Source organism: Nonomuraea sp. NPDC003754 (assembly GCF_053605785.1).
Window position 1 is genome coordinate 228,512 of sequence record NZ_JBSGJX010000001.1, and the last position, 55,654, is coordinate 284,165.

A 55,654-nucleotide genomic window follows, 5' to 3' on the forward strand; every position below is an offset into this window, starting at 1 on the left:
GAAGGTGAACGGGGCGGCCTTGCCGGACTTCTTGATCGTCTCGCAGAGCGCGGTGAAGTCGGCCCAGGTCTTCGGCACCTGCCAGCCGTTCTCCTCGAACAGCTTGGTGCTGTACCAGATGCCCCAGACCGTGTTCACGTAGTTGATCGCGCGGGGGACGCCGTCGTACGAACCCTGGGCGATCGCGCCAGGGTCGACCGTGTCGCGCACCTTCTTGGACGGGTCGTCCCAGCTCGGCGCGTCGAGCAGCGGGGTCAGGTCGGCGAGCTGGCCGTCCTGGACGAGCGCGCCGAGGTCCATCTTGCCGTCGCCCGAGTTCATCACCAGCTCCGGCGGGTTGCCGCCGGCGAACCTCGGCTGCAGCGCCTTGCCGATCTCCTTGGCCGCGTTGTGCTTGATCTCCAGGCCGGCGTACCTGCTCTTGAGCATCGGCTCGTGGATGTCCCGGGCGTACGCGTCGCCGAAGCCGCCGTCGAAGATCCAGACCTCGAACGGCTTGTCAAGGGCGACGCCCAGCGGGTTGGCGGAGCTGGTCGGGACGGGGGCCGCCGGCGAGCCGCCGGAGGCGACCGGCTGCGCGCAGGCGTTCAGTGCGGGCAGCGCGAGCCCGGCGAGGACGGCGGAACGCAGCAGGTCGCGGCGGGTGAGGTGCTTCATGGGGGGTTGCTCCTTGTCAGGCGCCGCGGCGGATGCGGCCCGCGTAACGCGCCTCGATCGCGTGGTTGTGCTCGTCGCCCCCGGCCATGTTGGCCGAGAGGTAGACGGGAGGCTCCTGGCCTCGGTCGAGCAGGTCGGCTACCACCTGCTCGACCACCAGCTGGGCGAGCAGTGCCGAGGTGATGGTGGAGACGGCGCCGAAGGCGCCGCCGCCGGGCAGCGGCAGCACCGCGTCGCCGTAGGGGGCGAGGTTGTCCAGGACCACGTCGGCGAGGTCCATGAGCTTGCGCCCCGAGGCGTGCCGCGAGGTCATGCGGCTGCTGTGCGCCACGGAGGTGATGGCGACGAGGGGGTGACCGCGTTCCTTGACCAGCGTGGCCAGCTCGACGGTGGAGCCGTTCACGCCGGAGTTGGAGATCATCACGAAGGCGTCCTGCGGCTCGACCGGGGCCAGCTCGTAGACGCGGTGCGCCACCTCGGGGTCGCGTTCCAGCTCGGGGGTGAGGATGTCGGGCGAGGCTCCGCCGTACTGGACCAGGTCCCTGGGCGTGAGCCGGTTGGTCGGCACCAGGCCGCCCGCGCGTCCGGCGATCTCCATGGCGATCGCCTCGGAGTGCCCGGTGCCGAACGCCTGGATCACGCCTTCCCTGACGAGGGAGTCGGTGATCAGATCGGCGGCCGCGCGCACGGCTGCCGCCTGGCTCTCGATCACTTCGTCCATCAGGGCGCTGATGCGCTGGGCGAACAAGAAGATCAGTTCCTTTCGACTCGGTGGCCTTCCAGCGCCTGGATAGTGCGCCGGAAGGCTTCATTGGTGCGCTCCTGAGTGCGCTGGGCCACAGCGACGAAGAGCGTGTCCAGCACGTAGAGCTGGGAGTGCACGGCCTGGAGGCTGACCGGACGCAGCGTCACCTCGGGGCTGCCGGTGATCAGCGTGTGGTCCGCCAGCGTCGCCAGAGGCGAGCGCGGGAAGGAGGTGACCGCGACCGTGGTCGCGCCGTGGTCGCCCGCCTCCCCCACGATCTCCAGGACCTCACTCGTGCGGCCCTGGTGGGAGACGCCGATGACGACGTCGCCCGCGCGCAGCATCGCGGCGTCGGCCAACCCCTCGTGCGGGTCGGCGTGCGCCCAGCAGGGCAGTCCGATCCTGCGCAGGTGGCCGCCGATGAACTGGGCGACCACACCGCTGGAGGAGGAGCCGAACAGGATCACCCGGTTTGCCGCCACGACCGCGTCGGCGACCGCGACGACGGTGGCCGCGTCCAACTGGGCGGCGGTCTCCTGGATGAGGCGCGTGTCCGCGGCGGCCACCGACTGGATCACCGTCTCCACCGGGTCGTCCGGGCCGATCTCGTGGCCGACCGCGACGTCCCATTTGGCCTGCTCGGCACGGCCGGTCTCGGTGGCCAGCGCCACCCGCAGATCCGCGAAGCCGGCGAAGCCGAACTGGCGGCAGAAGCGGGTCACCGCGGCGGGCGAGGTGCCGCTCTGCTCGGCCAGCACCGGGCTGGTCACCCTGGTCACCGCGATGGGATCAGCCAGGATCGTCTGCCCGATCCGGCGAAGCGCCTCGGGTAGGCGGTCCAGCTCCGCCTGGATCCGACCAATGATCACGATAGATCCTTTCACTCCGAGCAAGTGTTGATGAAAGTTAGTATTGCCTCCAGGTCGCGTCAAGCCCCAAGATGTCGGGATATGGACCTGGTTCTCGGCATCGACGCGGGCGGCACATCATCCCGCTGCGCGGTCCACACCCTCGACGGGGACCCCGTCGGCTACGGCCGCTCCGGAGGCGGCAACCCCACCGCGCACGGCGCGGCCACCGCCCGATCGAACCTCGCGTCGGCAGTGCGTCAGGCGTTGGGCACCCGCGACCCGGCGTCGGTACGCGCGGCGGTGGCCGGTGTGGCCGGCTTCTCGGCCTCTCCCGGCGACCTGACCGAGCTCTGGTCCGCACTGGGACTCCGCGTGTCACCCCGCGTGGTGGGGGACGTCGAGATCGCCTTCAGCGCCGGAACGGCGGCCCCCTCGGGAACGGCGCTGATCTCGGGGACGGGAGCGATCGCCGCGGACATCACGAACCGCTCGGCCGCAGCGGTCTCCGACGGCTACGGCTGGCTGCTCGGCGACACCGGCTCCGGCTTCTGGCTCGGCCGCCAGGCGGTCGGCAGGGTGCTCGACACGCTGCGCCACGGTGCGCCCCCGTACGGGAGGCTGGCGGAGACCGTGGTGGAACGGCTGCTGGAAACCACGGGAACGCCACTCGGTCCAGACCGGGTGGACCAGGTGATACGGGCGGTCCACGCCCGCGCGCCCCTGGCGCTTGCCGAGCTGGCACCGCTCGTCACCGCCGCGGCCGAAGCCGGGGACGCCGCCGCCGCGAACCTGATCACGCAGGCGGCCGGCCATCTGGTCGACACCGTCGCCAAGGTACGCGCGCGGGGGGAGACCAGCCCGATCGTCCTGGCGGGGAGCGTGCTGACCAGGGGTGGCCCGCTCGGCCACGCCGTACGGGACCGGTTGGCCCGGCGCTGGCACGCCCCGGTGACGGTGGCGGGCGACGCGGCGTGCGCCGCCGCGTGGCTGGCCGCCCGCGACCTGGTACCCGACCCCGACGCCCTGCACACCCGGATCATGCGGGCACGCACCCACGGAACAGGGGGATAGCTCAGGATCTTCACGAATGCGCGAAACCCGGTCCCCTCACCGACAGAGACCGGGTTTTCGCAGCTCATCGCCTACTTGAGGAGCTGCCTGGCCATGACCATGCGCTGGATCTGGTTGGTGCCCTCGTAGATCTGGGTGATCTTGGCGTCGCGCATCATCCGCTCGACCGGGAACTCGCGGGTGTACCCGTACCCGCCCAGCAGTTGCACCGCGTCGGTCGTGATCTCCATCGCCGCGTCGGAGGCCGCGCACTTGGCCGCGCTCGACAGGAACGTCAGGTCCTTCTGCGGCTGACCGTGCATCGCCAGCTCCGACTTGGCCGCCGCGTGGTAGGTCAGCTGGCGGGCCGCCTCCAGCTTCATCCCCATGTCCGCGATCATGAACTGCAGACCCTGGAACTCGGCGATCGCCTTGCCGAACTGCTTGCGCTCCTTCACGTACCCGATCGCGTAGTCGAGGGCGCCCTGGGCGATGCCCAGCGCCTGGGCGGCGATCGTGACGCGGGTGTGGTCGAGGGTCGCCAGGGCGGTCTTGAAGCCGGTCCCGGGCGCGCCGATCATGCGGGACGCCGGGATGCGCACGTCCTCGAGGATGACCTGGCGCGTCGGCGAGGCCTTGATGCCGAGCTTGCGCTCCTTGGGCCCGAAGGAGACGCCCTCGTCCGACTTCTCGACGACGAAGGCGGAGATGCCGCGCGCGCCCGCGGAGGGGTCGGTGACGGCCATGACCGTGTAGTACTCGGAGATGCCCGCGTTGGTGATCCACATCTTGACGCCGTTGAGGACGTAGTGGTCGCCGTCGAGGACCGCCCGGGTCTTCATGGCCGCCGCGTCGGATCCCGCCTCGGGCTCGGACAGGGCGTAGGAGAACATCGCCTCACCCGTCGCGACCGGCCTCAGGTAAGCGGCCTTCAGTTCCTCCGAGGCCGACAGCAGCAGCGGGACGGTGCCCAGCTTGTTGACGGCGGGGATCAGCGACGAGGAGGCGCAGGCGCGGGCCACCTCCTCGATGACGATGACCGCGGCGAGCGCGTCGCCGCCCGCACCGCCGTACTCCTCGGGGACGTGGATCGCGTGGAGGTCAGCGGCCACGAGCGACTTGTAGACGTCCCACGGGAACTCCTCGCGCTCGTCGGCCTCGGCGGCGCGGGGCGCGATCTTCTCAGCGGCGAGGGCACGGACGGTCTCGCGGAGCATCTCGTGCTCCTCGGTGAGGGCGTAGGTCATACCTCGAATACTAGGACGTCCAAGCATCTTGTTACCAGTCGGTACGATTTGTCGGTTTACCCAGGTGGCACAGTGGAAGTTACGGGGACCGGTAACATGCCTTGGCGATGAAAGGAGCTCACTCGTGCCATATCGCCTTACGGTGATCGGAACCGGGTATCTCGGCATCACTCACGCGGCCTGTATGGCGGACCTCGGCTTCGAGGTTCTCGGCCTTGACATCGACGCGGACAAGATCCGCCGGCTGCAGAGCGGTGAGCTGCCGATCCACGAACCCGGTCTGGAAGAGATCCTGAGGCGAGGGCTCGCGTCGGGACGGTTGCGCTTCACCACCTCCTACGAGGAGGCCGGCGCGTTCGGTGACGTTCATTTCCTCTGCCTGGGCACACCGCAGAAGCAGGGCGAATACGCCGCCGACGTGTCCTTCCTCGACGCGGCCGTCGAGTCGCTCGCGCCGTACCTGGAAAGGGAGTGCCTGGTCGTCGGCAAGTCGACGGTCCCCGTCGGCACCGCGGCCCGGCTGGCCGCCAAGCTCGCGCGCCTGGCACCGGTCAACGCCGCGGCCGAGCTGGCCTGGAACCCCGAGTTCCTGCGCGAGGGCTTCGCCGTCCAGGACACGCTCAAGCCCGACCGCATCGTCATCGGCGTCGCCTCCGCGCACGCCGAGAAGATCCTGCGCGAGGTTTACGAGCCGCTCGGCGACATCCCGATGGTGGTCACCGACTACCCGACGTCCGAGCTGGTCAAGAGCGCGGCCAACGCGTTCCTGGCCACCAAGATCTCCTTCATCAACGCGATGGCCGAGGTGTGTGAGGCCTCCCACGCCGACGTGCAGCAGCTGTCCAGGGCGCTGTCGTTCGACGACAGGATCGGCGGCCGCTTCCTCAACCCGGGCCTCGGGTTCGGCGGCGGCTGCCTGCCCAAGGACATCCGCGCGTTCATGGCGCGGGCCGGCGAGCTGGGCGCCGACCAGGCGCTGACGTTCCTGCGCGAGGTCGACGCCATCAACATGCGCCGGCGGGCGCGGATGGTCGACCTGGCACGAGAGCTGGCGGGCGGCTCGTTCCGCGGGTGCACGGTCGGCGTGCTGGGCGCGGCCTTCAAGCCGAACTCGGACGACATCCGCGACTCCCCCGCGCTCGACGTCGCCGTGACGATCGGGCAGCAGGGCGGGCAGGTCACCGTCTACGACCCGATCGCGCTGACCAACGCCCGCAAGGCGCACCCCGAGCTGTCCTACGGCGAGTCGGCGCTCGACGCGGTGCGCGGCGCCCACGTGGTGCTGCTGCTGACCGAGTGGCAGGAGTTCGTCGAGCTGGACCCGGAGGAGCTCGGCGAGGTGGTCGCCACCCGCAAGATCGTCGACGGGCGCAACGCGCTCAACTCCGAGGCCTGGCGCTCCGCCGGCTGGCACTACCGCGCCCTCGGCCGCCCGTAGTCCCTTTCGTTCCCCGGGCGGCGGCGCACCCTGCGCCCGCCGCCCGACGGCTTTCCGCCCGACGGCTTTCCGCCCAGCGGCTTTCCGGCCGACCCTGCGCCCGCCGCCCGGCGGCTTTCCCGCCGATCCTGCGCCCACGGGAGCCGCGGTGCCGGCGCGGCGATCCGCGCTCGGCCACGACCGCTGAGCTAGCGGCCCATCTCCGCCGCCTCGGCGCGCAGCTTCTCGCCCTTGGCGTGCGCCTGGTCGCGCAGGGTCTCCTGGAAGGCCTCCATCCGCCCGCGCAGCGCCGCGTCGGAGGCGGCCAGAATGCGGACGGCCAGCAGCCCCGCGTTGCGCGCCCCGCCGATCGCGACCGTCGCCACTGGCACGCCCGCGGGCATCTGCACGATGGACAGCAGGGAGTCCATGCCGTCGAGGTACTTCAGCGGCACCGGCACACCGATCACCGGCAACGGCGTGACCGAGGCCAGCATGCCGGGCAGGTGCGCCGCGCCACCGGCGCCCGCGATGATCACCTGGACGCCGCGGGCCGCGGCCTGCCTGCCGTACTCGATCATCTCGGCCGGCATGCGGTGCGCGGAGACCACGTCGGCCTCGAACGGCACGCCGAACTCGGCCACGGCCTCCGCGGCCAGCCTCATGACCGGCCAGTCGGAGTCGCTGCCCATCACGATGCCGATCATGCGTACTCCCCGGTGGTGAGGTAGACGGCCGCGTGCTTGGCGCGGGCCCGCGCGTCGTCGAGGTCGGTGCCGAGAACGGTGACATGCCCGATCTTGCGCCCCGGCCGTACCTCCTTGCCGTAGAAGTGCACTTTGACGCCCGGATCGTGGGCCATCACGTGCTCGTAGCGCTTGAAGATGGCGGGGTCGTCGCCGCCGAGCAGGTTCGCCATGACGACGTAGGGGGCGGCCAGCGAGGGTGAGCCGAGCGGCAGGTCGAGCACCGCCCGCAGGTGCTGCTCGAACTGTGAGGTGCGGGCGCCCTCGATCGTCCAGTGGCCGCTGTTGTGCGGACGCATGGCCAGCTCGTTGACCACGAGCCCGTCGGCCGTCTCGAACATCTCGACCGCCAGCAGGCCGGTCACGTCCAGCTCGTCGGCGATCTTCAGCGCGATGCGCTGGGCCTGGGCGGCGTCCTCGGGGTCGAGGTTCGGCGCGGGGGCCAGGACCTCGACGCAGATGCCGTTCTCCTGGACGGTCTCCACCACCGGATAGCTGACGCCCTGACCGTGGGGCGAGCGCGCGACCAGCACGGCCAGCTCCCGCTCGAACGGCACGAGCGCCTCGGCGAGCAGCGCGACGCCGGTCGCGACCACCTCGGCGGCCTCGGCCGCGTCGGCGCACACCCACACGCCGCGACCGTCGTAGCCGCCCCTGACCGCCTTGAGCACGACCGGCCAGCCGTTCTCCCCGGCGAACTCCTCGACGTCGGCGACCGTCTCCACGGTCCGCCAGGCGGGGCACGGCGCGCCGAACTCGCTCAGCCGCCTGCGCATCTCCGCCTTGTCCTGGGCGTGGACCAGCGCGTCGGCACCGGGATGCACCTCGACGCCCTCGTCGGCCAGCGCCTTGATGTGCTCGGTCGGGACGTGCTCGTGGTCGAAGGTGACGGCGTCGCAGCCCGCGGCGAACTCGCGCAGGACGGCCAGATCACGGTAGTCGCCCAGCCTGGTGTCGACGATCACCTTGGCCGCGCTCTCGTCCCGCGCGTTGGCGAGGAGGCGCAGCTCGACACCGAGCGGGATGGCGGCCTGCTGCATCATGCGGGCCAGCTGGCCCGCCCCGACAACGCCCACCACGGGGCCGACATGCGAAGAGGTGCTGCTCACGTGCCCGAAGCATACCGTCCGGCGGAACCTCGGTCCCCGCGACCTGCGCGCCGGCGTAAGGGTGGCCGCGCGCCGTCCGTCGCGGAACGCCTGTCCGCGCGACCTGCGCGCCGGCGTAACGGCCAGGCGGTTCACACAACCGCCATGAGACGATATTTCAAGAAATGCTGGTTGAGCGTGTGCGATGCATGGTGCTCTGGGTAGCTTTGCAGGGTCTTCGCGCCCGGCCGCCACCCGTGGCCGGTAACCTGGTGCCGTCGGAGCCGGCTCGAGGGTGCGGCTGGCGAACCCGGAAAGGACCGTGCAGGAGACGTGGAGTTCCTCAAACGCGCCTACAGCCGGGTCGTCCACCTGCTCCATGAGCTCGCGAAGTTCGGGACGATCGGTGGCATCGCCTTCTTCGTCGACATGGGGGCGACCAACCTCTTCCGGTTCGGCTTCGGCTGGGGTCCGCTGGTCTCCGCGGTGCTGGCAACCTGCATCTCGGCGACGTTCGCCTACATCGGCAACCGCTACTGGACCTTCCGGGACCGGGAGCAGAGCGGGCTGGCCAGGGAGTACGCGCTGTTCTTCCTGCTCAACGGGATCGGGCTGCTGATCGCGCTGATCTGCATCGGGTTCACGACCTACACGCTGGGCCTGCAGGACCCGCTCAGCTACAACATCGCCAAGATCGTCGGCGTCGCCTTCGGCACGCTGTTCCGGTTCTGGTCCTACAAGCGGTGGGTCTTCCTCGCTCCCGAGGACCCGCCCGTCGAGCCCGCGACCGGCCTGCCCGAGGCCGTCTCCCCCCGACGCTAGCCCTCCCCCGGACTCCGGCTGCCCGGAATCACCCGCCCCCGGACGTCGCTTCCCCGAAGGTCCGGACGCCGGGCCGTGAGCCAGTCAGCCCCACTGCCCCGCTCTCCGGCGTCGAGCCGGTCTCCGGCGCTCCGGCGGCCCGGGCGCCGGTCTTCGCCGCACGAAACGGGCCCGGGCGCCGCCCCCTCCATGACCTGCCGTTCCATGGCGGCGCGCCCGGGTGTCGAGCGGTTCAGGCCGGGCCGGTCACCACGCGGCGGCTCGGGTTGTCGGCCGGGCGCAGGAAGATCGCGAACACCGCCGGCCTGCGGCGCACGAGTTCGAGCCGCCCGCCGTCCGCGGCGGCCAGCGCGCGGGCCAGCGTGAGCCCGAGGCCGGTGCCGCCGCCACCGCTGACGTTCCGTTCGAAGACCTTGGGCGCGATCTCGTCGGAGATGCCGGGCCCTTCGTCGGCCACCTCGATGACGATGTAGTTGTCGCTGCTGCTGGTCGACACCGAGACGGCGCCGCCGCCGTGCTGGATGGAGTTCTCCAGCAGCGAGGCGATGACCTGGCCGAGACCGCCGCCGGTGGCGAGGGCCTTGAGGCCGCGGGCACCGCCGAGGGACAGCGACCGGCCGGCGCGGCGGAAGGCGGGCTCCCACTCGGTGACCTGCTGGACGAGGACCTCGTCGACGGAGATCGGCTCGGCCTGGGCGATCCGCTGGCGGCGGGCGGCGGCAAGCAGCTCGTCGATGACCGCGGTGAGGCGTTCGGCCTGGATGATGGCGGCCTCGCCCTCCTCGCGGACGATCGCGGGATCGTGGGAGGCGGCGACGATCTCCTCCAGGCGCATGGTGAGCCCGGTGAGGGGGGTGCGCAGCTGGTGGGAGGCGTCGGTGGCGAACTCGCGCTCGCGGGTGATCAGGTCGGAGATGCGGGTGGCGCTGCGGTCGAGCACCTCGGCGACGCGGTCGAGCTCGGGGATGCCGTAGCGGTGCTTGCTGGGCCGAGCGTCTCCGGAACCCAGCCGGTCAGCGATCTTGGCGAGGTCCTGCAGGGGAAGGGTGAGCCGGCGGGACTGCACGATGGCGAGACCCACCGCGACCGCGAGTGCCGCGGCGGCCAGTGCCACGATGAGGAGCAGGCGAGCACGAACGTCTCGCTCCACCTGGTCCCTGTCGCGGCTCACCCTGACGTAGATGCCGCTGTCCGACTTGGCTTCCTCGTGCATGGAGTGGCCGGACGGCGGGGAGGCGCCGACGACGGTAGCCGTCGGCGGGTTGCCGTTCACATAGATCTGGATGTATCGGTCCGGATACTTCTGTTTCAGCTGCTGCGGGTCGAGCGGTGTCTCCTGGATGCGGGCGTATTCCACCTCACCCACGAGGCGGGTCGCCTCCGCCCTCAACTGCTGGTTGGCGTCCTCGACGATCAGCCGGCTGACCACCACGCCCAGGGGCACCCCGAGCAGGAGGACCGCGATGACCGCGACGACCAGGGTGGAGGAGAGTAGGCGGCGGCGCACTGCCTACTCTCGCTCGAATCGGAAGCCGACTCCCCTGACAGTGGTGATGTAGCGCGGCTTGGCGGCATCGTCGCCGAGCTTGCGCCGGAGCCAGGAGATGTGCATGTCGAGGGTCTTGGTGGAACCCCACCAGTTGGTGTCCCAGACTTCACGCATGATCTGTTCGCGGGTGACGACCTTGCCGGCGTCGCGCACGAGGACGCGCAGCAGGTCGAACTCCTTGGTGGTCAGGTGGAGCTCCTTCTCGCCCATCCACGCGCGACGGGAGTCGGCGTCGATGCGGACTCCCTGGACGACAGGGGTCTCGGACGTGCCGCGCCGGAGCAGCGCCCGGACGCGGGCGAGGAGTTCGGCGAGGCGGAAGGGCTTGGTGACGTAGTCGTCGGCACCGGCGTCGAGGCCGACGACGGTGTCGACTTCGTCGACGCGTGCGGTGAGGATGAGCACCGGCGTGCCGTGCCCTTCGGCGCGGATCCGGCGGGCGACCTCGAGGCCGTCCATCTCGGGCAGGCCAAGGTCGAGAACGATGAGGTCGATGCCTCCCGACAGAGCCCTCTCGAGGGCCTGCGGGCCGTCGGGGCTCACCTCAACCTGGTAGCCCTCGCGGCGCAGGGCGCGCGCGAGTGGCTCGGAAATCGAGGTGTCATCCTCGGCGAGAAGTACGCAGGTCATGAAGCGATCGTAGGACCTTAGGCGATCGTTTCCCGGGCACAGCGCGCGGTTTGACTCGCGTTTGACCTATCTATTGACCTGGGCAAACGCTGATAAATGACGGCTAGTGCGGGTTTAATGCCCCACACATTCCCCGGTCTCCAGCGTCCGCTCTTGTCTGCGGTACGGCAAGCCCCCGTCCCTCCCTCCGGTACGGCAAGCCGTCCCACGGCCACCGTGGTCACCGCAGGCCGTCCGTCCTTCACGCCACTCCCGCGGACTCCGCTTCCCGCCGCTACGCCGTCCGGAAGCGCCTGGTTTGCCCGGACGGCTGGACGGCGGCCCGTTGGAGGCCGGACCGGCGTGTCGGGGCCGAAAGTAAAACCGACATGTCACGCATAGCAGACCCAAGGCAGCCGAACGCCCGCCGGAACGGACGTCACGGCGGGCGGGGCGGCCTGGTGCGACCCGGTGCGGGCTAGTCGGACGGCGGCTCGGCGTAGCGGGCGAGGTAGAGCTGCTCGCCCAGGCTCTGGATGAGCCCCAGCTCGGTCTCGAGGTAGTCGATGTGCTGCTCTTCGTCCTCGAGGATGTCCTCGAAGAGGCGGGCGGAGGTCGTGTCGCCCTTCTCGCGCATCAGCTGGATGGCCGGCTTGAGCCGGTTGACCACGCTCAGCTCGACCTCGAGGTCGGCCCTGAGCTGCTCCTCCACGGTCTGGCCGATGTGGAGGGTGCCGAGCCGCTGGTAGTTGGGCAGTCCTTCGAGAAAGAGGATGCGGTCGGTGAGCCTCTCGGCATGGCGCATCTCGTCGATCGACTCGTCGCGCGTGTGCTTGGCCAGCCTCGTGTATCCCCAGTTCTCCTGCATCTTCGCGTGCAGGAAGTACTGGTTGATAGCGGTGAGCTCCGCGGTCAGCTGCTCGTTGAGCAGCTCGATGATCTGCTTGTCGCCCTGCATTGAACTGGGCCCCTCGTGCTATGCGGTCGGAATCAGGTCCTCGGACCGCTTCAGGATCGCACAGATCTTGCGAACGCAAGAGGCACAGTCGCTGCCGGCACCCGTGGTGTCGCGGATCTGCCGTGCACTCTTGGCGCCCGCGGCGATGCAGTCGTGGACCTCGTTCTCGGTCACGGCTCGGCAGACGCATACGTACATTGGGGGACAGACCTCTCGCAGGAACGGAGCCTTAAGGTTAGGCACACCTAAGATAACTCACGTTGGTTAGGCTTGCCTACATGAGGTGCGACACAGGCATAAATCCCCCATAAGAGGACATTGCTCCTCCGGGGATAGGTTTCGCCAGGTAGCGAGCCGGCTACGCAGCGCCCGGCCGGCACCCTCATGATCCCCGTCGGCTCTCGCGCGATCCGGCACGCATCGGCGTACCCGTCACCGGCGGCACACGCCGGCCCACGACGTCCGCGCCGCGCGGCGTGCGCCTCCGGAGGGAGGTGCCGCTCCCCCCGGAGGTGTGGAGAGGGACTCAGGAAGCCCCTAGAAGGACGCGCTCTCCGCGCCGATGGTGGTCGAGGCGCCGTGCCCGGTGTGGACGACGGTCTCCTTCGGCAGCGGCAGCAGCCTGGTCCTGATCGAGTCGACCAGCGTCTCCCTGGAGGAGAACGACCTGCCGGTCGCGCCGGGACCGCCCTCGAACAGCGTGTCGCCGGTGAAGACCGCGCCGAGTTCGGGCGCGTAGAGGCACACCGCGCCCGGCGCGTGCCCCGGCGTGTGGATGACCTGGAGCTCCACCCCGCCCGCCGACAGCACCTGCCCGTCCTCCAGCGGCCGGTACGGCACCGCGTCGCCGTACTCCATCTCCCACAGCGGCTGGTCGGCGGGATGCAGCAGGATCGGCGCGCCCGTCAGCTCCGACAGCGCGGCGGCGGCGTTGATGTGGTCGTTGTGGGCGTGGGTGCAGACGATCGCCGTGACGGTCCTGCCGCCCACCCGCTCGGCGATCCTGTCGGCGGAGTGGGCCGCGTCGATGACGACCACCGAGCGGGCGTCGCCGACCAGCCAGACGTTGTTGTCGACGTCCCAGGTGCCGCCGTCGAGGGAGAACGTGCCCGAGGTGATGACCCTGTCGATCACAGCGTCACCACCGAGCGCAGGACCTCGCCCCTGTGCATCCGGGCGAAGGCGTCCTCGACCTGGTCGAGGGCGATGGTCTCCGACACGAACCGGTCGAGCGGGAGCCGTCCCTGCAGGTAGAGGTCGATGAGCATGGGGAAGTCACGGGAGGGCAGGCAGTCGCCGTACCAGGAGGACTTCAGCGCGCCGCCGCGGCCGAAGACGTCCAGCAGGGGCAGTTCCAGCCGCATGTCCGGCGTCGGCACGCCCACCAGGACGACGACGCCCGCCAGGTCGCGGGCGTAGAAGGCCTGCTCGTAGGTCTCGGGGCGGCCGACCGCCTCGATGACGACGTCGGCGCCGAACCCGCCGGTCAGCTCACGGACGGCGGCCACGGGGTCCTGCGTGCGCGAGTTCACGACGTCGGTGGCGCCGAAGTCGCGGGCCCAGCCCAGCTTCCGGTCGTCGACGTCGATCGCGATGATCTTCGAGGCTCCGGCGAGGGAGGCGCCCAGGATGGCCGCGTCGCCGACGCCGCCACAGCCGATGACGGCCACGCTGTCGCCGCGCGAGACGTTGCCCGTGTTGAGCGCGGCGCCGAGGCCCGCCATCACGCCGCAGCCGAGCAGGCCGGCCACCTCGGGCGGCGCCTCGGCGGACACCTTGGTGCACTGCCCCGCCGCGACCAGCGTCTTCTCGATGAACGCGCCGATGCCGAGCGCGGGGCTGAGCTCGGTGCCGTCCTTCAGCGTCATCTTCTGCGCGGCGTTGTGGGTGGCGAAGCAGTACCAGGGCCGGCCGCGCAGGCAGGCGCGGCAGTTGCCGCAGACCGCGCGCCAGTTGAGGATCACGTAGTCGCCGGGCGCCAGGCCGGTGACCCCCTCCCCGACCGCCTCGACGACACCGGCGGCCTCGTGACCGAGCAGGAACGGGTAGTCGTCGCTGATGCCGCCCTCCCGGTAGTGGAGGTCGGTGTGGCAGACCCCGCACGCCTTCACGGCCACGACCGCCTCGCCCGGCCCCGGATCCGGCACCAGCACCGTCTCGACGGTGACGTCCTGCCCCTTACCTCGGGCGACGACGCCCTGAACTTCGTACGGCATGCCGCTCATCATCCGCTCAGGACGAAGATCTTCGCAAGACATACGGCTGCACCACGCCGAGCCCTCGTGCGGGCCGGCGGCGAATCCTGTGCAGATCGACGTTCTCGCCTTCCAGCCCGTCGGCCAGCTCTGCGTCGATGACGATGGTGCCCGGCCGCGCGATGGCCGTCAGCCTGGCGGCCAGGTTGACGGTCGTGCCGAACACGTCGCCCATCATCGGCAGCACGGGACCGTAGGCCATGCCGATGCGCAGCTCCCCCGTCTCGACGAGGTCCAGCGCGATCTCGGCGGCCTGCGCGGGCGTGGGCGCGGTGAACAGCACCTCGTCGCCCAGCGTCTTGACCAGCCGGGCGCCGTGGGCGGCGACCACGTCGGCGGCGCGCGACTCGAACCCCTCGACGAGCTCGGCCAGCTCCCGCTCCGACAGCTCCCTCGACCGCCGGGTGAAGGAGACGAGGTCGGCGAAGCCCACGGCCATCGACACGCGGGTGAGGACCCGCTCGTCGTTGATGTCGGCCATCGCGAGCAGGCGGGTGCCGGCCGCGGCCAGCTGGGCCCGCCAGACGTGCACGAGCACCTGCTCGAAGTCGGGAAGAAGCCGCTGTGACGTCTCCAGGATCCTGGCGAGGTCGCCGTCGGACGGCTTCTCGCCCGGCATCAGCGCCCCGATCATGATCTCGGCCTGCCACTGGGCGAGCCGCGCGGTGGTCTGGCCCAGCGCCCTGGCCAGGCGGATCACCGTGGGCTCGTCGAGCAGGCCGCTGTCGAGCATCGTGCGCACCCTGCGCAGCGTGACCACGTCGGCGTCGGAGAAGGCGACGGCGTCGTCGGCGAGCGTCGCGAACCCGAGCGCGCGCCAGATCCGCTCGGCCAGCTCCTGCGACACGCCCGCCCCGCCGGCCACCTCGCTCCTGGTGTAGCGGGCGGTGGTGCCGACCAGCAGGCGTTCGATCTCCTCCGCCGTGGGCCTCATCGCGCAGGTCTACTTTCCGTCGACGGCACCGTCGGAGACGTCCTCGACGGCGCGGAACAGGTCCGCCCGCACATCCTGGATCTTCGGGATGTCGCGCAGCGCGAGCTGGCCCTGGTCGCTGGCCGACTCGACGGTCAGCGTGCCGCAGCCCAGGATGCGCTCGACGAATGACTGGTCGGAGCTGACCGAGTTGACCTTGGTGAGGGGGATCTCGTCGGTCGACTTGTTCAGCACGCCGGTGCTGATCGTGAACCGGTGCGTGGTGAGCACGTAGCCGGTGTTCTTCCACTGCAGGTAGGGGACGAACGACCAGATCGTCAGCAGGATGACCGCGATGACGATCACCGTCGCCCTGCCGTAGAACGCGAACTCCCAGTCGCCGGGGATCAGGTAGAGGCCCGCGCCCATGGCGGCGAGGATGAGCACGAGCGCGACCGCGGGCCCGACGAGCCGCTTCCAGTGCGGGTGGAACGACCGGATGCGGCGTTCGCCCTGAGTCAGGTGGTGATCCGGGAGAGTCATGGCAGAAATCGTGGCACGGACCCCTCGCCGAACGCTATGACGACGGGCGAACGTGGACCACGTCCCCCGCGCTGAGCGTCTGCTCGCCGACCTGCAGTCGCCCGGACGGGTCGATGCCCGTGGCCGTGCCGGTCAGCGTGCGCTCGCCGGGCAGCTCCACCCGCACCTCGCGGCCGATCGTGGCGCTCGAGGCCTGGTAGGCGGCGCGCAGGCCCGCGGCGTCGGGGTCGCCGCCGACCGCGATCCAGTCGCGGTAGTGGGTCTCGATCTCCCGCAGGATGGCCCTGATCAGGGGATCCCGGTCGGTGCCCCTGGCGCGCTCCCGGTCGGGCTCGGCCGTGGAGGCGCCGAGCTCGATGGCGATGGAGGTGGCGGTCTCGACGGGCAGCTCCTCGGGGCGGAGCGAGACGTTCAGCCCCATGCCGATGATCACCGCGCCGTCCTCGATCCGCTCGGCCAGGATGCCCGCCAGCTTCCGATCGCCGACCAGCAGGTCGTTCGGCCACTTCAGCCTGACGTCCAGCTCGGCGACACGCCGGACGGCGGAGGCGGCGGCCACGCCGAACAGCAGCGACAGCCAGCCCTGCCGGGAGGGCGGCACGCCGGGGCGCAGGAGCACGGAGAAGGTGAGCCCGGACCGGGGTGGCGCGTTCCAGGTCCTGCCCAGCCTGCCCCTGCCCTTGACCTGCGTCTCGGCGATCAGCACCGTGCCCTCCGGCGCACCCGCCCTGGCACGCTCGGTGAGGTCCGCGTTGGTGGAGCCGGTACGGTCCACGACGGTGATCTCGGTCCACAGGCCGCCGGGCCTGACCAGGGCGCGGGTGAGCGCCGCCTGGTTCAACGGCGGGCGGTCGAGGTCGGTGAAAGGTGAGTCGGACACCTGTCCATCCTCTCCCATCGCCCTGCGCCGCTGTATCGGGGCGCACCACAACCTTTCCCCAAGGTCGTACGCCCCTGACCACTCCGACGGACCTCCGGCGGCACCCTCGCCGGCTCGACGGCGGGGACGGGGCGACCTCGGCGAACGGTCCTGCGTAGGGTACGAAAGGTGACAACGCCCACCACGCGCGCCCAGATCACCGTCCTGTCCGGGAAGACCGCCCGGGATCGGCGCGATCACCTCGCCACCGAGGAACCCATGGAGATCCGCGTCACCTCCCCGGGTGGCGAGCGCAGGACCGTGGCGATCACCATGCGCACGCCCGGCCACGACTTCGAGCTGGCGGCCGGGTTCCTGCACGGCGAGGGGGTGGCCGGGCGTGGCGAGATCAGAGCCATCGGCTACTGCACCGACGAGGACGTGCCGCCGGAGGCCCGCTACAACACCGTCACGGTGGCGCTGGACCGCCCGATTCCCGACCTGCCGGCCCTCGACCGGCACTTCGTCACCTCCAGCGCCTGCGGGGTCTGCGGCTCGGCCAGCCTCGACGCGCTGCGCGACCGCTGCCGCCCGCTGCCGCAGGGGGAGCTGTCGATCACCCCCGAGATCCTGTACGGCATGCCGCACCGGCTCAGGGAGGCTCAGGGCGGCTTCGGCAAGACCGGTGGCCTGCACGCGGCCGGGCTGTTCTCGGCCGACGGCGCGCTGGTGGCGCTCAGGGAGGACGTCGGCCGGCACAACGCGGTCGACAAGCTGGTCGGATGGGCGTCCCTGACCGGCGCGGACCTGGCCGGGCACGTGCTGATGGTCAGCGGCAGGGCCAGCTACGAGATCATGCAGAAGGCGCTGGCCGCCGGCATCCCGATGGTGTGCGCGGTGTCGGCGCCGTCGTCGCTGGCGGTGGAGCTGGCCAGGGAGTTCGGGATGACGCTGGTCGGGTTCCTGCGCGAGGAGCGGTGCAACGTCTACGCCGGCAGGGAGCGCATCGCCCTCTAGCCGTTCGCGGCCCCTTCTCCCGCAAGATCGGGTCATGTATGGTCGTGGCGTTCGCCGAAGAAAAGTTTCAGGTAAGGAGAGGTAGTGGACAAGAAGCTTCACATGCTGGCGTTTCCCATCGCGGCCGTTGCGCTGTCCATCCTGCCCACCACTCCCGCCCACGCCGCCGACGGCTACGACCGCTGCCGCGCCGGCTACTACTGCATGTTCTCCGGCCTCGACGGCACGGGTGACATCATCGAGATCCAGGCCAACACGCCGGATCTCGCCGCTTTGAACATGGCCGACCGGGCCAAGTCCGACTGGAACCGTACGAGTTCGATCATCCACCTGTACTCCGAGGCAAACTACGGCGGCTGCTCGGCGGTGACCTCTCCGGGCGGCAAGGGCAACTTCTTCAGCACCTACCGCGACTTCTTCGACTCCGTCCGGATCGGTGGCCCGAACGGTCCCTCCTGCTACGAGCCCGAGGTCCTGGTGAAGGCCCACTGACACAGGCGGAGAACGGCCCGGCATGGCGAGATGCCGGGCCGTTCTTCTGTGGGCACCCGTGGCGGGTGTCCGCGCCCACGGGCACCCGCGCGTCCCTGGCGATCCGAAGGGCGAAGGCGGGGACGACTTTGGTCGGATGCGCGAGGGCCCGAGGTTCGATGTGCCGTGCCGCGGGCGATCTCTAGCGTCGTCGTCATGACGCAGACCGTGGCACCCCCGACCAGGCGCATCCACGAGATAGACGCCGTCCGCGGCTTCGCCCTCGCCGGCATCCTGCTGGCGAACATCGGCTTCTTCGCCGACCCCGGCGCCGCCGCCGGAGGCGCGGCGCAGATCCCCGAAGGCGCCGTGGCCTCGGTCGTCACCACTCTGGTCCTGACGAAGTTCTACGTGATCTTCTCCTTCCTGTTCGGCTACTCCTTCACCCTCCAGATGCGCTCGTGGGGCGACCAGGTCAGGGGGCGCATGCTGCGCCGCTGCCTCGGCCTGTTCGCGCTGGGCGTGGCGCAGGGCTTCCTGCTGTGGATCGGCGACATCCTCACCCTCTACGCCGCCCTGGGGTTGATCCTGCTGGCCATGCGCAACGTCCGCCCGCGAACCGCCGTCATCACCGGTGTGACGATCATCGGTGTGCTGACGGTGCTCTGGCTGGCGCTGGCCGGGCTGACCCTGCTCGACCCCACCGCCGCCGCGGACCAGGCCGCCGACCCCACCGAGGCCGCGAGGGCGCTGGCGCTGTTCACCGGGAGCCCGCTGGACTTCCTGACCTACCAGGCCGAGACCTACCCGATGCTGGCGCTGTTCGTCTGGCTCGGGCAGGGGCCGATGGCGATGGCGTTGTTCCTGTTCGGGATGGCGGCCGGCAAGTCTCGGCTGTTCGAGGAGCCGGAGCGGTGGGCGCGCCTGGTGCCGCGCATCCAGCTCGTCGGCTTCGGCGTCGGCCTGCCGGCGGCGGCGTTCTTCACCTGGTCGAGCACCGCGTCGGGGAGCTGGGTGCTGGTCGGCGTCGCGGTCAACAACGTCACGTCGCTGTTCCTGTCGGCCGCCTACGTGGTCACGTTGCTCCAGCTGGTCAGACGCTTCCCCCTGGTGGGCACGGTGCTGTCCGGCCCCGGCCGGGTGGCGGCGTCCAACTACATCGGCCAGTCGGTGCTGATGTGCCTGGTCTTCACCGGGTACGGCCTGGCGCTGGCCGGCCGGCTCGAACCGATCGCGGTGATGGGGGTGGCCGCGCTGATCTACGCGGTGCTGGCGGCGCTGAGCGCCTGGTGGCTGCGCGGGCACCGCTACGGCCCCGTCGAGTACGGCCTGCGCGCCCTGACGAACCTGCGGTGACGCCCGGGGCGGCCGCCGCTGACCGGTGGCCGCCCTGCGGAAGGCCGCGCGGGCCCCGGGCGAGGGGGAAGGGCCTGGGGCACGCGCGGATCGCGCCCTGGCGTGCGGGCGCTCACCGCCATTGTGGTCCGGAAGCACGCCAAGCGTCCGCTTTTCCGGATATTTCGGTAGTTGGGTTTTTCGCCGGCTCGGGGGCTACAGCTCCTTGCGCATGAAGACCACCTCGCGCGGCCCGACGGCCTCCACCGAGGTGACGGTGTAGCCGAGCCGCCGGTAGAGCGCGATGTTCGGGGTCATCTTGGCGTTGGTGATCAGCCGCAGCGCGGGCAGGCCCAGCGCCACGGCCCGCGACTCGGCGAAGGCGAGCAACCGTTTCCCCAGGCCCTGGCCGTGCTGGTCGGGCCGGACCGCCACGTTGTCCACGTACAGCACGCCGTCCTCGGGCACCAGCACGATCAGGCCGCGCAGGTCGTCGAGGACGAACACGTGACCGGCCGCGAGGTGGGCGGCGTAGTCGTCGTCCATCGGCTTGGGGCGGATGCCGATGACCTCCGCCCACGGCTGGTAGGCGGCGGCGACGATCTTCTCGATGGCGGGCAGGTCGTCGGGGTGGGCGAGTCTGATCATCCGGTGTTCTGCAATCCCGCGGCGACGCCGTTCACCGACAGCAGCAGCAGCGTCGACAGCCGTTCTCGTTCGGCCTCGGTCAGGTCGTCGGTGGTCCGCAGCGCGGTGAGCGCGCGCAGCTGCAGGTGGGAGAGCGCGTCCACGTACGGGTCGCGCAGCTGGACGGCCCGCGACAGGACCTTCCTGTTCTCCAGCAGCCGGGAGTGCCCGGTCACCGACAGCACCAGGCGCCTGGTCCTGTCGTACTCCTCCAGCACCTGCGCCGCGAAGTCCGTCCTGCCGCCCAGAGCGAGGTAGCGGGCCGCGATGGACCGGTCGGTCTTGGCCAGCGACATCTCGACGTTGTCGAGCAGCGAGGCGAACAGCGGCCACTCCCGGTAGGCCGCCTGCAGCTCGCCGAGGTCCTCGACGGCGGCCAGGCCGCTGCCCAGGCCGTACCAGCCGGGCAGGTTGACCCGCGTCTGCGCCCAGGCGAACACCCACGGAATGGCGCGCAGGTCGTCGAGGGAGCGGGGGGCACCGAGCCCGCGGCGCGCAGGACGGGAGCCAAGACGCAGCGAGCCGATCTCCTCCAGCGGGCTGACCAGCGCGAACCACTCGGGGAAGCCGGGCGCCTCGGTGAGCGCGCGGTAGGCGCGCTCGGAGGCGGCGGCCACCTGCGAGGCCAGGCCGCGGAAGCGGGCGGCGGCGGCCGCGGTGCGCGCCCCGACGGTCGGCGAGGAGGCCAGCAGGACGGCGTTGGCGACCTGCTCCATGTGGCGGCGGGCGATGGCCTGGTGGCCGTAGCGGGCGAAGATGACCTCGCCCTGCTCGGTCACCTTGAACCTGCCCGCCACCGAGCCGGGCGCCTGGGCGAGCACCGCCCGGTTGGCCGGGCCGCCGCCGCGACCGAGCGCGCCGCCGCGACCGTGGAAGAGCCTGAGCTTGACGTCGTTGGCCAGCGCCCACGCGGTCAGCCGTTCCTGCGCCTCGTAGAGCTTCATCGTCGCCGCCGCGGGGCCGAGCTCCTTGGCGGAGTCGGAGTAGCCGAGCATGACCTCCAGGCGGCGGTCGTTGTCGGCCAGCCGGCGCCGCACCTGGGGCAGGTCGAGCATGCCGGCCAGCACGTCGGCGGAGTTGTCGAGGTCCTGGCCCGACTCGAACAGCGGCACCACGTCGAGGACGGGCGCGCGCTCGCCCAGCGCGTGGAAGGCCAGCTCGTGGACGGCGGCGATGTCGTCGGCGCCGCGGGTGAACGACACCACGTAGCGGGAGCAGGCGGTGGTGCCGAAGCGCTCCTGGATCCAGGCGATCACCCGGATGGTGGCCAGGACCTCCTCGGTGCGCTCCGACAGCGGCCCGCCGGCGCGGATCTCCTCCAGCGCGGCGGCGTGGACCTGGGAGTGCTGGCGCACCTCCAGCTCGGCCAGGTGGAAGCCGAACGTCTCGACCTGCCAGACGAGGTGCTGCAGCTCGCCGTAGGCCTGCCTGGCGGCGCCCGCCTCGATCAGCGACTGCTGGGCGAGGCGCAGGTCGGCCAGCAGGTCGGACGGCGCGCGGTAGGCGAGGTCGAGGTCGCGCCTGCGGGTGGCGCCGACGCGGGCGCCGACGAACAGCAGCCACTGCCGGTGCGGCTCGGACGGCGAGCGGGTGGCCAGCTCGGAGACCAGGTCGGGGTGGGAGTCCTGGGCGGCGGCCAGCGCCTTGCGCAGCTCGGCGGAGGGCGGGGTGAACTGGGCGGCCGGGGTGAGCGTGCGGGCGATGCGGACGGTGGCGGTCTCCAGCGCCGTCAGCACGTGCTCGGCCTGGATGAGGACGGCCTCGCGGGTGACCTTGGCGGTGACGTTGGGGTTGCCGTCGCGGTCGCCGCCGATCCACGACCCGTAGCGGATGAACGGCCTGGCCAGCGGCGCGCGGGTGCCCGTGCCGGGGCCGAGGGCGGCGTCGAGCGAGCGGTAGACCTGGGGCACCACCCGGAAGAGCGTCTCGTCGAAGGCGGCCATCGCGGTGCGCACCTCGTCGAGCGGGTCGAGCTTGGTGTTGCGCAGCTGGGCCGTACGCCAGAGGAGGTCGATCTCCTCCAGCAGCCTGCGCCTGCTCTCGGCGCGCTCGGAGGAGCCGCGCCCCGGGGTGTTGTACTCGGTGAGCTGGCCGCTGACGCGCTGGATGGCGGTGACGACCGCGCGCCTGCGCGCCTCGGTGGGGTGCGCGGTGAGCACGGGGTGCAGTTCGAGGCCCTCGACCAGCTCGGCGACGCGGTCGCTGCCCAGTTCCTCGACGGCGGAGGCCAGCGACTCGCGCTGGACGGCCTCACCCGTGTCGCGCTCGCGCAGGGTGCGGATGCGGTAGTGCTCCTCGGCCAGGTTGGCCAGATGGAAGTAGCAGGTGAACGCCCGGGCGATCTGGACCGCCCGGTCGATCTCCCATGCGCCTACGATCGCCGCGACGTCCTCGTGGGACACCTCGCCGCGGCGCGCGCCGATGACCGCTTTGCGCAGGCGTTCGACATCCTCCAGGAGGCCGGGACCGCCCTGCTCGGCGATCACCTGGCCCAGCAGCTCGCCGAGCAGCCGCACGTCGCGGCGGAGCTCGTCGGGCATCTCGCTGACGGCACTGTGGCGCGGGATGGCCTGGTCAATCATGCTTCGCACGATATCCACTCGTCTCGCGTGACTGGAGACCGGTCTCACCAAATGGACTAGACCATTAGGTGGGCCTGGAGACCGCCGCGAGCAGCTCCGGCATCCGCGGATAGCCCGCCCGGCCCGCCACGTGCCTGCCCGCCCACGCCAGCGCGACGCCGTACGGCAGCGCCACGACGCTCACCCAGCCGGCGCCCAGCAGGACGGGCAGCGCGACGGGGAGGGCGAGCACGGCGGTGGCGATCATGGCGGCGAAGGAGGCGACGAAGGCCACCCCGCCCTGGCCCGGCGCCGCGCCGGTGAAGGCGTTGAGCCGGTCCGGCACCGTGTACGGCACCAGCACGCTGGTCACCGCGCCGACGCCGAGCCCGACGCCGAGCACGCCCCACGCGGTCAGCGCGGCGGGCACCGCCCACGCCAGGCTGCCGGCGAACAGCCCGCCGACCACGGCGAGCGCCACCAGGACAGGGACCGCGATGACCGCCACGGCCAGGTGCCGGCCCGCCAGGTCGCCGCGCAGGTCACGGGCGTCGCCGTAGACGACGGCGTTCATCCACAGGGACCGGCCGTCGATGCCGAAGCTGTTGCACTGCTGCATGGCGATCATCAGCGCCCCGACGCAGGCCGGGCCGATCGCGGCGCCCGCTCCGCCGCCCGAGCCCTGCCCGTTGATGGAGAAGGCAAGCACGCACGTCACCGCGATCGAGGCGAACCAGCCGACGCGACCGCGCGGGTCGCGCCTGGCGTACTTCAGCTCCTTCGACGCCACGGCCGCCACCCGGCCGTCGGGCAGGAGCCGGTCGAGCAGGCCGCTGGAGCGGCGCACGGAGGCGGCCTGGGTGGAGGCGTCGGTGGTGACCAGGGCGCGGCCCAGCGCCCTGATCCACAGCCAGCCGAGCGCCAGGACGAGCAGGGCGAGGAGGGCCAGCTCGAGCGCGGCGGTCGCGCCGCCGTCGCTGATGGCGTGGGCGGCCCAGCCCGGCGGGGTCCAGCGCAGCACGGCCGCCAGGCTGTCGAGAATCGCGCGCGGGTCGCCGCTCAGGCCGCGGTTGACGATCAGGTTGGGCAGCTGGGCCAGCAGCACGACGACGATGACGCCGACGGCCAGCAGGTCGCGGCCCCTGCGCGAGCGCAGCAGCCCGGACAGCGCGGTGGTGATCAGCCGGGAGGTGACGATGCAGAGCGCGAACTGCAGGACCACCGCGACGACGCCGAGCAGGAAGCCACCCGCTCCGCGCGCGAGGCCCACCAGCGCGCCCGCCGTCACCACGAGAGAGACGATCGGCCACACGCCGGTGACCGACGCGGCGAACATGCCGGCCGCCAGCTGCCGCGTGCGCAGCGGGAAGAGGGCGAGCCTGGCCGGGTCCAGGGTGTCGTCGAGGCCGAAGGCCAGCAGGGGCACGGTGGCCCAGCAAACCAGCAGCCCGGTGAAGGCGATCACGCCGATGTCGGCGGCGATGTCCGACGGCGCCGCCCTGAGCAGCGCCAGCAGCAGGAAGCCGCCCGCCGCCACCACGAGCGCGGCCAGCAAGGAGAAGACGAAGCCGAGGATGCGCTGGGTGTCGCCGCGCAGGCCGCCCGCGATCAGCCTGAGCTTCAGTTCGACGAAGAGCCCAACCACGTCAGCCCCTCCTCCCCGCTCTGCCGTACGCCGACGAGGTCGAGGAAGGCCTGGTTGAGGCTGCGGCCCGCGCGGACCTCGGCGGTCGGGCCCTGGGCGACGATCCGGCCGCCGCTCATCACCGACACCCAGTCGCACAGCCGCTCGACCAGGTCCATGACGTGGCTGGAGAAGATGACGGTGGAGCCGGAGGCGGTGTAGCGGCGGAGCACCTCGGTCAGGGTGTTGGCGCTGACCGGGTCGACTCCCTCGAAGGGCTCGTCGAGGAAGAGCACCGCCGGGTTGTGCAGCAGCGCGGCGGCCAGGCCGATCTTCTTGCGCATGCCGGTGGAGTAGTCGACGACGAGCTTGTCGGCGGAATCGGTCAGGTCCATGACGCGGAGCAGTTCCTCGGCGCGCTGCTCGACGTCGGCCTTGGGGATGCCGCGCAGGCGGCCGTTGTAGTGCAGCAGTTCGCGGCCCGACAGCCGCTCGAACAGTCGCAGGCCCTCGGGCAAGACGCCGATGCGGGCCTTGACCTGGACGGGGTCGCGCCACACGTCGACGCCGCCGACCGTCGCGACGCCGCCGTCGGGGCGGAGCAGGCCGGTGATCATGCTCAGCGTGGTCGTCTTGCCCGCGCCGTTGGGTCCGACCAGTCCCGCGAAGCTCCCCGCGGGCACCGTGAAGTCGATCCCGGCCACCGCCACCTGCTGGCCGAACCGTTTGAACAGGCCCTCTGTACGCACCGCCTCCGTCATGCCCACCAGTCTGGTGCTTTGGGGGGCCTTGTGGGCAACCGTACCGCTTGGGAAGAATCACAGTTCGTCCACGCCGAGGTGGGCGCCGGTGCGGGTCTGGGTGTCATCGTGATCCCAGGGCTAGTCTTACGGCATGAGTGCCGCGCTGCCGTCCGGGCCCCCAGAGATCGACATCCACACCACGGCGGGCAAGCTCGCCGACTTCGAGCGGCGGCAGGACGAGGCCGTGCACGCGGGCTCGGCCCGCGCCGTCGAGAAGCAGCACGCCAAGGGCAAGCTGACCGCGCGCGAGCGCCTGGCGGCCTTCCTCGACGAGGGGTCCTTCGTCGAGTTCGACGAGTTCGCCAGGCACCGCGCGACGGCCTTCGGCATCGAGGACAACCGGCCCTACGGCGACGGCGTGGTCACCGGCCACGGCACCGTGGACGGCCGTCCGGTCGCCGTCTACAGCCAGGACTTCACGGTCTTCGGCGGCTCGCTCGGCGAGGTCTACGGCGAGAAGATCGTCAAGGTCATGGACCACGCGCTCAAGGTCGGCTGCCCGATCGTCGGCATCAACGACGGCGGAGGGGCGCGGATCCAGGAGGGCGTGGTCGCGCTCGGGCTGTTCGCCGAGATCTTCAAGCGCAACGTCCACGCCTCGGGCGTGGTGCCGCAGATCTCGCTGATCATGGGCCCGTGCGCGGGCGGTGCGGTCTACTCCCCCGCGCTGACCGACTTCATCCTGATGGTGCAGGAGAAGTCGCACATGTTCATCACCGGCCCCGACGTGATCAAGACCGTCACCGGCGAGGAGGTGAGCTTCGAGGAGCTCGGCGGCGCCCACACCCACAACTCCCGGTCGGGCGTGGCGCACTTCGAGGCCGCCGACGAGGCCGACTGCCTCGAGCTGGCCAAGGCGCTGCTGTCCTACCTGCCCTCCAACAACCTGGACGAGGCGCCCGTCTACGACGCCGAGGCCGAGCTGACGGTCACCGACGAGGACCGCGAGCTCGACACGCTCATCCCCGACTCGGCCAACCAGCCCTACGACATGCACACCGTGATCGGGCACGTGCTCGACGACGGCGAGTTCCTCGAGGTCCATGCCAGGTTCGCGCCGAACATCGTGGTGGGTTTCGGCCGGGTCGAGGGACGCTCGGTCGGGATCGTCGCCAACCAGCCGATGAGTTTCGCCGGAACACTCGATATTGCGGCGTCCGAAAAGGCGGCACGATTCGTACGGACCTGTGATGCTTTCAATATTCCCGTAGTGACATTTGTGGACGTCCCGGGATTCCTGCCGGGCACCGACCAGGAATGGAACGGAATCATCAGGCGCGGCGCCAAGCTCCTCTACGCCTACGCCGAGGCCACCGTGCCGCTGGTCACGGTCATCACCCGCAAGGCCTACGGCGGCGCCTACGACGTCATGGGCTCCAAGCACCTCGGCGCCGACATCAACCTGGCCTGGCCCACCGCGCAGATCGCGGTCATGGGCGCGCAGGGCGCCGTCAACATCCTCTACCGGCGCGAGCTGGCCGCCGCCGAGAATCCCGACGCCGAGCGGGCCCGACTGGTCACCGCGTACGAGGACACTCTGGCCAATCCGTTCCTAGCCGCCGAGCGCGGCTACGTCGACGCGGTCATCCGGCCCTCCGACACCCGGGTGCAGATCGTCAGGGCGCTGCGCGCGCTGCGGAACAAGCGGGCGTCGCTTCCCCCGAAGAAGCATGGGAACATCCCACTATGACGGTGCATCTGCGAATTATTCGCGGTGACGCCACCGCCGAGGAGATCGCGGCTCTGGTGGCGGTTCTCGCTTCCCGCTCCGCCGAACCCGATCGCCCGGCGGAGCCGAAGCGCGAAACATGGCGAAACCCGGCCAGAGCCATGCGTAAACCTCTCGTACCTGGGAAGTCGGCGTGGCGAAACAGCGCCTTGCCGTAGAGGATCCTGAGAAACGGGTGTCAAGTTCGCCGGGAGTTGGGACTATCTAGAAAAGTAGGCGTATATAGTCAGCCGATCAACGAGCACCGCGGCCTGGAGGACGACATGGCCATCCCAGACCTCACGCCGCACCCTGTCGCGGCAAAGTACGCCGTCCTAGTGGACGTCGGTTATCTCTATGCCGCCGCAGGTGAAGTACTGCTCGGCGCCAAGGAGCGCAAGGAATACCGGGTTGCCGCCGACGAGCTCATCCAATCCTTGCAGAAGCATGCTGAGCAACGCATTTCCGGGGAGCTCCTGCGGATCTATTGGTATGACGCCGCCCGTGACCGCGTGCCGACCGTGGACCAGCGGGTCATCGCCCAGCTCCCTTGGGTCAAGGTACGGCTTGGCAACCTGAACGCGCGTGGCCAGCAGAAGGGCGTGGACGCCCAGATCAGGAGCGACCTGGAGGCGCTGGCCCGCCACCACGCGGTGACGGACACGATCCTGCTGGCGGGCGACGAGGACATGGTGCCCGCCGTCGAGGCCGCGCAGGCCTACGGCGTGCGGATCCACCTGTGGGGCGTCGAGCCGCCGTACGGCACCAACCAGGCCGAGCGCCTGGTGTGGGAGTCCGACACCGTCGAAGTGATCTCCGCTGACTTCCTGAGGCCGTTTTTCAGCCGTGCGCCGCAGCCCGTGGCCGTGGTGCCGCCGGTGACGGCGCCGTCGCCCGCCCAGGTGTTCGCGGGCCGTACGGCCGCGCCCAAGCCGCACGTCAAGCCCGGCCAGGTGGCCAAGCTCGGCCCGTCGCGGCCCCGCGTGGAGGACGTCGGCGAGCACGTGGCGCAGAAGTGGATACTGACCCGCGGTCGCGACAACATCAGGGACCTGCTGCCCGGGCCGATCCTGCCGACGGTCATCGACACGGAGCTGCTGATCGAGGCGGAGAAGGAGCTCGGCCACTCGCTGCGGCCCTACCCCGAGGCGCGGGTGTGGCTGCGCGACGGGTTCTGGGCGCGGGTCTACCGCGAGTTCGACCTGGGAGTCGGGGTCTCCTCCAAGTAACGCCCGGTGCCGCCGACCGGGTCGGGCGGCCTGGAGCGGGACTCCGGCGTCCTGCGGGATCCCGGCCGGGGATCCCGCCGGCGGACGAGGCGCGGCCCTTCCGCCCAGCGGGGGTCACGCGGGGTTGAGGAGGGCTTCGGCGACGGTCGTGCGGGCGTACAGGACGTAGCGGCCGGTGCGGTGGGCGCTGCACAACCCCGCCTTCCGCAGCGCCGTCAGGTGCTGGTTGGCCCCGGGCTCCGACAGCCCGGTCCGCACCGCCAGCTCCCTGGTCGAGGCGGGCTGGTCCAGCTCGGCCAGCAACCGGGCCCTGGTCGGCCCGAGCACCGCCGCCAGCGCGGCCGGCGGGTCCCTCCGCTCGCTCTCCCACAGCGTCGCCACCCCGCGGGGCGGGTAGCGCAGCGTCGGCTGGAACGGCGGCACCGTGATCGAGAAGATCCGCGGCCAGGCGAAGACGGAGGGCACCAGCAGCAGCCCCCGCCCGTCGAGCGGCCGCACGCCCCGGCAGAAGCGGTGCGCCAGGTGCAGCCGCTCACCCTGCCAGCTCACGTTCGCGTCGAGGTCGGACAGCATCCGGTGGACGCCGCCCTCGGCCAGCATGCGGGCGCGGTAGAGCAGGTCGCCTTCCATGAGCGTGCGGATGCGCGGCCAGTACGGCTCGATGGCCGCCGCCCAGTACGCCCTGATCTCGCCGGCCAGCCGGTCCAGGCCCTTCTCGGGGTCGTCGTACAGGGCCCGCAGGCGCGGCGTGCGGGGGACGTCCCACGCGTCGAGCTCGGCGCGGACGTCGGCGGCGCGCGCCAGCATGCCCGCCAGCTCCAGCTCCAGGTCGGGCACCGAGGTGGTGGGCGGCGGGGCGATGAAGGCGACCAGCGAGATGGTCGGCACGGGCACGAGGTCCGACAGCAGCCGCCAGTCGACGTCGGCCAGCCGGCGGCGCACCCGCTCGGCCCACGGCCGGTTGACGCCCGCCGGCTCCTTCACCACCCTGACGCTCGCGACCACCTCCCACAGGGGCGAGAGGGCGAAGCGCGTGTTGGCGATGTCCTGGACGGTGAAGGTGAGTTCGATTCGCTGTCTCCTTAATCCATCGCCATTAGACCATCGCCGCAGGCATGGTGCCAGGCATGGATCGCGCATTCCGGCGGCTGTACGTGGCCGCGTTCGGCAGCCAGTTCGGCACCCAGCTCTCCCACGTGGCGCTGCCGCTGCTGGCCGTGACCGTGCTCGACGCGAGCGCGGGCGAGGTCGGCCTGCTCAGCTCGCTGGCGACACTGGTCGTGCTGGTGATGGGCCTGCCCGCGGGCGTATGGGTCGACAGGGTACGGCGGCGCCCCGTCATGGTGGCCATGGACCTCCTCCGCGCGGCGGCGCTCGTCTCGGTCACGGCGGCCTGGTGGCTGGACGCGCTGACGATGGAGCAGCTGTACCTGGTCGCGATCGTCTCGGGCGTCGGCACCCTGTTCTTCGACGTCGCCTCGCACAGCCTGGTGCCCGCGCTGGTCGGCCGCGACCGGCTCACCTCCGCCAACTCGCTGCTGGTCGGGACGGCCTCGGCGATGTACATCTCCGGACGCAGCGTCTCCGGCGTGCTCACCCAGGTGCTCGGCGCGCCGCTGGTGCTGCTGCTCGACGCGGTGACGTACGTGTGGTCGGCGCTGTGGCTGCGGGGGATCCCCGCGGCCGGGCCGCCGCCTGCCGTACGGGAGCCGGTCGGGCGGCAGCTGCGCGAGGGCCTGCGGTTCCTGTTCGGCAACCGGATACTGGTGCCGATCGCGGCCCAGGGGGCGCTGGCCAACCTCGGCTTCCCGCTGGCCACGGTGCTGCTGCCGGTGCTGCTGGTGCGGGATCTCGGCTTCCCCGCGTGGGTGTACGGCGCCTTCCTGGCGGCCAGCGGGGTGGGATCGCTGGTGGGATCGGCCTGCGCGCACCTGTGCGCCAAGTGGCTCGGCCAGGGCCGCGCGGTCTGGCTGCTTGGCGTGCTGACCGGGCCGTTCTCCCTGCTGGTGCCGCTGCTCGACCAGGGCGTCTGGATCTGGCTGTCAGCCGCGGGCTTCTTCGTCCAGTCCGTGCGGACGGGGGTGAACAACGTGCTGCTGGTGAGCTTCAGGCAGCAGCTCACACCCGACCACATGCTGGGCCGGATGACCTCGATCATGCAGGTGATCCTCATGGGCGCGGTGGGGCTCGGCGGGCTGCTGGCGGCGGGCATCGGCGAGCTGTGGGGGGTGCGCGCCACGCTCTGGGCAGGCGCGATCCTCACCGCGCTGTCGTGGACACCGCTGATCACGGTGAGGTCTGAAATCCGCCAGTTGGGGGCACCCAGCAGGGGATAGCGTCGTGGCATGGAAACGTTGGACTTCGACGCCTGCTACCGCGCGGTGTCCGCGCGGGACTCCAGGTTCGACGGGCGCTTCTACACGGCGGTGAAGACCACCGGCATCTACTGCCGGCCGATCTGCCCGGCGCGCACCCCCGCCTCGCGCAACGTGCGCTTCTACCGGCACGCGGCCTCGGCCGAGGCCGCGGGCTTCCGGCCGTGCAAGCGGTGCCGCCCCGAGCTGTCGCCCGGCGACCCGGGCTGGGACGTGCGCGGCGACCTCGTGGGGCGGGCGCTGCGGCTGATCGACGACGGCGCGGCCGACGACCACGGCGTGGCGGGGCTGGCGACGCGGCTGCACATCACCGAACGGCACCTGCACCGGCTGTTCGTCGCCGAGCTGGGCGTCGGCCCGCTGGCGGTGGCCCGCACCAAGCGGCTGCTGCTGGCAAAGCAGCTGCTGACCGAGACCGCGCTGCCGGTGACGGAGGTGGCGTTCGCGGCGGGCTTCGGCAGCGTGCGGCAGTTCAACGCCACCATGCAGGAGACCTACGGCTTCACGCCGTCGGAGATGCGCGCCACCGCGCACCGGCCCGGCGCCCCCGCGGCGCTCAGGCTCCGGCTGAACTGGCGGGAGCCGTACGACGTTGAGGGGCTGTTCGCCTTCCTGGCCGCGCGTGCCGTCCCCGGGCTGGAGCGCGTCGAGCACGGCTCCTACCACCGGGCGGTGCGGGGCGGCTCGATCACGCTGACGCCGGGAGACGGGCACGTCCTGCTCGAGGCGTCGCTCGACGACACCAGGCATCTGGCCAGGCTCGTGGCGCGCTGCCGCAGGCTGCTCGACCTCGACGCCGACCCCGCCGCGATCAGCGAGGCGCTCGGCGCGACGTCGCTGGCCCCGCTGGTGGCCGCCCGTCCTGGGCTGCGCGTGCCTGGCGCGTTCGACGGGTTCGAGCTGGCCGTACGGGCGATCGTCGGCCAGCAGATCTCGGTCGCGGGCGCCAGGACGCTGCTCGGCAGGATCGTCGACAGGGCGGGCGGATTCCCCACCGCACCGCAACTCGCCGACATGGACCTGTCGGGGCTCGGCATGACCACCAGGCGCGTGGCCACGCTGAAGGACCTGGCGGGCCGCGTGGCCGCCGGCGCCATCGACCTCGACGGCGGCCAGGACCCCGCCGACGCGGTCGCCGAGCTGCTCACGGTGCCGGGCATCGGCCCGTGGACGGCCGGCTACATCTCCCTGCGCGCGCTGCGCGACCCCGACGCGTGGCCGGCCGGCGACCTCGTCCTGGACAAGCGCATGGCCGCGCTCGGCATCCCTCAGGACCATCTCGAGCGGTGGCGGCCCTGGCGGGCCTACGCCGCCCTTCACCTCTGGAGCTCTTCATGATCGAAGCACAGCTGCTGCCCACCCCTGCCGGCCCGCTCGCGCTGCTGGCGCGGGACGGCGTGATCGTGGCCGCTGGGTTCACCGCCGAGCCCGCCGACATGTTCGCCCGGCTCTCGCCCGAGCTGCAGGCGCTCGGCCTCGACGTCGTGGCCGACCTCGGCGCCCCGGCGGAGGCGGTACGCGCCTACCTGGCGGGCGACCTCGACGCCCTCGACACCGTTCCCGTCGAGCAGCCGGGCTCCCCCACCCGCAAGCGGCTGCACCAGGCGCTGCGCGAGGTGAAGGCGGGGACCACGGTGTCGTACGCGGAGCTGGCCGAGCGGGCGGGGCTGCCCCGGACCGCGGCCAGGGCGGCGGGGTCGGCCTGCGCCCAGAACCTGATCGCGCCGTTCGTGCCCTGCCACCGGGTGCTGCCCAGCACGGGCGGGTTCGGCGGCTACTACTACGGCGTGCCGGTCAAGGAGTGGCTGCTGGAGCACGAGTCGTCGCACGCCTGACCGGCGCTCGCGGCGGGAGTGCGCGCCGCCCGCGGGCGCGGAGCCCGGCGGGCGTGCGCGGGTCCCGGACGTGCGCGGGTGGCGGCGGGGCGTGCGGGGTCCGGGTCCGCGGCGGCGCCGGTTCCTGATCGCGCGACGTATGCTGGCGCGCATGACCGTCCCCGGGGCGATCGGCACCCTGCGCTACCCAGCCAAGTCGTTGGTGATCGTCACCGGCCTGCCGGGCGCGGGCAAGACGACCCTCCTGCGCCGCCTGTACGGCATGGACGGCACCGAGCGCGTCCCGTTCACCGCGGGGCCGGTGACGGTGATCGACTCGCAGCAGTCACGCGCCCGATGGGACGGCAGGCTGCGCTGGGCGCCCAAACCGGTGCGCACCGGCGTGGTGTTCGCCACGCACGTGTGGCGGATCAGCCGCGGCCTGCGCGTGGGCGGCCCGGTGATCGCGCACAACAGGGGCTGCGGGCCACGCGTGCTACGGGGCTTCGCGTGGCTGGCCCGCCGCCACCGCGCGCAGCTGCACCTGCTGCTGCTCGACGCGCCCCCTGAGGTCGCTCTCGCCGGGCAGTACGCCAGGGGCAGGGTCGTGGCGGGCGCGACCTTCACCCGGCACCGCCGCCACTGGCGCGCGCTCCTCGACCGGGTGCGCGCGGGCGACCCGGACCCCGCGGCGGGCGCGCTCGTGCTCGACCGCACGGACGCCGACCGGCTGATCGGCATCCACTTCGGCGACCATCAGGGGCTGGCGGTCTCCGGCGGCTGACGGCGCGTCTCGGAGACGGCGGCCGCCTCGGGGGATCGGCGGCGCGCACCCCCGGCCGCGGCGGTCTCCGAGGGCTGACGGCGGGACTCCTGGATGGCGGTCGTCTTCTGCGACTGGCGGCCCGGACCCACGGCCGAGGCGGTCTTCGGGGACCGGCGGCGCGGGCCGGTGGCGGGCTCGGGCTCCGGTCGCAGGAGCAGCTGGTCGAGTTTGGCGTGCAGGACGGCCAGTTCCTCCTTGACCGCCGCGAGCTCGACCTGGGTCCGCGTCTCCGCGGCGGACGGCTCGGTGTCGTTCATGGCGTTGACGACGACCGCGATGAACAGGTTGAGCGCGACGAAGGTCGACATCAGGATGTAGACGATGAAGAAGAGCCACGCCCACGGCTTCTCCTTCATCACCTCCTGCGCCACGTTGCCCCAGTCGTCCCCCGTCATGATCTGGAACAGCGTGAACAGCGAGCGCGGCAGCTCGTCGAAGCGCTCGGGCACGATCTCGCCGAAGAGCTTGGTCGCGATCACCGCGGCGATGTAGATCATCAGCACCAGCAGGCCGATGATGGAGGCCATCCCCGGCACCGCGGCGAGCAGGGCGCCGACCACGCGGCGCATGCTCGGCACCGCCGACACCAGGCGCAGCGCCCGCAGGATGCGCAGCGCCCTGAGCACCGAGGTGGGTCCGGAGGCGGGCACCAGCGCGACCGCCACGATCACGGTGTCGAACCAGTTCCAGGGGTCGGCGAAGAAGGACCTGCGGTAGGCGTACAGGCGCGCGGCGATCTCGACGGCGAAGATCGCCAGCGCGATCCTGTCGATCGTGTGCAGCAGCCCCCCGAACCGCTCCATCAGGAATGAACTGGTCTCGCACCCGATGGTGATCGCGTTGATCACGATCACCAGGATGACCGCTCGCTGCACGAGCGAGCTTTCGAGGACCGCACGCACGCGTTCCTGACGAAACACCGGAACCGCTCCCCCAAGGGACGAAGGACACCAATCGGTGATCATCGTAGGGGTGCGGGCGAGTGCCGACGATCATCGTCTTCCGGACGGTTCCCAGATCTTCAACGCGTCGTAGGCGGCACGCCACTCGTCGCGGTAGGCGGCCCGGATGTGGTCGGGCATGCGGCCGAGGATGAGCGCGGTCCGCTCCTCGCCCGCGCTGTCCAGCACCCAGGGCAGGTAGCGGGACGCGTCGGCGCCGATCCGCCTGGAGTGCTCCTGGCCGAAGGTCCGCCACTGCTCCTCGGTGACGCTCAGGTCGATCACCGCGAGCGCCTCACGCTCCTCGTGCCGGAGGTGGCCGCCGAGCACCGTGGTCAGGCTGTCGGCGAGGTCGCCGAGCCGTTCGTGGCCCGTGTCGGGGTCGGCGATCGCCGCGTCGAAGGACTCCAGGAGGGGGTCGATGAGCGCGTGCTCGGCCTCCATGGCGGCGAGGAGGGCCAGCTCGTCGGTCCGGCCGGCGAGGGCGCGTTCCATCACCGGCCACAGCATGTCGTCCTCGGTGGTGTGGTGCACGCGCAGGTAGGTCTTGAACATCTCCCAGCCCACGGCCGCGCCGAGCAGCCGCCGCGGGTCGTCGTCCGTGCGGGCGGTGATGCGGGCGATGCGCTCCGCTTCGCGCCGGAGGGCGTCGTGCACCGTGACCATCATCGTCATGTCCAGCTTGTACGTCATGCCGGAACCGTAAAGCGACACATGCCTAACTGTCAACATTCCAACTATCAATGTGCTGATATGATGGTTCTCGTGTCCACGACGCTGTCCGACCTGCTCAAACTCTCCCTCGGCAACCTGCTGCGCCAGGCGTCCGTACGGCTGGCCGGCGAGTCGCGCTCGCGCGAGTTCGTGGTGCTCGACGTCCTGGCCGACCAGGAGGGCTGCTCGCAGCAGGACCTGGTGGAGCGGCTGGGCATCAACCGGACGATCATGGTGCGGCTCGTCGACGCGCTGGAGGAGGCGGGCCACGTCACCAGGACCCGCAACCTCCGCAACCGCCGCTCCAACGAGCTGCGCCTGACCGCCAAGGGCCGCGAGGCGCTGAAAGGCATGCGCGAGGCCGCGGCCGCCCACGACGCCGAGGTGACCGCCGCCCTGACGCCGGCCGAGCGCACCCGGCTGAACGAGCTGCTGACCCTGCTGCTCCCCGAGCCCGAGCAGGTCCAGAGCACCGCGTACCTGATCACCCAGGCGCACTACCGGCTGCGCCGGCTCGGCGACGCCCTGCTGGCCGACAGCGGGCTGCGGACCAGGCACTTCGGCCCCCTCGCCGGGCTCGACGAGCTCGCGCCCTGCCCCCAGCACCGGCTCGCCCGCCACCTCGGGATCACCGAACCGGCCGCGGCGGAGGTGGTCAACGAGCTGGTCGACGCGGGCCTCGTGGCGCGCGGCAGAGACCCGCACGACCGCCGCCGCTACGCGCTGGATCTCACCGACCTCGGCAGGCGGCGGCTCGCCACGGCCGGCGAGGCGCAGCAGGCGCTCCAGGCGCAGGTACGCGAGCTGCTCGGCGGCCCCGAGCCCGAGCGGGAACTGCGCGAGCTTCTCCAGAAACTGGTCAGCGACGCCTGACGGTGCACACGGTCAGCGGCGCCTGACGGTGCTCTGGACCTCGCCGACGGGGACGTCGCGACTGGCGCCCACCTCGACCGGGTCGTAGGCGAACGGCACCACGTCGTCCTCCACCTCGACGGGCCAGACCGTGGTGACCGTCAGCACGTACACCTCCCGCGGCTGGTCGACGGAGGCCCGCAGGTAGCGCACGCCGCAGGTGAACTCGCCGCCCTTCCGGTACGGCCGGCCCGACGTCCCGCAGTCCTCGTGCACTTCGGCCCGGTCCGGCGACGTGCCCGGGTCGATCTTGATGTCCTGGAGCGAAGCGGTGACGGTCGCGCTCATCACCCCAGGGATGGACGCGGTCACCGAACGCGTGCTCTCCCCCACCCCGCCGAGCCACACCCAGGTCGGCAGGTTGACGTAGCTCTTGGCGTCGGGGTTCAGCCGCACCTGCGGCTCCGGCACGGTCAGCGCGGCCCTGGCGATCTCCACCAGCTCGGCAAGCGTGATGCCGGCCGGCGGTGTGGTGCCCGGCGGCACCCACACGAACTGGTCGAGCGCGCCCCAGCAGGCCCTGCCCCGCGCGTCGGCCTCGTTGTAGGCGGGGGTCCACCAGCGGCCCGGCTGCCCGATCTTGTCCTTGAACTGCTTGAGGAAGGCCTGGAACTGCGCCTCCGTGCCGTCTGGGTGCATCCGGAACCAGTAGGCCCTGACGTCCTCCTGGGTCCTGAACATCTCCGAGGCGTCCGGCCCCGGCTCGTACCAGCAGGGGCGGTCGAGCTGGTAGCCGTCGCCCTTCCCGCCCCTGGCGCCGTTCCCGGTGATCACGATCTTGGAGTTCTCGAGGCGGACGCCGGCCGTCCGGCCGTCCTGGAAGCCGTCGCCGCGCGGACCTCCCGGGTCGAGCAGCAGGAGTCCCGCGGCGGCGGCGGAGAGGAGGCGGTTCATCGGGCGCACCCTTCGTTGCCGTGTCTGAAGTCCTTGACCCGCCAGACGCCGTCGTCGCCCCGGGCGAGGATCATGGCCTGCAGGTAGGCGGCGCGCGTCCAGGCGGGCTGGGTCGGTACGGCGACGCCGCCCCTGCCCGTCAGCAGCCGCAGGCGCGTCTCGTCCACGCAGGCGGCGACCTCGGCGCCGCCGTCCATGACGGCCGTCACGTTCATCGCGTAGATCCGCGCGGTGCCGCGCACCGACCGTCCGGCGAAGCTCTCCACCCAGTCGAGCGCCGCGCGGCCGCCAGGGTCCGCCACCCTCGCCAGGTAGGCGTCGTCGCCGGTGAGAACCGCCTTCCACATGCCGGCGTAGATGTCGGTGAACGCCGTCAGCAGCGCGGCCTGCCGCGGGTCGGCGGTGGCGGGCCGTTCCACCAGCACCTTCGTCCTCGGCCCCACCGGGATCGTCACGGTCGAGGGGACGGCGGCGGCCGTCGCGGGGGCGACCGCCTGGCGCGGCGCGAAGGGCCGGTCGCCGCCGGAGGCCGCGCAACCGGCCCCGAGCAGGGCGGCGACCACCGGTGCGATCAGCCCACGCATGCGGATCACGCTAGGTCTCCCCGCCGTCCGGGAGCCAATGAGGTGCGGGTTTCGGTATGGGTCATGCCGACGACTCCCTGACCACGTGGATCCGCCATGACGGCAGCAGATCGTCGATGAGCGCCTCGGTCTCGGGCGCCATGCCGCCGCCGTACGGGTGCGAGGCGGCCCGGCGCGTCAGGCCCTCGACGACGGCGCGCAGCCGTACCGGGTCGGCCGTGGCGTGCGTGGCGCGCAACAGGTCACGCCAGAGGCCCTCGTCGTCGGCGGCGAGCAGCAGTCCCGCCCGCACCGCCGCCACCGCCGCGTCCGCGTCGCCGTGGGCCAGCCTGACCTCGCACAGCCGGTGGGCGGCGTCGGCGACGGCCGCCGCCACGTCGTACTCCAGCTCGTCGGCGGCCAGCCACGCGTACCTGCCGGCCGGCCTGCCCGCCAGCAGCGGCCCCCTGACCAGCCCGAGCGCCCTCTCCAGCAGGACGGCGCGCGCGGTCGGGTCGTCGTGCGAGCGCCTGACCAGCTCGCGGAAGAGCATCCAGTCGGTACGCACCTCCGGGCCGAGCCTGAGACGGCCCGCCGCGTCGGTGTGCAGGTGCTCCTCGCCGAGCCAGTGCGCGACCCGCGCGATCGTGGCGTCGCGGACCAGCGCCTGCACGCCGCGCGGCCACAGCACGCCGCCGAGCACGACGGGATGGACCCCGCCCGGGTGCGTGGCCAGGTAGACCAGCAGCTCGGTGGCCAGCTCCATCCGCCCCTCCTCCATCGCCTCCGGGCCGATGACCTCGACCGGGCCGAGCAGCCTGATCTCGACGGCGGGCGGGTGCAGGTCCTCCAGCGGTTCGGGGTCCGGCATCGCCTCGCCCTCGTGGCGCCCGGCGGTGTCGAACAGGTCCAGCAGCGCGTGGTAGTGGCGGCGGGGCAGCAGCTGCGCCGTCACCTCCAGGCCCAGCTCGGGGACGCGGGCGCGGCCGTCCTCGGTGATCTCCATGGTCCAGGTGGCGTGCGGCACCTCCCCCGTGACCACGAAGCCCGCCGTGTCCTTCCTGGCGAGCAGCGCCAGGCGGCGGGCCTCCTCCTGGGTGGGCGCGACGGCGCTGAGCAGGTAGTGGGCCAGGTGCGAGCGGCCGTTGACCCGCCCGGTCAGCACCTCCTGACGCGGCGCGACCGACCTCTCCAGCTCCGGAAGGACCTCCGACAGGCTTCCCACGGACCTGACCCGGCCAGGGGCGATCGCGGTCAGCTCCTCGCCGAAGCCGACCAGCGTGACCCGCATCTCGTCCGACCACCTGTTGGTGGCCAGCTCGACCGCCAGGGCGGCCAGGGCGGCGGTGGTGTGCGGGCCGCGGATGTTGATCAGCCCGTGGGCGGCCTCCAGGTCGACGAGGACGCGGCCGCCGCCGTCCGTGCCCAGCGAGACCAGCCCCGGGTACGGCGCGCCGCCGTGCTGCTCCTCCAGCAGCCTGCCCGCGTGGGCGGCCAGCCGCCAGACCTGCCCGCCGTCCTGCGCCTCCCACGGCTCGGGGGCGTCCTGGCCGGCCGGATGGATCCACAGGTCGAGGGTCCTGGCGGACAGGTGCGCGGCGTAGACGGTGGGCGGGACACGGTCCTGGGCGGCCAGCTCGGCGCCGAGCAGGCGCAGGCCGATGTCCAGCATGCGGGCGCCGGGGGCGTCGGCGCCGAGGCGGAGCGCCACCTCGGCCTTGGCGGCGTCGTCGCGGGGGCGGGCGATGCGGTGACCGAAGGCGCGATGCCAGAGCTGGCGGCGCCGCCTGCCGCCGAGGATCACCAGCAGACCGGCGGCGGCCAGTGACGCGCCCGCGAGGTAGTCGACGAGGTCCAGCCCGGGATTCAGGTCGGCGCGATCGGACCGGTTGGCCTCGTTCGCTCGCGCGGCCTCGTCAGCCCGCTTCGCCGCCTCCGCCTGGTTGGCCGCCTCCGCCTGCTTGGCCTCGTTCGCCCGCTCGGCCTCCTTCGCGTGCTCGGCGTTGGCCGCCCGCTTCGCCTCCTCGGCGCGCTTGGCCTCCTCCGCCTGCTTTGCCTCCCTCGCCTGCTCGGCCGCCTCCGCGCGCTTGGCGTCCTCTGCCTCTGCCTGCTTGGCGTCCTCTGCTTGCTTGGCCTCTGCCTGCTTGGCGTCCTCTGCCTGCTTGGCCGCCTCGGCCCGCTTGGTGGCCTCGGCCTGCTTGGTGGCCTCGTGTTTCGGCTGCTGGGTCCGTGAGTCCTGGCGGCCGGGTCCGGCCTTCTCCCCCACCGTGGCCGGCGTCTCGCGGGGCGGGCCGGGGTGCTCCTCCAGCGTCCGCTCCCTCGACTGCCCGGCGGGCACGATGTGCACGTTGACCGCGTCGTCCGGCATGTCCAGCACCCAGCCCGGCCTGATCAGGTCCGCCATCCGCAGGCGGGACCCGTCGGGCTGCTCCTTGTGCTGGTTCAGCTGGAAGATCTCCGGATATCGCCGCCCGTCGCCCAGGCACTTCTCCGCGATCTCCCACAGGCTCTCGTGGTGCCTGCCGTGCGGCGGCTGCACGGTGTAGACCTTCTTGGCCTTGTAGGCGACCGTCTCCGCCTCGGGCACCGGGGCCGCGTACGCCACCGCGGTCATCGCGGGCCGCGCGACCGGTGCGCCCAGCCCGGACACCGGCACGACCACCGCCCCCGCCGTGAACAGCAGCAGCACCGCCGACACCAGCCTGTTGGCCAGCGCCTGCGTCGCCCCCGACAGCGGCACGCGCGCCGGCATGCCGACCCGGCGCACCCCGCCGTAGACCTCGACGACCACGCACACGAACAGCTGGAACCAGGCCAGCCACACCAGCAGCACCATCAGCGCGACGACCGTGCCGGGCCCGACCTGGCTGGTCAGGAGGTCGAGGTCGAGCAGTTCTGGCGAGATCGGCGGGCCCGCCAGCGTCAGCAGCGCGTACGGCACGCCGCCCACGAGCGTGACCAGCACCACGAGCGCGCCGAGCCCCGCGACGATGTCACCGGGCGTCCGTTTCGACGGGATGCGCACGGGAGCGGGCCTCGGCCGCTGACCGGCCCCCCTCGACCGGTCAGCCGGCCGCCCAACACCACCCGAAGGACGCCCGACACCACCCGAAGGACGCATGGCACCACCCGGAGGACGCATGGCACCAGCCAGGGGACGCCCCGCACCACCCTGGGGACCCTCCGAACCGCGCACCGGCCGGCCGGGATCGCCGGCCGGTCTCGTCTGCCGCCCCAACCCATCCGCCGATCCCGCCGGCCGGCCGGGGGCGTCCCCCGATCCCACTGGCGGCCCGAGGTCTTCCGCGGGTCCCAAGGAACGTCCGAGGTCGTCGGTCGGTCGCACCGGCCGCTCCGCTGGTTTCGCGGGACCGGGCGCGGCAGAGGCCGTACCGTCTTCGGGGTGTGCGGGACCGTCCGCGCGCGCGGGTTCTCGCGTCGGCATGGCCTCTCCCTCCTTCACATCCAGCGTCGTCACCCGCCGCGGGCCGGGCCGGCGGGTGACGTGGTTGGGTCTGGTTCAGCGGGCGTCGGGCGCGGCGGTGGCCTGCCCCTCCATCTGCGCGCCTGGGAAGCCCAGCGCTCCGAGGAAGTACGCCGTCCACCGCACCCGTACCGCGACCGTCACCTGCGTCTGCGCGTCGGTGACCGTGCAGGCGGCGGGCCGTACATCGGAGGAGGCGGCCGAGGAGGCGGCGGCGGAGTAGGCCTCGACCACCTCCGTGGCACGGGCGCACACCTCGTCCTGGCCCAGCAGGCGGGCCTGGCCGGTCTGGCGCAGGTGCTCCACGTCGATCCGGTCCGCGCCCGCCCTGGCCGCCTGCTCCGCCACGTCGGCGGCGCGCAGCCTGGCGTTGATCGCCGCACCGCCGTCCACGAGCAGGCCCGCCAGCAGGAAGACCACCACCGAGAACAGCACGGTGAACACCGACATCGACCCGCGCTCGCCGCTCACTCGACCCTCCTGAACTGCTCCAGGGGGACGACCGAGGTGCCGGTCATCCGTTTCGTGGCCCCGAAGCCCAGGAACTCCAGGTCCAGCTCGCAGGTGACGGCGGCCTGCACCTGGCCGCCCTCCTCCCACCTGGTCCCCGACAGCGAGACCCGCGGGGCGTCGCACTCGCCTTCCAGCGCCGACCGGGCGCTGTCCGTGGCGGCGGCCTCGGCGGCGTCCAGCGTGCGCTGGACGGAGGCGGCCCGCGCGGCGTCCATGGCCGCGCCGTTCACCTCGCCCTGCGCCTCGACCAGCCGTCCCGCGCCCGCCAGGAACAGCAGGAACAGCAGGAAGACCGGGGCCAGCAGCACGGTCTCCACGGCCATCGAGCCGCTGTCGGCGTTCGTCGTGCTCAACGGCAGTCCTCGCCTCCGTTGTCGGGGCGGAAGCACTCCACCGGGCCACCCGACGTCGCCGTGATCGTGAACGACAGGTCGGGGAGCAGCGGGATCACCTGGACGGCGCTGCCCGTCACCGTCACCCACCGTTCGTCGGTCCCCCTCGGTACGGCCGACGCGGCGGCGCCGCCGAGGATGCGAGGACCGATGGCGCGCGCGACGTCCTCGGCTCTGGTGACGGCCTCGTCCTGCCAGCTCGTCGAGTCGAACGGGGCCGACCTGGCGACCCTCGCCCCCTCCCGCGCGGCGGCGTCAGCCACCTGCCGTCCGTGGAACCAGAGCGCGACCTGCACGATGAGCAGGACCACGGCGAGCACGACCGGCATGACGAGCGCCAGCTCGACCACCGTGGCCCCTCGTTCCCGCCGCCCCGCGCCACCGGCGTCCACGCGTCGCCGCCGGACCTGCCACCGCCCCGCGCCACCGGGGCGCACTCGCCGGCGCCGGACCCGCCGCCGCCCCGCGCCACCAGGGTTCACTCGTCGCCGCCGGACCCGCCGCCGCCGCCGAAGCTGTTCTGGAGGTCGGACTGCTTCTGCTCCACCAGCGTCTTGATGAGCGTCGCGAGCCCGAGCGCCACTCCCGCGATGATCGCGGTGATGATCACCCACTCGACGGCGGACGCCCCGCGGGTGGGGGCGGTGCGGGCGCGGTGCAGGCGAACCCCGAGGTAGGCCGTCAGGTACACGATCCAGGGATGGTTCATCAGGACCCCAACATCTTCATCGCGGCGGGAAAACTGAGAAAGATCACGAACCCGGCGCACAGCAGGAGCTGGGCGACGAGCATGGACTGGGACCGCTCGCCCGCCCGCCCCTCGATCTCGGCGAGCTCGCGGCGGCGCAGGGTGGCGGCGCGGGCGGTCAGGGAGGCGCGCACCTTCGCGCCGTCGTCGGCGACCAGCCCGAGCGCCGCCGACAGGTCGCGCAGCTCGTCGACGTTGATCTCCTCGCCGAGCTGGCCGAGCGCCTGCCACGGGGTGATGCCGACGATCCGCGCGCCGCTGAGCGCCTCCCTGATGCGGGACATCGCCCAGTTCGGCGACTCGCCGCTGACCGAGACGGCCATCATGAGCGCCTCGGGGACGCCGCGCCCGCCGGCCAGGTTCATGGCGACCAGGTCGAGGAACGCGCCGACGACGTGGCGGAAGTCGCGCCGCTTGGCCGCGGCGTCGCGTCTGATCTGCAGGTCGGGCAGCAGGAAGAAGACCAGCGACACCGCCAGCGCCGCCCAGAACGGGACGGTCAGCGAGACGCCCCACTCCATCAGCGTCAGCCACCCGACGAGCACGGGGAAGGCGAGCAGTCCCGAGGCGGCCAGCAGCGCCTTGGTGGCCAGGAAACCCTCGAACGAGCGTCCGACGAGGGCGAGGTCGGCCTTGATCGAGCGGACCTCCCAGCCCCGCGTGGCGTAGAACCGGGCCAGCCGTACCCCGAGGCCGCGCCGGAACGCGCTGACCTCCTCCTCGGGCAGGATCGGCGGGAGCCGCGGGTCGTCGGCGTCCTGCCTGGCGGCGTCGAGGGCCATCAGGCGGGCGACGAGCCCGGGGCGGGCCGGGAAGATCGCCCGCGTCAGGAGGAAGACCCCGAGCCCGAGGGCCCCTCCGGCCAGCACGCCCTCAACCATCCAGGCCTCCTCTCAGGTACGGCGAGCCGCCCGGACCGCCCAAGCCACCCAAGCCGACCGGGCCGCCCGGACCGCCCAAGCCACCCAAGCCGACCGGGCCGGCCGGACCGCCCAAGCCACCCAAGCCGACCGGGCCGGCCGGACCGCCCGAGCCGGGACCGAGCAGACCGGCCGAGCCGACCCCCGAGTCGCCTGCGGCGCCTGAGGCGCCCGAGGCGTTCGGCGGGCGGTGCGCGGCGGGCTTGGGCGGGTCGAGGGCGAGCAGGCGGGTCGGCTTGTCGAAGCGGGCCAGCCGCCGCATCCACGCGAACCCCGCCCCGAACAGCCCCGCCACCACGACGAGAACCGCCTGGCCCAGCCACGAGCGGTACTCGGCCACGTAGGACGGGTTGAACACCACCAGCGCCGCCGCGAACCCGAGCGCGGTGAGCACGACGATCTGCACGGACCTGCGGGTGGAGCGGCGCTCCGCCTCGACCCGGCGGCGCATGTCCAGCTCCTCCCTGGCCGAGACCGCCAGCGCCCCCAGCACGTCGCGCAGGCCGGGCCCGCGCAGCCTGGCGTTGAGGATGAGCGCCGCGACGACCAGGTCGGCGGAGGGGTCGTCGAGCTCGTCGGCGAACAGCCGCAGGGCCTGCGGCAGCGCCATCCTCGTGTGCAGCCGGTCGACCATGGCCCGCAGGTGGGGCCGCAGCATCGGCGCGGCCGCCCGGATCGAGGAGGGGATGGCCTGTTCCAGTCCGGCGGCGCCGGCGATCGTGTCGCGCAGTGACTCGGTCCAGGCCGCCAGGCCTTCCAGGCGCACCATGGCGGCCCGTTCGGAGGCCGCGCCGCCGGACAGGCCGCGCCAGGCGAAGACGAGCAGCGCGGCGCCCACCGCCATCACCGGCCACTGGGTGACGGCCAGGATCACCGTGGCGAGGACCGCGGCCACCGCCGTACGCGTGGACAGCGTGCGGAGCAGCCCGCGCGAGGCCGGCCGGGGGCGGGGGCGGACGCCGTGGATGGAGAGGACCAGCAGGAAGAGGCCGCCGCCGGCGCCGGCGCCGGCGAACATGGCCAGGGGGTCGAGGCCGATCATCACCATGCTCCCGGGACGTAGCCGTGGGGGGTGAGCTCGTCGAGGCAGGAGACGGGCGCGTGCGGTACGGCGGAGCCGTCCGGCCCGGCCGCGAAGATCTCGCTGGACAGGACGCGCCCGTCGACGCCGTTCACCTCCCTGACGCTGGAGACGAAGCGCCGCAGCGTGCCGCCGGAGGCGTAGTCGTTGCGCTTCTCGATGAAGACGACGAAGTCGATCGCGCCGGCGATGAGCATGTGGGTGGCGTCGACCGGGAGCCGTTCGGCGGCCTGGAGCGCGTAGGTGGCGATGCGGTTGAAGACCTCCATGCTGGAGTTGGCGTGGATGGTCGACAGGGAGCCGTCGTTGCCCTGCGTCATGGCGTTGAGCATGGTGACGATCTCGTCGCCGAGCACCTCGCCGACGATCACGCGGGACGGGTTCATCCGCAGCGACCTGCGCACCAGCTCGGCCATGGTGATCTCGCCCTGGCCCTCGGCGTTGGGCAGGCGCTGCTCGCAGGCGACGACGTTGGGGTGCAGGTCGGGGAACTGGTCGAGGCCGAGCTCCAGCGCGCGTTCGACGGTGATCAGCCGCTCGGCGGCGGGGATCTCGTTGGCCAGGGCCCGCAGGAGCGTCGTCTTGCCCGCGTTGGTGGACCCGGCGATCATGATGTTCTTCCTGGCGGCGACCGCGGCGGTGAGGAAGCGCGCCAGGGCGGGGCTCAGCGTGCCGTTGCCCACCAGGTCGGACAGGAAGACCTTGCCGAGCCTGGCGCGCCGGATCGACACGGCTGGCCTGACCGTCACGTCCATGACGGCCGAGAGCCGCGATCCGTCGGGCAGGCGCAGGTCGAGCTGCGGGTTGGCGGTGTCGAACGGCCGGCTGGACAGCCCGGAGTAGGCGGCCAGGATCTGGATGAGCTCGATCAGCTCCTCGTCGGACTCGGCGACGGGCTCGTGGGTGAGCTCCTGGCCGTCGGCGTAGCCGACGAAGACGCGGTCGCAGCCGTTGATGTCGATGTTCTCGACGTCGGGGTCGTCGAGCAGCGGCTGGAGGCGGCCGACGCCGAACAGCGCGGCGTGGATCCCGGCCGCCAGCGCCTCCTCCTCCTCCAGCGTCGGAGGGGTACGGCCGGAGCCGATCTCGCCGCGCGCGAACTCCTCCAGCACCTGGGAGATCAGCGCCCTGGCGAACTGCCGCTCGTCCTCGCCGGTCATCGCGGGCATGCCGTTGGCCTGGTCGAGGCGGCGCTGGTGGGCCAGCCGGTCGCCGACCTCCTGGCGGAAGCGCTTCACCAGCGCGTGGTCGAGCGTCATGGCACCCTCACCTGGGCGGACAGGCGTCCGGCGAGCTCGCGGGCTGTACGGATGAGCAGGGAGCGGTCGAGCCTGCCGCCCCACTGGCCGCGCAGCAGTTCGGCCCCCTTGGGGTCGTGCGCGAGCCCCGCCACGAACGCCGCCTGGCCGCCGACGATCCTGCGCACCTCGTCGACGGAGGCGCGGTAGCTGCGCGGGTCGGCGATGACGACCACCCCGACCTGTGGCCCTCTGGGCCGGACGGCGAGGCGTTCGCGCAGGTGGGCGACGTGGTCGAGGCTGGCCCTGGTGAACAGCACGAGGAGTTCGGCCTCGGCGATCAGCTCGTCCGTCTGCGGGTGGCCGCCGAGCCTGCCGCAGTCGGCCAGCACGTCCGCGTACGGCAGGCCGGCCAGCGCGCGGCCGAGCGGCCCCCACATCCAGGTGAGCCCCGCCGCCTGCTCGCCGTGGGTCAGCCCGGCCAGGACGTCGAGCCCGCCGATGATCTTCTGCGTGTGCTCGTGGATCTGCCCTGGTTCGAGCCCGCGCCTGGCGGTCGCGCCGAGGGTGAGCAGGCCCCTGCCTGGGTTGAGCATGCCGCCGTCGGCGGCGGGCAGCCGGTAGGCGAGGTCGCCGCCGGCCGGGTCGCACTCGGCCAGCAGGACGGCGCGCGGCCAGACGGCGCCGAGCGCGGTCGCCGCGGTGGTGACGCCCGGCGCGCCCTTGTCGGCGGCCAGCACGATCAGCGCCACGTCAGCGCGCTCCCGGCAGCTCGGCCACCGCGATCTCGCCGCTGGAGGCGTAGGCGGCGATCTGCGGCGACACGGTGGCGTCGACGATCACCGTGACCAGTCCGGCCGATCCTGACCTGGTGGGCGCGCCGACGACGTGGACCAGGGCGTTGGGGGCCAGCACCCTGCCCTGCGCGGTCGCCGACCTGCCGGGCACGTGGATGACCTGCACGCGGTCGCCCTCCTTCAGCCCGGCGGGCGCCTGTCCCGGCTTGAGCGCGAGCCCCACCTTCGCCTTGCCGGGGCCGAGCTCCTGGCTGGCGGTGACGGTCATCTGGTCGGTGAGGAGGGTGCCGGGCAGGAGGGTCACGCTCGCGTAGGTCTCGATCACCGCGAACCGCCGCGACCACGCCACATAATCGATGCCCGTATCGGCTATCTGCACTTCTTCCAGCGCGTTCGGGGAGATCTTCTGACCCGCGCCGATCTGTTGCACGACTCTGATCGCGGAAATGCGGTCGCCGCTGCGCATCACCAGCAGGGTGGTGGCCAGCGCGCCACCGAGAATGAGGAGGACGGCGAGCGCGGCGAGCGCGGGTTTCCGCTCGCGGGGCGGCACGGGGAGCTTGCGTGACGTGCTGCTGGAGAGCGCGCCTGCGGGTCCCGCCGCGTTGGCGGCGGGTTTTTCGCTGGTCCTCATAGGTGGGGGGCTCCCATGATGAATTTGCGGAATTCAGGCCATTATGTGCATCTACCGGCCTGGCGCGGGGCCCGAATGCGAGGACTAATGCTCGTTTCGCAGGTGGGAGGCTGTCAACCAGACCCGTTCATTAAAGTCACTTGAATTGCCCCGTTATTCAGTGATAGCAACCACATTGGTCACAGAATTCACGCGCCCGTCACCCTGAACCTGTTCAAACTGTGCGATGCTGGGCGACATGAGCAGGATGGGTGGGTTCTTCACCCGGCTCCGCCGGCGTTGGGTGGCGCGGGTCGCCGGCGCTCCCGCGACCTCGCGGGTGGTCGGGCGGCTGCACCGCGCGGCGTCGAACCTGGTCGAGGTGACGGCCGAGGTGAACGCGTACGCCGGGCTGCTGGAGGAGAAGGCCGAGGAGCTGAAGGACCGCACGCGGGCACACCGGCGCCCCCCTTCCTGACCCGGGGCGCGGGGTCGGGTCCCGCGAGGATTCATGCCGATGTCGTCGTCCGGGCGGCGGGTACGGCAGGCGCGCGTTAGCGTGGCCGCCGGTCCGATCCCGAGGAGACGGCACATGCGGATCATGCTCACCGTGCTCGACGAGCGCGGCGACCGTGACGTCGTGATCGAGGGCACCGCGGCCACGACGGTCGCCCAGGTGGCCGAGGCGCTGGCCGAGCCGCCCGGCGAGCCGCTGGCCAAGGTGGTCCGCCTGCCCAGGAGCCGCGCGCCGTACGGACTCGGCGAACCGCCCCGCATCCCCCGGCAGCGTGACGCGCCGCGCGTGGCGGCCCCTCCGGTGAGCGACACCGGTCTCGGGTTCGGGGGGCCGACGGTGTGGCGCGACGGCCGGCCCGCCGACCCGAGGGCGCCCGCCCGAGCGGTCCTGCGCGACGGCGACACGATCACCCTCGACCCCCGCCTGGCCGGCCTGACCGTGGTGGCCGAGCCCGGCGGGGTGGCCGAGGTCAGGGTCGTCGGCGGCCCCGACGCGGGCGCCGTCCACCGCCTGGGCCTGGGCGTGCACGTCATCGGCGCCGACCTCACGTGCGCGATGGCCGTACGGGATCCGGCGCTGGCCGCCGAGGCCGCGGTCGTGAGGATCACCCCCGCCGAGATCACCGTCGAGCCACCGCCACGCCCGCCCGCCGAGCCGCCCAGGAAGAAGGCGAAAGGCAGGTACGCCGAGGAGCTCGACGAGCTGGCGCTGCGGGACACCCCGCCGGCGGGTGAGCCCCCCGGCATCCTGCTGGACGGCGAGCCCGTCACCGCCGCCGTCGAATGGCCCGAGCACGCCTTCCTCACCGCCGGCTCCTCGATCTTCACGCTGACCGCGATCGAGCCCGCCGACGCGCACCTGGCGCCGCACCCCGACGGCGGCCTGTCCTACAACCGCCCGCCACGGCTGAAGCGGCCCGACACGGCGCGCGGGTTCGAGGTGCCGCGGGAGCCGGGGCGCGTGGAGACGATGCGGCTGCAGCTGCTGGCCGCCTTCCTGCCCGCGGTGCTGGGCGTGACGATGATGCTGGTCACCGGCCAGTGGTACTACCTGCTCATCGCGCTCATGACGCCGCTCATCATGGTCGGTCAGTGGTGGAGCGAGCGGCGCCACGGGCGCAGGCAGCACAAGCGCTCCGTCAGGCGGTACCGCGAGGAGCTGGCCCTCTTCCAGGAGGAGGTCGAGCTGGCCCGCAGGAACGACCAGCGGGCCAGGAGGGCGGCGGCCCCCGACCCGGCCGAGGTGCTGCTGACGGCGACCGGGCCGCGCGGGCGGCTGTGGGAGCGCAGGATCCACGACGCCGACGCGCTCCGGCTGCGCGTCGGGCTCGCCGACCTGCCGGCCGAGCTGGACTTCGACGTGCCGTACCCCGTTCCGGTGTGCGAGAAGGTGCCGGTGGCGCTGCCGATGCGCAGGCTCGGGGTCGCGGGCGTCACGGGGCCGCGCGAGGAGGCCGCCGGCCTGGTGGCCTGGCTGGTCGCCCAGGCGGCGGCGCTGCACAGCCCGCGCGACCTGGCGATCGTGGTGCTCTCGGCGAGCACCGACGCGCGGGAGCGGTGGGGCTGGGTGCGCTGGCTGCCGCACTGCGCGCCGCACCGTGGCGAGGACTGCGTGGCGCTGGTCGGCGCCGACCCCGAGTCGGCGGGCAGGCGGGTGGCGGAGCTGACCGCGCTGGTCGACGAACGGCTCAGCACCTCGATCCCCGAGTTCGGGAAGGTCCCGACCGGCTGGGACGACCTGGGCGGCCCCGAGGCGGCCGACCGGCGGCCCGCCTACGACGAACGGCCCTACGACGTGCTGGTCGTGCTAGACGGCGCGCAGGTGCTGCGCGGCCTGCCCGGCATGCCGCAGGTGCTGCGGCAGGGCCCGCGCGCCGGCGTGTACACCCTGGCCGTCGACGACGAGCAGCGGCTGCTGCCCGAGGAGTGCGAGACCGTCGCCACGTGCGGCCCCGACGGCCTGGTACGGCTGCGCGGCGGCGGCCTCGACGCTCTCGGCGCCGCGCTCGCCGACCGGGTGCCGCCGTCGTGGTGCGAGCGCCTGGCCAGGGCGCTGTCGCCGCTTCGCGACGTCTCCCGCGACGACCCGTCGGGCAGCCTGCCCGAGGCCGTGCGCCTGCTCGACCTGCTCGACCCGCCGGTCCAGTGGTCCGCGCCGACCACGCGGGCGGTGCTCGGCGTCGGACCCGAGGGCCCGTTCACCGTCGACCTCGCCGCCGACGGCCCCCACGCCCTGGTCGCCGGCACGACGGGCGCGGGCAAGTCGGAGCTGCTGCAGACCCTCATCTGCGCGCTGGCCGCGCGCAACCGGCCCGACCAGCTGTCGTTCGTGCTGATCGACTACAAGGGCGGGGCGGCGTTCAAGGACTGCGCCAGGCTCCCGCACACTGTCGGCATGGTCAGCGACCTCGACGGCCACCTCACCCAGCGCGCCCTCACCTCGCTGGCCGCCGAGCTCAGGCGCAGGGAGCGGCTGCTGCTGGAGGCGGGCGCCAAGGACATCGACGACCACGACGGCACGCTGCCGCGCCTGGTGCTGATCATCGACGAGTTCGCGGCGCTGGTCGCCGAGCTGCCCGACTTCGTTGCGGGGCTGGTCGACATCGCGCGCAGGGGGCGGTCGCTCGGCGTCCACCTGATCCTGGCCACGCAGCGGCCGGCCGGTGTGGTGACGGCCGAGATCCAGGCCAACACCTCGCTGCGGATCGCGCTCAGGGTGACCGAGGCGGCCGAGTCGGCCGACGTGATCGGCCTTCCCGACGCCGCGCACATCTCCAAGGCGACGCCGGGCCGGTGCTACGTCAGGTCGGGCGCGGGGGCGGCGGTCGCCGTCCAGGCGGCGCGGGTGGGCGGCCGGGCGCCCGGCGACGCGCAGGCGCGGCTGCGGGCGGTCGAGCTGGGCTGGCACGCGCTGGGAAGGGCGCTGCCGCCGCCGCCCGAACCCCTCGAGGGGCCGGCGATCAGCGACCTGGCGATCCTGGCCGACACGATCGCGGTGGCGGCGGAGCGGGCCGGCGTGCCCGAGCAGCCGAGCCCGTGGCTGCCGCCGCTGCCCGAGCAGGTGGTCCTCGACCGGCCGGAGGCGCTGGCCTTCGGGGTGAGCGACCTGCCGTGGGCGCAGGCGCGGCGGCCGCTGCGGCTCGACCTCGAGCGGGGCGGGCACCTGCTGATCGCGGGCGCCGCGCGCAGCGGCCGGTCCACCGCGCTGCGCACGATCGCGGGCGCCATCGCCGCCGGGTACTCCCCCGCCGACGTGCACGTCCACGCCGTCGACTGCGGGTCCGGCGCGCTGCTGCCGCTGGTCGCGCTGCCGCACTGCGGCGCGGTCGTGACGCGCGACCAGCTCGACCGGGTCGAACGGCTGCTCGCCGGGTTGCGCGAGGAGGTCGGCCGCAGGCAGCAACTGCTGGCCGAGGCGGGTCACGCCTCGCTGGCCGAGTACCGGGCGGCGGGCCACCGGCTGCCGTGGCTGGTGCTGATGCTCGACAGGTGGGAGGGATACGTCGCCGCGTTCGAGGGCTACGACTACGGCAGGCTCACCGAGGGGCTGTTGCAGCTGCTCAGGGAGGGGCCGGCGGTGGGGCTGCGAGCGGTGGTGACGGGCGACCGTTCGGCGCTGCTCGGCCAGGTGTCGACGGTCTTCGACGAGCGGCTGGTCCTCCGCCTGGCCGATCCGGCCGACTACGGCCTGGCCGGGCTGCCGGTGAAGGACCTGCCCGCCGCGATGCCGCAGGGCCGCGCGCTGTCCGTGCGGGAGCAGGGCGTCGTGGAGAGCCAGATCGCGCTGCTCGACCCCGACCCGTCAGGTCCCGCGCAGGTCGCCGCGCTGCAGAAGCTGGCCCGCGCCCGCGAGCCCGAGGGCGAGCCGCCGCTGCGCGTCGACGCGCTGCCGATGCGCGTGACCGCGAGCCAGGCCCTGGAGCTCGGCCCCGCGCCGAAGGGTCCGCTGTGGGCCCTGCTCGGGGTGGGCGGCGACGCGCTCGCCCCGGTCGGCGTGGACCTGCTGGCGCACGGCCCCGGCGCGGTGATCGCCGGCCCGCCCCGGTCGGGGCGCTCCTCCTCGCTGCTGACCGCGGCCCGGTCGCTGGTCGCCACCGGCACGCCCGTCGCCGCCGTCTGTCCCCGCCGCAGCCCGCTGCGCGGTCTGGAGGGCGCGCTGGCCGTCCTCGACGGCGACGCCGCCGGGCTGGGCGAGCTGCTGTCCGGCCGTGACCGGTACGTCCTGGTCGTCGACGACGCCGAGCTGGTCAACCCCGACTCGCCCCTGGGACAGCTCCTGGAGGAGACGCTCAGAACCGGCAGGGACGGCGAGCACGGCCTGATCATCGCGGGCGCGACGGCCGACCTGGCGACCGCCTACCGCGGCTTCGTCGCCGAGACCCGCAAGTCGCGCACGGGACTGCTGCTGTCGGTGCAGAGCCCCGCCGACGGCGACCTGTTCACCGTACGACTGCCGCGCGGCGCGGTCGGCGGGCCGCCGGGACGGGGGCTGCTGGTGACGCTCGGCACCGTCACCCCCGTCCAGGCGGCGCTGCCCGGCTAGACCTGTTGCTGGCTCGGGTTGGGGTTCTGGTGGCCCAGGGTGTGGTTGGTGACGCCGTCGGCGGCGCCGCCCCACACGTCCTCATCCTCGAGCAGCCAGGTCGAGTGGTCGCTCTGCTGCGCCTGCTGGCCGTGCGGCGCTCCGCCGCCCAGCGGCATGGGCATGCCCGTGCCGAGGCCGTTGGCGCCGCGCGCGCTCGCCGGGGCGACCGACCCGTAGCCGCCCGATCCCGCTCCCGATCCCGTGCCGGTGCCCGTTCCCGTGCCGGTGCCGGTGTTCGAGCCGGTACCGGTGTTCGTGCCGGTGTTCGTCCCGGTGTTCGTGCCGGTGTTCGTGGGCAGCCCGGTGCGGGCGTCGATCTGCTGGTTGTTCGACGGGTTGTCGAAGTTGGGCCGCTGGAAGTCGGCCAGTTCGGTGGTGCGCGCGTCGGGAGTGTTCATACCTGTTGTGGGGTCGTGGGGCAGCTTCACGGGGTTGACTCCGCTTCCGCCTGGAGGAGCAGTGGACGAGCCGTCGCCCGATCCGGGGTAGTCGGGGTACTTCGGGTCGTTGCCGCCGGACCCGTTGCCACCGGACCCGTTCCCGCCGGACCCGTTCCCGCCTGAGCCGTTGCCACCGGACCCGTTCCCGCCGGACCCGTTGCCGTCAGGGAAGGTGTAGTCCGGCCACTTGCCCGTGGAGTCGCCGTTCCCTGGCTTGTAGCCACCGGTGTTCGGGTCGTAGCCCGTGTTGGCGAAGTTGGGCGTCGGAACGGTGGGGTTCGGGATCTTGGGGGGCGTGATCTGGGGAGGCGGTACGTTCTGCTGCGTGATGTCCGGCAGGTCTTCGCGCACCGACTCCGGGAGCAGGTCGTGAATGGTCTGGAGTTCTTTCTGGAAGTTCTTGAGATGCTCCTTGGCGGCGCCGTTGTCGGAGGTGAACCACATGCCGCCGTCACCCTTGGTGTTGACCCAGAGGTCCGGGATGCCGTGCGTCCATGAGGGCCCCTCGGCCCAGGAGTAATCCCCGCCGTAATCGCGGTAGGCGGGAATCACGGTCTTGCCGAGCGATTCGAGCTGACGACCTATCACATTGCAGGAGCCCGTCAGGTTCTTCGTGGTGACGTAGATCGCGCGCAGGGACTGCTGCGCGTCGACGGACGACTTCTCGCCCCAGATCTTCGCCATCGCGAAGGCGGCGTCCTCGATCGTCTTCATGAGCTGCGCCAGCATGGTGCCGGCGCTGAGGTATGCGGCCCCGGCCTTCTCGATGGCGCGCGCGTCCAGGCCCTCGATGATGCTCTTGACCTTTTCCACCGCCTGGTCGCCGTGGACTTCGAAGTCAGCGCCCTTGACCTTGACGGGGTATTCCTTCGGCGTGACATCCACCATCAGACGCTCTGCCTCCCCTTGTTCAGATCATCGACGTCCACGAGGAGGCCGCCCCCGTCGTTGATCTTCTGGATCGCGGCTCGCAACTTGTAGTTGATGGACTCGTAGATATGGCTGACATAGGTATAGGCATTGGTGGTCGCGTCGAAGAAGTCATCGCCCGCCGGCCAGCCCCCCATGACGACCGGCTTCATGAGCAGGGCACGACGCTTGAGGTCGGGCAGCGAGCCGACCTCCAGTCCTTCGAGGCGTTCCAGCGCACCGGCCAGATCCTTGAGGATGTTGACAAGCTGCTCTTTCGACGTCAGGTCGATCTCGCCGGGCTTCGGGTCCAGACCGGGCCACCTGTCCTCGACGCTTACCGTTTCTCTTGGCTCTGCCATGTGCCCACCTCCGTCATCGTGATCTCGACTGTAGTGGAACCTGACCAAGTCATGTGGAACTTGGACATAGCCTCCTATGCTGGCCTCCATGCAGACCCGAAAGGATCTCTACCAGGCCCACCGGCTGATGATGCAGCGCATGGGCATGGCCCTCCTGCAGGCCGAACCGGACGTCCCCGAGTCGCCGATGCGCAGGCAGAACGTGGCGATGTTCTGCGGCGTGCTCATCGGGGTGCTGGTCGTCGCCGGGTTCGGGATCTGGGGTCTGATCAAGCCGGGCCACGCCACCAACCTCACCGACCCGGGGCAGTTGCTCGTCGAGGAGGACAGCGGCGCCACGTTCGTCTACAGCCAGCAGCAGGGCAGGTTGCTGCCCGTCGCCAACTACGTCTCCGCGCGGCTGCTGCTCGACAGCACGGACGTCCAGGTGCGCAGCGTGAAGGCCGCCTCGCTGGCGACGTTCGAGCGCGGCCCGATGGTCGGCATCCCTGGCCTGCCCGACTCCCTGCCGGCCAAGGACAAGCTGGTCAAGGGGCCGTGGTCGGCCTGTGTCATGGACAACCCCACGCTGTCGAGCGACCGCAAGCAGTTCGTGTCGCTGCTGGGCGGCATCCCGGTGGGCGGAAGGCCGGTCGGGTCGGACGCCATGGTGGTGGTCGAGGCCCGGCGCACCGGCCGGCCGACCGCATACGTGATCTTCAACGACCAGAAGATGCGGGTGGGGCCCGAGGGCCTGCAGGCGCTGGGCGCGAGCGCCACCCGGAAGGTGCCGGCCTCCTGGCTGAACGCCATCCCCGACGGCCCCGACTTCCGCGCGCCGGCCGTCGACGGCCTGGGCAGGCGGACGAAGGGCCCGGACGGGCGCACCGCGAGGATCGGCCAGATCTTCACCACGTCCGGCGTCGCGGGCAGCCCCGACCGGTGGTTCGTCCTGCTGTCCGACGGCCTGGCGCCCATCAGCCAGACCCAGGCGAGCCTGTTCCTCCAGGACACCAGGATCAAGGCGGCCTACCCCGGCGGCAGGGCCGTCGAGCGCGAGATCGACGCGGCCACCGCCAACAGCAGGCTGTCGGCGACGAAGAACTGGACGAGCAACGGCCTGCCGCAAACCCTCCCCAAGGTCGTCACGGTGCCGGGCACGTCGCCGCTGTGCGCGGTCTACTCCGACACCGCCAAGGGCTCGGTCAAGGCCAAGCTGACGATCGGCAGCACCATCACCATCAAGCCGCCCGCGGTGACGGGCAGCGAGCAGTACTTCGACCAGGTGATCCTCCCTGCGGGCGGAGCCGCGCTGGCCGGGCTGCTGCCGGGAGAGAACCAGCAGGCCGCGATCAACACCTACGAGCTCATCACCGACCAGGGCCGCAAGTTCCCGCTGCAGTCGGGCGACCTGGTGGGCAAGCTCGGCTACGACGCCGCCGACGTGACCCCGGTACCGACCCATCTGCTCCACGCCATCCCGCCCGGCCCGACGCTCGATCCGGCCAAGGCGCTGAACCCCGTTGCGGTCGGGCAGTAGCCGCAGGGCGGTGCTGGCCGCCCTGCTCGCGGCCCCGCTCGGCGCGCCGGCCGGCTGCGCGGGCGGGCACGGGACGACGCCGCTGGTGATCGCCACGGGCCAGCGCGGCGGCGTGTACTTCGACTACGGCGAGGGCCTGGCCTCGGCGATCGCCGCGGAGGGCTCCGGCCTGCGGCCGAAGGTGATCGCCACGGGCGCGTCGCTGGACAACCTCAGGCTCGTGTCCGCCGGCCAGGCCGACGTGGCCTTCACGCTGGCCGACTCGGCCGCGCTCGCCGTCACCGGCGAGCCGCCGTTCGAGGCGCCGCAGCCGGTGCGCGCGCTGGCCAGGCTGTACGACAACTACCTCCATCTGGTGGTGCGTACGGGCTCGGGCATCGTGGCGCTCGCCGGCCTGCGCGGACGGCGGGTCTCGTGCGGGGCCGCCGGCTCGGGCACCGAGATCATCGCCAGGCGGCTGCTGTCCCTCGCCAGGGTCAGGCCACGCGCGGTCGACCGGCTCGACCTGGCATCGTCGGCCGCGGCGCTGGCGTCGGGGTCGATCGACGCCTTCTTCTTCTCCGGCGGGCTGCCCACCCAGACGATCAGCCAGCTGGCCGCGCGCCGGCTGGTCCGCCTGGTGGACCTGCGCGACCACGCCGAGCCGATGCGGCGCAGGCACGGCGAGTTCTACAGCCCGCGCACCATCCCCGCCTCCACGTACGGCCTGCCCGCCTGCGGCTCGATCGGCGTGCCCGACTACCTGGTCGTCCGG

54 protein-coding genes (2 of these 54 cut by a window edge) are annotated in these 55,654 nt (G+C 72.2%); 18 read left to right on the plus strand and 36 right to left on the minus strand.

Translation table 11 applies throughout. The features are described from left to right. The 3 genes in view from ngcE to ACWEVS_RS01040 are tightly spaced (at most 16 nt apart) and all read right to left on the minus strand, a layout consistent with a single transcriptional unit that may run on beyond the window. Positions 1–657: the start of an N-acetylglucosamine/diacetylchitobiose ABC transporter substrate-binding protein gene (gene ngcE, locus ACWEVS_RS01030; protein ID WP_452549351.1), read on the minus strand. The gene continues 741 nt to the left of window position 1, outside the view; the window shows 657 of its 1,398 coding nt (coding positions 1–657); its start codon is at positions 655–657; its stop codon lies off the left edge, out of view. A gap of 16 nt (positions 658–673) precedes the next feature. Continuing rightward, complete coding sequence (locus ACWEVS_RS01035; RefSeq protein WP_452417147.1) at positions 674–1,405, minus strand: sugar isomerase domain-containing protein; 732 nt, start codon at positions 1,403–1,405, stop codon at positions 674–676. Between the two features lie 5 nt (positions 1,406–1,410). Further along, positions 1,411–2,271, minus strand: a complete 861-nt coding sequence (locus ACWEVS_RS01040; RefSeq protein ID WP_449920306.1) for a MurR/RpiR family transcriptional regulator — start codon at positions 2,269–2,271, stop codon at positions 1,411–1,413. A gap of 81 nt (positions 2,272–2,352) precedes the next feature. Here ACWEVS_RS01040 and ACWEVS_RS01045 point away from each other — a divergent pair, with 81 nt between their 5' ends. Next, positions 2,353–3,324 carry an N-acetylglucosamine kinase gene (locus ACWEVS_RS01045; RefSeq protein ID WP_452549353.1) on the plus strand — a complete coding sequence of 324 codons (972 nt, stop codon included), beginning with the start codon at positions 2,353–2,355 and terminating at the stop codon, positions 3,322–3,324. A 71-nt stretch (positions 3,325–3,395) separates the two neighbouring features. On the opposite strand, the gene ACWEVS_RS01050 is transcribed toward ACWEVS_RS01045, so the two are convergent. Further along, positions 3,396–4,550 (minus strand): acyl-CoA dehydrogenase family protein, encoded by a 1,155-nt coding sequence (locus ACWEVS_RS01050; RefSeq protein WP_449920303.1) that lies wholly within the window; start codon positions 4,548–4,550, stop codon positions 3,396–3,398. Between the two features lie 124 nt (positions 4,551–4,674). On the opposite strand from ACWEVS_RS01050, the gene ACWEVS_RS01055 reads away from it, so the two are divergent. Continuing rightward, entirely contained in the window at positions 4,675–5,988 is a 1,314-nt protein-coding gene (locus ACWEVS_RS01055; protein WP_449920301.1) for a UDP-glucose dehydrogenase family protein, read from the plus strand. A 188-nt stretch (positions 5,989–6,176) separates the two neighbouring features. Here the strand turns inward: ACWEVS_RS01055 and purE are convergent, their stop codons facing one another. Together purE and ACWEVS_RS01065 are read right to left on the minus strand one after the other, a co-directional pair. Then, positions 6,177–6,674 carry a 5-(carboxyamino)imidazole ribonucleotide mutase gene (gene purE / locus ACWEVS_RS01060; protein ID WP_449920299.1) on the minus strand — a complete coding sequence of 166 codons (498 nt, stop codon included), beginning with the start codon at positions 6,672–6,674 and terminating at the stop codon, positions 6,177–6,179. Beyond that, a complete protein-coding gene (locus ACWEVS_RS01065) occupies positions 6,671–7,822 on the minus strand; it encodes a 5-(carboxyamino)imidazole ribonucleotide synthase (RefSeq protein WP_452549355.1) in 1,152 nt (383 codons plus the stop codon). Before ACWEVS_RS01065 ends, purE begins: the two co-directional genes overlap by 4 nt. A 312-nt stretch (positions 7,823–8,134) precedes the next feature. On the opposite strand from ACWEVS_RS01065, the gene ACWEVS_RS01070 reads away from it, so the two are divergent. Beyond that, on the plus strand, positions 8,135–8,623 hold the full coding sequence (locus ACWEVS_RS01070; RefSeq protein ID WP_452549356.1) for a GtrA family protein: 489 nt from the start codon (positions 8,135–8,137) through the stop codon (positions 8,621–8,623). A 232-nt stretch (positions 8,624–8,855) separates the two neighbouring features. Here the strand turns inward: ACWEVS_RS01070 and ACWEVS_RS01075 are convergent, their stop codons facing one another. The 9 genes from ACWEVS_RS01075 to ACWEVS_RS01115 all read right to left on the minus strand — a co-directional run bounded on the left by ACWEVS_RS01075 (position 8,856) and on the right by ACWEVS_RS01115 (position 16,330). Further along, the gene (locus ACWEVS_RS01075; protein WP_354906091.1) at positions 8,856–10,130 is read right to left on the minus strand and encodes an ATP-binding protein; all 1,275 of its coding nucleotides are present in this window, start codon (positions 10,128–10,130) and stop codon (positions 8,856–8,858) included. Between the two features lie 3 nt (positions 10,131–10,133). Beyond that, the gene (locus ACWEVS_RS01080) at positions 10,134–10,802 is read right to left on the minus strand and encodes a response regulator transcription factor (protein WP_043620820.1); all 669 of its coding nucleotides are present in this window, start codon (positions 10,800–10,802) and stop codon (positions 10,134–10,136) included. A 457-nt stretch (positions 10,803–11,259) separates the two neighbouring features. Next, a complete protein-coding gene (bfr, locus tag ACWEVS_RS01085) occupies positions 11,260–11,739 on the minus strand; it encodes a bacterioferritin (RefSeq protein WP_354906092.1) in 480 nt (159 codons plus the stop codon). Between the two features lie 18 nt (positions 11,740–11,757). Beyond that, the gene (locus ACWEVS_RS01090; protein ID WP_354906094.1) at positions 11,758–11,937 is read right to left on the minus strand and encodes a (2Fe-2S)-binding protein; all 180 of its coding nucleotides are present in this window, start codon (positions 11,935–11,937) and stop codon (positions 11,758–11,760) included. Between the two features lie 339 nt (positions 11,938–12,276). Continuing rightward, positions 12,277–12,873, minus strand: a complete 597-nt coding sequence (locus ACWEVS_RS01095) for an MBL fold metallo-hydrolase (RefSeq protein WP_354906096.1) — start codon at positions 12,871–12,873, stop codon at positions 12,277–12,279. Further along, positions 12,870–13,955 carry an S-(hydroxymethyl)mycothiol dehydrogenase gene (locus tag ACWEVS_RS01100; protein WP_449920288.1) on the minus strand — a complete coding sequence of 362 codons (1,086 nt, stop codon included), beginning with the start codon at positions 13,953–13,955 and terminating at the stop codon, positions 12,870–12,872. Before ACWEVS_RS01100 ends, ACWEVS_RS01095 begins: the two co-directional genes overlap by 4 nt. A gap of 16 nt (positions 13,956–13,971) precedes the next feature. Beyond that, positions 13,972–14,928 (minus strand): adenylate/guanylate cyclase domain-containing protein, encoded by a 957-nt coding sequence (locus ACWEVS_RS01105; protein WP_449920286.1) that lies wholly within the window; start codon positions 14,926–14,928, stop codon positions 13,972–13,974. A gap of 9 nt (positions 14,929–14,937) precedes the next feature. Then, positions 14,938–15,450 carry a PH domain-containing protein gene (locus ACWEVS_RS01110; RefSeq protein WP_449920284.1) on the minus strand — a complete coding sequence of 171 codons (513 nt, stop codon included), beginning with the start codon at positions 15,448–15,450 and terminating at the stop codon, positions 14,938–14,940. Positions 15,451–15,484: 34 nt separating this feature from the next. Then, positions 15,485–16,330 carry a biotin--[acetyl-CoA-carboxylase] ligase gene (locus tag ACWEVS_RS01115; protein ID WP_452549357.1) on the minus strand — a complete coding sequence of 282 codons (846 nt, stop codon included), beginning with the start codon at positions 16,328–16,330 and terminating at the stop codon, positions 15,485–15,487. A gap of 168 nt (positions 16,331–16,498) precedes the next feature. Here ACWEVS_RS01115 and fdhD point away from each other — a divergent pair, with 168 nt between their 5' ends. From fdhD to ACWEVS_RS01130, 3 genes are all read left to right on the plus strand, one after another. Continuing rightward, positions 16,499–17,326: a formate dehydrogenase accessory sulfurtransferase FdhD gene (gene fdhD, locus ACWEVS_RS01120; protein ID WP_452549359.1), complete on the plus strand. Its 828-nt coding sequence runs from the start codon at positions 16,499–16,501 to the stop codon at positions 17,324–17,326. Positions 17,327–17,410: 84 nt separating this feature from the next. After that, positions 17,411–17,818, plus strand: coding sequence for a peptidase inhibitor family I36 protein (locus ACWEVS_RS01125; RefSeq protein ID WP_354906104.1), 408 nt, complete (start codon positions 17,411–17,413; stop codon positions 17,816–17,818). A gap of 195 nt (positions 17,819–18,013) precedes the next feature. After that, on the plus strand, positions 18,014–19,153 hold the full coding sequence (locus ACWEVS_RS01130) for a DUF418 domain-containing protein (protein WP_449920274.1): 1,140 nt from the start codon (positions 18,014–18,016) through the stop codon (positions 19,151–19,153). Between the two features lie 195 nt (positions 19,154–19,348). Here the strand turns inward: ACWEVS_RS01130 and ACWEVS_RS01135 are convergent, their stop codons facing one another. From ACWEVS_RS01135 to ACWEVS_RS01150, 4 genes are all read right to left on the minus strand, one after another. Continuing rightward, a complete protein-coding gene (locus ACWEVS_RS01135; protein ID WP_449920272.1) occupies positions 19,349–19,780 on the minus strand; it encodes a GNAT family N-acetyltransferase in 432 nt (143 codons plus the stop codon). Next, complete coding sequence (locus ACWEVS_RS01140) at positions 19,777–22,401, minus strand: phosphoenolpyruvate carboxylase (protein ID WP_452549360.1); 2,625 nt, start codon at positions 22,399–22,401, stop codon at positions 19,777–19,779. Before ACWEVS_RS01140 ends, ACWEVS_RS01135 begins: the two co-directional genes overlap by 4 nt. 64 nt (positions 22,402–22,465) lie before the next feature. Next, the gene (locus ACWEVS_RS01145) at positions 22,466–24,025 is read right to left on the minus strand and encodes a hypothetical protein (protein ID WP_449920266.1); all 1,560 of its coding nucleotides are present in this window, start codon (positions 24,023–24,025) and stop codon (positions 22,466–22,468) included. Continuing rightward, positions 24,001–24,765: an ABC transporter ATP-binding protein gene (locus ACWEVS_RS01150; RefSeq protein ID WP_354906111.1), complete on the minus strand. Its 765-nt coding sequence runs from the start codon at positions 24,763–24,765 to the stop codon at positions 24,001–24,003. The genes ACWEVS_RS01145 and ACWEVS_RS01150 overlap by 25 nt, the downstream gene beginning before the upstream one ends. A gap of 133 nt (positions 24,766–24,898) precedes the next feature. On the opposite strand from ACWEVS_RS01150, the gene ACWEVS_RS01155 reads away from it, so the two are divergent. The 3 genes from ACWEVS_RS01155 (at position 24,899) to ACWEVS_RS01165 (ending at position 27,744) form a co-directional block, all read left to right on the plus strand. Next, complete coding sequence (locus ACWEVS_RS01155) at positions 24,899–26,497, plus strand: acyl-CoA carboxylase subunit beta (RefSeq protein ID WP_354906113.1); 1,599 nt, start codon at positions 24,899–24,901, stop codon at positions 26,495–26,497. Continuing rightward, entirely contained in the window at positions 26,494–26,694 is a 201-nt protein-coding gene (locus tag ACWEVS_RS01160) for an acyl-CoA carboxylase subunit epsilon (RefSeq protein ID WP_354906115.1), read from the plus strand. The genes ACWEVS_RS01155 and ACWEVS_RS01160 overlap by 4 nt, the downstream gene beginning before the upstream one ends. A gap of 105 nt (positions 26,695–26,799) precedes the next feature. Then, entirely contained in the window at positions 26,800–27,744 is a 945-nt protein-coding gene (locus ACWEVS_RS01165; RefSeq protein ID WP_354906116.1) for an NYN domain-containing protein, read from the plus strand. A 114-nt stretch (positions 27,745–27,858) separates the two neighbouring features. Here ACWEVS_RS01165 and ACWEVS_RS01170 read toward each other — a convergent pair whose 3' ends face one another. Beyond that, positions 27,859–28,728 (minus strand): ArsR/SmtB family transcription factor, encoded by an 870-nt coding sequence (locus tag ACWEVS_RS01170; protein ID WP_452549362.1) that lies wholly within the window; start codon positions 28,726–28,728, stop codon positions 27,859–27,861. Between the two features lie 143 nt (positions 28,729–28,871). Here ACWEVS_RS01170 and ACWEVS_RS01175 point away from each other — a divergent pair, with 143 nt between their 5' ends. The 4 genes from ACWEVS_RS01175 to ACWEVS_RS01190 all read left to right on the plus strand — a co-directional run bounded on the left by ACWEVS_RS01175 (position 28,872) and on the right by ACWEVS_RS01190 (position 32,717). Then, positions 28,872–30,080, plus strand: coding sequence for an MFS transporter (locus ACWEVS_RS01175; protein ID WP_452549363.1), 1,209 nt, complete (start codon positions 28,872–28,874; stop codon positions 30,078–30,080). A 9-nt stretch (positions 30,081–30,089) separates the two neighbouring features. Then, positions 30,090–31,457 carry a DNA-3-methyladenine glycosylase 2 family protein gene (locus tag ACWEVS_RS01180; RefSeq protein WP_449920257.1) on the plus strand — a complete coding sequence of 456 codons (1,368 nt, stop codon included), beginning with the start codon at positions 30,090–30,092 and terminating at the stop codon, positions 31,455–31,457. Beyond that, entirely contained in the window at positions 31,454–31,954 is a 501-nt protein-coding gene (locus ACWEVS_RS01185; protein ID WP_452549365.1) for a methylated-DNA--[protein]-cysteine S-methyltransferase, read from the plus strand. The genes ACWEVS_RS01180 and ACWEVS_RS01185 overlap by 4 nt, the downstream gene beginning before the upstream one ends. Before the next feature lie 151 nt (positions 31,955–32,105). After that, a complete protein-coding gene (locus ACWEVS_RS01190; protein ID WP_452549367.1) occupies positions 32,106–32,717 on the plus strand; it encodes an AAA family ATPase in 612 nt (203 codons plus the stop codon). Here ACWEVS_RS01190 and ACWEVS_RS01195 read toward each other — a convergent pair. Then, positions 32,690–33,679: an ion transporter gene (locus tag ACWEVS_RS01195; protein ID WP_452549368.1), complete on the minus strand. Its 990-nt coding sequence runs from the start codon at positions 33,677–33,679 to the stop codon at positions 32,690–32,692. The two genes, ACWEVS_RS01190 and ACWEVS_RS01195, sit on opposite strands and share 28 nt — an antisense overlap. Before the next feature lie 72 nt (positions 33,680–33,751). Next, positions 33,752–34,393 carry a hemerythrin domain-containing protein gene (locus ACWEVS_RS01200; RefSeq protein ID WP_449920248.1) on the minus strand — a complete coding sequence of 214 codons (642 nt, stop codon included), beginning with the start codon at positions 34,391–34,393 and terminating at the stop codon, positions 33,752–33,754. 72 nt (positions 34,394–34,465) lie between these two features. Between ACWEVS_RS01200 and ACWEVS_RS01205 the strand changes: the two genes are divergently transcribed. After that, positions 34,466–35,287, plus strand: a complete 822-nt coding sequence (locus tag ACWEVS_RS01205) for a MarR family winged helix-turn-helix transcriptional regulator (protein ID WP_452549371.1) — start codon at positions 34,466–34,468, stop codon at positions 35,285–35,287. A 12-nt stretch (positions 35,288–35,299) separates the two neighbouring features. Here the strand turns inward: ACWEVS_RS01205 and ACWEVS_RS01210 are convergent, their stop codons facing one another. From ACWEVS_RS01210 to ACWEVS_RS01265, 12 genes are all read right to left on the minus strand, one after another. Then, positions 35,300–36,220: a hypothetical protein gene (locus ACWEVS_RS01210; protein WP_452549373.1), complete on the minus strand. Its 921-nt coding sequence runs from the start codon at positions 36,218–36,220 to the stop codon at positions 35,300–35,302. Further along, positions 36,217–36,804, minus strand: coding sequence for a hypothetical protein (locus ACWEVS_RS01215; RefSeq protein ID WP_452549375.1), 588 nt, complete (start codon positions 36,802–36,804; stop codon positions 36,217–36,219). The genes ACWEVS_RS01210 and ACWEVS_RS01215 overlap by 4 nt, the downstream gene beginning before the upstream one ends. A 61-nt stretch (positions 36,805–36,865) precedes the next feature. Next, positions 36,866–39,808 (minus strand): hypothetical protein, encoded by a 2,943-nt coding sequence (locus ACWEVS_RS01220; protein ID WP_452549377.1) that lies wholly within the window; start codon positions 39,806–39,808, stop codon positions 36,866–36,868. A 495-nt stretch (positions 39,809–40,303) separates the two neighbouring features. After that, the gene (locus ACWEVS_RS01225; protein WP_452549379.1) at positions 40,304–40,738 is read right to left on the minus strand and encodes a TadE/TadG family type IV pilus assembly protein; all 435 of its coding nucleotides are present in this window, start codon (positions 40,736–40,738) and stop codon (positions 40,304–40,306) included. Then, entirely contained in the window at positions 40,735–41,133 is a 399-nt protein-coding gene (locus ACWEVS_RS01230; protein ID WP_452549381.1) for a TadE/TadG family type IV pilus assembly protein, read from the minus strand. The genes ACWEVS_RS01225 and ACWEVS_RS01230 overlap by 4 nt, the downstream gene beginning before the upstream one ends. After that, positions 41,130–41,522, minus strand: a complete 393-nt coding sequence (locus ACWEVS_RS01235; protein ID WP_452549383.1) for a TadE/TadG family type IV pilus assembly protein — start codon at positions 41,520–41,522, stop codon at positions 41,130–41,132. The genes ACWEVS_RS01230 and ACWEVS_RS01235 overlap by 4 nt, the downstream gene beginning before the upstream one ends. 128 nt (positions 41,523–41,650) lie before the next feature. Then, positions 41,651–41,881, minus strand: a complete 231-nt coding sequence (locus ACWEVS_RS01240; RefSeq protein ID WP_449920228.1) for a hypothetical protein — start codon at positions 41,879–41,881, stop codon at positions 41,651–41,653. Further along, entirely contained in the window at positions 41,881–42,801 is a 921-nt protein-coding gene (locus tag ACWEVS_RS01245; protein ID WP_452417167.1) for a type II secretion system F family protein, read from the minus strand. The genes ACWEVS_RS01240 and ACWEVS_RS01245 overlap by 1 nt, the downstream gene beginning before the upstream one ends. After that, positions 42,794–43,882 (minus strand): type II secretion system F family protein, encoded by a 1,089-nt coding sequence (locus tag ACWEVS_RS01250; protein WP_452549385.1) that lies wholly within the window; start codon positions 43,880–43,882, stop codon positions 42,794–42,796. Before ACWEVS_RS01250 ends, ACWEVS_RS01245 begins: the two co-directional genes overlap by 8 nt. After that, positions 43,882–45,180, minus strand: coding sequence for a CpaF family protein (locus tag ACWEVS_RS01255; protein ID WP_449920222.1), 1,299 nt, complete (start codon positions 45,178–45,180; stop codon positions 43,882–43,884). Before ACWEVS_RS01255 ends, ACWEVS_RS01250 begins: the two co-directional genes overlap by 1 nt. Further along, positions 45,177–45,911, minus strand: a complete 735-nt coding sequence (locus ACWEVS_RS01260) for a hypothetical protein (protein WP_354906144.1) — start codon at positions 45,909–45,911, stop codon at positions 45,177–45,179. Before ACWEVS_RS01260 ends, ACWEVS_RS01255 begins: the two co-directional genes overlap by 4 nt. A 1-nt stretch (position 45,912) precedes the next feature. After that, positions 45,913–46,590, minus strand: a complete 678-nt coding sequence (locus tag ACWEVS_RS01265) for a hypothetical protein (RefSeq protein ID WP_354906145.1) — start codon at positions 46,588–46,590, stop codon at positions 45,913–45,915. Positions 46,591–46,828: 238 nt separating this feature from the next. Here ACWEVS_RS01265 and ACWEVS_RS01270 point away from each other — a divergent pair, with 238 nt between their 5' ends. Both ACWEVS_RS01270 and ACWEVS_RS01275 read left to right on the plus strand, forming a co-directional pair. Next, the gene (locus ACWEVS_RS01270; RefSeq protein ID WP_449920215.1) at positions 46,829–47,047 is read left to right on the plus strand and encodes a hypothetical protein; all 219 of its coding nucleotides are present in this window, start codon (positions 46,829–46,831) and stop codon (positions 47,045–47,047) included. Positions 47,048–47,161: 114 nt separating this feature from the next. Further along, entirely contained in the window at positions 47,162–51,628 is a 4,467-nt protein-coding gene (locus ACWEVS_RS01275; RefSeq protein ID WP_452549387.1) for an FtsK/SpoIIIE domain-containing protein, read from the plus strand. Here ACWEVS_RS01275 and ACWEVS_RS01280 read toward each other — a convergent pair. Beyond that, the gene (locus ACWEVS_RS01280) at positions 51,625–52,998 is read right to left on the minus strand and encodes a hypothetical protein (RefSeq protein WP_452417171.1); all 1,374 of its coding nucleotides are present in this window, start codon (positions 52,996–52,998) and stop codon (positions 51,625–51,627) included. The two genes, ACWEVS_RS01275 and ACWEVS_RS01280, sit on opposite strands and share 4 nt — an antisense overlap. Beyond that, entirely contained in the window at positions 52,998–53,381 is a 384-nt protein-coding gene (locus ACWEVS_RS01285) for a hypothetical protein (protein WP_449920209.1), read from the minus strand. The genes ACWEVS_RS01280 and ACWEVS_RS01285 overlap by 1 nt, the downstream gene beginning before the upstream one ends. Before the next feature lie 88 nt (positions 53,382–53,469). On the opposite strand from ACWEVS_RS01285, the gene eccB reads away from it, so the two are divergent. Beyond that, positions 53,470–54,900 (plus strand): type VII secretion protein EccB, encoded by a 1,431-nt coding sequence (eccB, locus tag ACWEVS_RS01290; RefSeq protein WP_452417172.1) that lies wholly within the window; start codon positions 53,470–53,472, stop codon positions 54,898–54,900. Next, positions 54,884–55,654, plus strand: the 5' portion of a protein-coding gene (locus ACWEVS_RS01295) for a TAXI family TRAP transporter solute-binding subunit (RefSeq protein ID WP_452549389.1). Its footprint extends 177 nt past the window's final position; the window shows 771 of its 948 coding nt (coding positions 1–771); the start codon lies at positions 54,884–54,886; its stop codon lies beyond the right edge, outside the window. Before eccB ends, ACWEVS_RS01295 begins: the two co-directional genes overlap by 17 nt.

Coding starts and splice junctions, on each gene's coding strand:
- ACWEVS_RS01285 (WP_449920209.1), bottom strand. CDS start 53,381: ATGGCAGAGCCAAGAGAAACGGTAAGCGTCGAGGACAGGTGGCCCGGT.
- ACWEVS_RS01265 (WP_354906145.1), bottom strand. CDS start 46,590: ATGAGGACCAGCGAAAAACCCGCCGCCAACGCGGCGGGACCCGCAGGC.
- ACWEVS_RS01150 (WP_354906111.1), bottom strand. CDS start 24,765: ATGACGGAGGCGGTGCGTACAGAGGGCCTGTTCAAACGGTTCGGCCAG.
- ACWEVS_RS01080 (WP_043620820.1), bottom strand. CDS start 10,802: ATGACCTGCGTACTTCTCGCCGAGGATGACACCTCGATTTCCGAGCCA.
- ACWEVS_RS01180 (WP_449920257.1), top strand. CDS start 30,090: ATGGAAACGTTGGACTTCGACGCCTGCTACCGCGCGGTGTCCGCGCGG.
- ACWEVS_RS01175 (WP_452549363.1), top strand. CDS start 28,872: ATGGATCGCGCATTCCGGCGGCTGTACGTGGCCGCGTTCGGCAGCCAG.
- ACWEVS_RS01185 (WP_452549365.1), top strand. CDS start 31,454: ATGATCGAAGCACAGCTGCTGCCCACCCCTGCCGGCCCGCTCGCGCTG.
- ACWEVS_RS01105 (WP_449920286.1), bottom strand. CDS start 14,928: ATGAGGCCCACGGCGGAGGAGATCGAACGCCTGCTGGTCGGCACCACC.
- bfr (WP_354906092.1), bottom strand. CDS start 11,739: ATGCAGGGCGACAAGCAGATCATCGAGCTGCTCAACGAGCAGCTGACC.
- ACWEVS_RS01155 (WP_354906113.1), top strand. CDS start 24,899: ATGAGTGCCGCGCTGCCGTCCGGGCCCCCAGAGATCGACATCCACACC.
- ACWEVS_RS01045 (WP_452549353.1), top strand. CDS start 2,353: ATGGACCTGGTTCTCGGCATCGACGCGGGCGGCACATCATCCCGCTGC.
- ACWEVS_RS01165 (WP_354906116.1), top strand. CDS start 26,800: ATGGCCATCCCAGACCTCACGCCGCACCCTGTCGCGGCAAAGTACGCC.
- purE (WP_449920299.1), bottom strand. CDS start 6,674: ATGATCGGCATCGTGATGGGCAGCGACTCCGACTGGCCGGTCATGAGG.
- ACWEVS_RS01250 (WP_452549385.1), bottom strand. CDS start 43,882: ATGATCGGCCTCGACCCCCTGGCCATGTTCGCCGGCGCCGGCGCCGGC.
- ACWEVS_RS01190 (WP_452549367.1), top strand. CDS start 32,106: ATGACCGTCCCCGGGGCGATCGGCACCCTGCGCTACCCAGCCAAGTCG.
- ACWEVS_RS01240 (WP_449920228.1), bottom strand. CDS start 41,881: ATGAACCATCCCTGGATCGTGTACCTGACGGCCTACCTCGGGGTTCGC.
- ACWEVS_RS01275 (WP_452549387.1), top strand. CDS start 47,162: ATGCGGATCATGCTCACCGTGCTCGACGAGCGCGGCGACCGTGACGTC.
- ACWEVS_RS01100 (WP_449920288.1), bottom strand. CDS start 13,955: ATGCCGTACGAAGTTCAGGGCGTCGTCGCCCGAGGTAAGGGGCAGGAC.
- ACWEVS_RS01130 (WP_449920274.1), top strand. CDS start 18,014: ATGACGCAGACCGTGGCACCCCCGACCAGGCGCATCCACGAGATAGAC.
- ACWEVS_RS01140 (WP_452549360.1), bottom strand. CDS start 22,401: ATGATTGACCAGGCCATCCCGCGCCACAGTGCCGTCAGCGAGATGCCC.
- ACWEVS_RS01270 (WP_449920215.1), top strand. CDS start 46,829: ATGAGCAGGATGGGTGGGTTCTTCACCCGGCTCCGCCGGCGTTGGGTG.
- ACWEVS_RS01200 (WP_449920248.1), bottom strand. CDS start 34,393: ATGACGTACAAGCTGGACATGACGATGATGGTCACGGTGCACGACGCC.
- eccB (WP_452417172.1), top strand. CDS start 53,470: ATGCAGACCCGAAAGGATCTCTACCAGGCCCACCGGCTGATGATGCAG.
- ACWEVS_RS01210 (WP_452549373.1), bottom strand. CDS start 36,220: ATGAACCGCCTCCTCTCCGCCGCCGCCGCGGGACTCCTGCTGCTCGAC.
- ACWEVS_RS01245 (WP_452417167.1), bottom strand. CDS start 42,801: ATGGTTGAGGGCGTGCTGGCCGGAGGGGCCCTCGGGCTCGGGGTCTTC.
- ACWEVS_RS01135 (WP_449920272.1), bottom strand. CDS start 19,780: ATGATCAGACTCGCCCACCCCGACGACCTGCCCGCCATCGAGAAGATC.
- ACWEVS_RS01160 (WP_354906115.1), top strand. CDS start 26,494: ATGACGGTGCATCTGCGAATTATTCGCGGTGACGCCACCGCCGAGGAG.
- ACWEVS_RS01110 (WP_449920284.1), bottom strand. CDS start 15,450: ATGACTCTCCCGGATCACCACCTGACTCAGGGCGAACGCCGCATCCGG.
- ACWEVS_RS01255 (WP_449920222.1), bottom strand. CDS start 45,180: ATGACGCTCGACCACGCGCTGGTGAAGCGCTTCCGCCAGGAGGTCGGC.
- ACWEVS_RS01215 (WP_452549375.1), bottom strand. CDS start 36,804: ATGCGTGGGCTGATCGCACCGGTGGTCGCCGCCCTGCTCGGGGCCGGT.
- ACWEVS_RS01050 (WP_449920303.1), bottom strand. CDS start 4,550: ATGACCTACGCCCTCACCGAGGAGCACGAGATGCTCCGCGAGACCGTC.
- ACWEVS_RS01090 (WP_354906094.1), bottom strand. CDS start 11,937: ATGTACGTATGCGTCTGCCGAGCCGTGACCGAGAACGAGGTCCACGAC.
- ACWEVS_RS01280 (WP_452417171.1), bottom strand. CDS start 52,998: ATGGTGGATGTCACGCCGAAGGAATACCCCGTCAAGGTCAAGGGCGCT.